This window comes from Streptomyces sp. TAA040 (assembly GCF_000424845.1).
Genome location: NZ_AUKR01000007.1, coordinates 1 through 57,671, shown reverse-complemented (window position 1 = coordinate 57,671; position 57,671 = coordinate 1). Strand labels below are relative to the sequence as shown.

Below are 57,671 nucleotides of genomic sequence, written 5' to 3'. Positions count from 1 at the left end.
GCCGTGTCGTGCCGGAGCGGCCCGAGCGGCGGGGCGATCCGGCCGACGTCGTGGGCTCACCGATCGACGGCGTCGTGGTGCGGCTGCTGGACGCGGCCCTGGTCCCCGTCCCGGACGGCTCCGTCGGCGAGGTGTTCATCGGCGGTGTCGGTGTCGCCCGCGGCTACCGGGGCCTGCCCGCCCGCACGGCCGACCGGTTCGTGCCGGACCCGCTGGGCCCGCCCGGCGCCCGGCTGTACCGCACGGGCGACCTGGCCCAATCTGGGCCGGAGGGGTTGGAGTACCTGGGACGCACCGACCGGCAGGTCAAGCTGCGCGGTCACCGCGTGGACCCGGCCGAGGTCGAGGGCGCGCTGCTGGGCCACCCCGGTGTCACCGGGGCCGTCGTCACCGCGGAGACCGACGAGCGGGGGCGGGTGTTCCTGGTCGCTCATGTGACGGGCGACCTGGCCGGCACGACGGACGGCGCGCTGCGCGCCCATCTGGCCACCACCCTGCCCCCGCACCTGATGCCGCGCCGCTTCGCGCGGCTGGCCGCGCTGCCCACCACCCGCAGCGGCAAGGCGGATCGCCGGGCCCTGGCAGGAAGCGGGGGACGGCCGTGACCACCGCCCTCGTGTCCCCCGGCCCGGCCGCCGTCGCGGAGGCCGCCGACCGCATCGCCGGACGGGTCCTGCGCACGCCGCTGCTGGCGGGCCCGCCCGTGCCGGGCAAGCGGCGAGCGGGCTGGCGGCTGCGGCTGAAGGCCGAACACCTCCAGTACGGCGGCTCGTTCAAACTCCGCGGCGCCGCGAACGCGGTACTGGCCCTCGGAGCCAGGCGGATCGTCGCCGGCTCCTCGGGCAACCACGGCATCGCCCTGGCCCGGCTCGCGGCACCGCTGGGCGTCGAGGTCACCGTCGTCCTGGCGGCCGGAGCCGACCCGGCGAAGGCGGCCCTGATCCGGGCCCTGGGCGGCCACACCGTCGAGGTGCCCGGCGGTGTGGCCGAACGCGACGCACGGGCACGGCAGTTGGCCGAGCAGACCGACGCCCGGCTGGTGCCGTCCTCGGACCACGCGCTCGTCGTCGCGGGCCAGGGAACGGTGGCCCGGGAGATCCTGGAGGACGCGCCGGACACCGCCACCCTCTGCGTCCCGGTCGGGGGCGGCGGGCTGCTGGCGGGGACCTGCCTCGCCGCCCGCGACCTCCGGGTACGGATCATCGGCGTCGAGCCGGCGACCACCCCCCGCTACGGCCGCTCCCTCGCGGCCGGCCGGCCCGTGCGGCTGGCGCCCGGCGACACCGTCGCCGACGGGCTGCGCGCCCAGGAACCGGGCACGGTGACCTACCCCCTCGTCCGCGACCGGGTCGACGACCTGATCGCGGTACCGGACAGTGCGATCCTCGCCGCCGCCCGCCTGCTGCGCGGTCGCGGTGTCGAGGCCGAACCCAGCGGCGCCGTCGCGCTGGCCGGGGCGCTGCGCCTCGGACACGAGGGCGGACGTGTCGTCGCCGTCGTCTCCGGCGGCAACACCGCGGCGGCTCTGCGCGCCGCCACCACCTATCCCCACCGGGAGGACCTGCCATGACCACGAACGCCCCCGCCGGCCCCGCCCCCACCGCCGGCACGGCGGAGCGTCCCACCGGGGCGGCGCTCACCGCCCTCGTCGTCGGCGCCTACCGCGAGGCGCTGGGCTCGGAGGAGATCGACCAGGACAGCGACTTCTACACGTGGGGCGGTGACTCGCTGACGGCGTTCCGCGTCACCGCGACACTCCAGGACGCGCTCGACGTGGACGTGCCCGTGGCACTCGTCTTCGCCTATCCGACGCCCGCCGACCTCGCCGACGTCGTGGACGCCGACCTGGTCCAGGTGTGAGGAGCACACCATGACCGAGACCTCTGTGCCCGGCGGCGGGCGCTGGCGGCTGTGGGAGCAGTTCGCGCTGCGCGGCCCCGGCTTCCCCGCCGACGGGGTGCTGCGGCTGGCCCCCGGTGGACTCGCCGCCGCAGCCGACAAGTTCGGCCCCCGCGACGAGCTGGCCGGGGAGAGCTGGAGCGACTTCGCCGCCCTGTTCGCCGACGCCGCCGTCGAGACGGCCCGCACCCTCCAGGACATCGCGCGCACGCCCGTCTTCCGGGAGGCGGTGGCCTGGCAGAACCGTCCGGTGCTGCGCTCGGGCATCGCGCCGTTCCTCGCCTGGACGCCCACCGCCGCCGGCCGCAGCTCCATGCCCCGGCAGCGGGAGGAGCTCGTCGCCCACTACTGGCAGCGCTTCTGCGTCAAGAACGACACCATCGGCTTCTTCGGCCCCGTCGGCTGGGGCCGCTGGGACCTCGGCACACGCGGCCTCGCCGTCGACCCCGGCAAGGGCCTGGTGGCCGGGACGGAGGTGTACTTCGCCAGCTGGGCCGTCGACGCCCTCGCCGCCTCGCTCGCCGCCGACCCGGAGCTGTGGCCCTGGGTGGCGCCGCGCCGGGTGCCCTTCGTGCGGCTGTCCGGTGCGGAGGTCGCCGTGCCGGGCCGCCCGGCGCAGCCCGTCACCGCCGAGGACGCCGCCGTGCTGTCGCTGTGCGACGGTCTGCGGCCGGTGCGGGAGATGGGGCGGCGGCTGCCGGGCGTCGACGTGCCCGGCGTGCTGGACGGTCTGGTGGGGCGCCGTCTGGTCGTACGGAAACTGGAGGTACCCGCCGGGGCCCGGCCGGAACGCGCCCTGCGCGCCTGGTTGGAGGGGGTCGGCGCGCCGGGCCCCCGGCGACGCGGGCTCGCCGCGCTCGACGCCCTGGAGCAGGGCCGGGACCGGATCAGCGCAGCGGACGGGCCGGACGCGCTGGTGGCGGCGCTCACGGAGCTGGAGGACCGGTTCGTGGCGCTGACCGAGACGGCGGCCCACCGGGAGAAGTCGGCCGGGACGGCGCCCTGCCGGGCCCTGGTGTACTCCGACTGCCGCCGCGCGGCGACGGCGACGGCGGGCCGGGCTGTTCGGGAGGCGCTCGCGCCGCTCGATCCGCTGCTCACCAGCGCCGCGTGGCTCACCTCCCGGCTGGCGTCCGACGTGCTGGAACGCGCCCACGAGGTCTACGCGCGGCTGGCGGAGCGCGGCCCCGTCGACCTGGCGGCCTTCTGGTTCGCCTGCATGCCGGTGCTGCACGGCGCGGCGCGGGAACGGGCGGAGGAGCTCGGACGGGAGTTCCGCAGCCGGTGGGAGGCGATCCTGGCCCCACCGCCGGGCGCCCGCCGGGTGCGGCTCTCCCTGGCGGACGTCGCCGGGCCGGCGGCCGAGGCGTTCGGTGGCGGCGGAGGGCCCGGCTGGACGGCGGCACGCTACCTCAGCCCGGACGTCATGGTCGCGGCGGAGGGTCCCGAGGCCGTGGCGCGCGAGGACTTCACCCTCGTCCTGGGCGAGTTGCACCTTGCGGCCAACACGCTGGGGGCCTCCCTCTTCGTCCACCAGCATCCGGACGCCGACGAGTTGCTCGGCCTCACCGGCCGCGACCACCCCGGCCCCCGACTGCTGCCGCTGCTGCCCAAGGAGCACCGCTCCCGGCTCTCGGCGCGGATCAGGAACGCCCTGGTCCGCCCCGAGGACTACTACGTGGCGCTGGTGGACTTCACGGCCGACCCGGCCCGCCCCCGGACCGTGCTCAGCGCGGACGTGGCGGTCACGGAGGACGAGGAGGGCGCGCTGGTGACCGTGCTGCCCGACGGCGCGCGCTTCCCGGTCGCCGACGTCTTCGCGCACGTCCTGACGACCCTGGCGATGGACCTGTTCCGCCTGCTGCCGGAGGAGGCGGAGCACTCCCCGCGCGTGACCGTCGACCGGCTCGTGGTGGCCCGTGAGACGTGGCGTCCGGCCGTGGCGGGGATCGGCTTCGCCGGGGAGAGGGACGAGGCGCGGCGTTTCGTGCGGGCCCGGCGGTGGCGTGCCGCACTCGACCTGCCGCGGCAGGTCTTCGTCGTGCTGCCCACCGAGTCGCGGCCGTTCTACGTGGACTTCGACAGCCCGGTCTACGTCACCATCCTGGCCAAGGCGCTCCGCCGGGCCGCCCGCAGGGACCCGGAAGCACGGGCCGTCGTCACCGAGATGCTGCCGACGCCCGAGCAGAGCTGGCTCACCGACGACCAGGGGCGGGCGTACACCTCCGAGCTGCGCTTCGTCGCCGTGGACGAGCACGGGACGGCCGCGGAGAGCGGGAGGGGGGTGAACGGCGCGCCCTGAGACCCGCGTGCGCCTCCCTGGCACCCCGTTGGCACGCACGTGACGGCGGCCCTCCGGCCCACCCGGCCGGAGGGCCGCCGTGCGTGCGCGCGGGGACGGGGCGCGGGGGCTCGGCCGGAGGCCGGCTGCGCGGAGGGCTGCGTGTGCGGCTGCGTCTTCTTCCCTGTTGAGGGGCCGCCGCCGCCAGCAGGGTTGTGGAAAACACGGCTTGGAGGCCCACAGTGAAGGTTCGCGCAGCGCACGACGAGGCGAGAGACGGGGACGTCCGGGTGGCGTCGTTCGCACAGCGGAGGCTGTGGTTCCTCGACCAGCTCGCCGGAGGTTCGACGGATTCCCTGCTCCCGCTGGCGCTGCGCATCCGCGGCGCCCTCGACGTGGCGGCGCTGGAACGGGCGCTCACCGGAGTCGCGGACCGGCACGCGGTGCTCCGCACCCGGTTCGTGGCAGTGGACGGGGAGCCGGCGCCGCACGTGGACCCGCCGGGCTCGGTGGTGCTGGAGCGGGCCGAGGCCGGCAGCGCGGAGGAGCTGTTCGACAAGGAGCTGGCCCGCCCGCTGGACCTGGCCGCCGCGCACCCGCTGCGGGCGACGCTCACCCGGCTCGGGCCCGAGGAGCACCTGCTGCTGATCGTCGTCCACCACATCGCCGTCGACGGCTGGTCCTGGGACGTGCTGCTGCGCGAACTGGACGCCGGCTACCGGGGGGAGACCGTAGCAGCGCCGGGACTCCAGTACTCCGAGGTGGCCGCGGCCGAGGCGGAGCGGCTGACCGGACCGCGGATGGAGCGCCTCCTGGACCACTGGCGCGGACGGCTCGCCGGGGTGACGCCGCTGGCGCTGCCCACCGACCGACCGCGCCCGCAGTTCTGGGACGGCGCGGGCGACGTCGTCCGCTTCGAGCTCCCGGCGGCGCTGATGGCGGACGTCGACCGGGTCGCCCGCGAGCACCGCGCCACCCGCTACATGCTGCTGCTCGCCGTCTACCAGGCGCTGCTGGCCCGCTACTCGGGCCGCTCGGACATCGCCGTCTGCACGACGCTGGCCGACCGCGGGCAGGCCGCGACGGCGGACGTCATCGGGCCGTTCGTCAACACCGTCGTGCTGCGCACCGACCTGACCGGCGACCCGACGTTCGCCGAGCTGCTGGCCCGGGTCCGCGCCGGCGCCCTCCAGGACCTCAGCCACGCGCAGGCGCCGTTCGACCGCGTGGTGACGGCCGTCGGCGGGGAGCGGGACCTGTCGCGGCACCCGCTCGCCCAGGCGTCCTTCACCCTCCTCAACACCGTGCCCGAACCGGCGCGCCTCGCCGGTCTGGACGTCTCCCTCGTCCGGACGCCGCTGCCCGGCACTCCGCTGGACGTCTTCCTGGACCTGTCCCTGCGTGCCAACGGCGACGTCGCCGCCCGCCTCCAGTACGCCACGGCCCTGTTCGACGCGGACACGATGCGGCGGTTCACGGAGGGCTTCCATGAGCTGCTGGCCGCCGTCGTCGCCGCACCCGGGGCTCCGCTGAGCGGACCGACCGGGCGGATCGCGCCGCTGCCCGGCGCCGAGGGCGAACGGCTCGTCGCCCTGGCCGGTTCCGGGCGGACGGCGGAGCCCGCAGCACCCTTCGCGGTGCGCGGCGAGCCCGGTGCCGTCGCGCTGGCCTGCGGCGAGGAGACGGTGACGTACGGCGAGCTGGACGCCTGGGAAGGCGGCCTGGCGCGCGCGCTCACGGACGCGGGCCTGACGCCGGGCACCCCGGTGGGGGTGTGCCTGCGGCGCGGCGTCCCGGCCGTGGCGGCGCTCACGGCGATCTGGCGGGCGGGCGGCGTGTACGTGCCGCTGGACCCGCAGCTTCCCGAGCACCGGCTGCGGTTCATGGCCCAGGAGGCCGGGGTCCGGTACGTCGTCACGGACGAGGCCACCGAAGAGCGGGCCGCCGCGCTCGGACGGCCGCTCGTCGCGGTCGAGTCGGTGCGGCCCGACGCGGGGTTCCCGCACCGCGCCCTCGACCCCGGCGCGCTCGCGTACGTCATCTTCACCTCCGGCTCCACCGGGCGGCCCAAGGCCGTCGGTGTCGAGCACCGGGCGATCGCCGCGCACGTCGACGCGGCGCGCGCCGCGTTCGGGATCACCGCGCGGGATCGCGTCCTCGCCTTCTCGTCCTTCTCCTTCGACGCTTCCCTGGACCAGCTCCTGACCTCGCTCGGCTGCGGTGCCACCGTCGTGCTGCGCCCCGACGAGCAGTGGCTGCCGTCCCAGTTGGCCGCCGCGGTCACCCGGCACGGCGTGACGGTGCTGAACCTGCCGCCCACGTACTGGGCCGAACTGGCCTTCTTCCTGGACGACACCACGGCGCCCGCGCTGGCCACGGTACGGCTGCTCGTCCTCGGCGGCGAGACGGTTCCGGCGGCGGCGCTCACCGCGTGGCGGTCCGTGCTGCCGCACGTGCGGGTGTGCAACGCCTACGGGCCCACCGAGACGACGGTCACCGCCACCACCCACGACGTGACGGCCGCCGACGACCCGGAGCGCACGCCCATCGGGACCCCGCTCGGCTCCCGCCGGGCCCACGTGGTGGACGCCCACGGCGAGCTGCTCCCGGAGGGCGTACCCGGCGAACTGCTCATCGGAGGACCGGAGCTGGCCCGCGGCTACCTCGGCAGACCGGAGCTGACGGCGGACCGCTTCGTGCCGGACCCGTACGCGGGGGGCGGCGGACGGCTCTACCGCACCGGAGACCTGGTGCGCCGGCTGCCCACCGGGGAGCTGGAGTTCCTGGGCCGCACCGACGAGCAGGTCAAGCTGCGCGGCTTCCGCATCGAACCGGGTGAGGTGGAGGCGGTACTGCGGGCCTGCCCCGGCGTGGTGGCCGCCGCCGCGGCGGTCCGCCCCGACGGGCACGGCGGCGCGGTGCTGGCCGGTTACGTCGTGGCCGGCGGGGACGGGCCCGTCCCCGCCGCGGAGTTGCGCGCCCACTGCGCCGGGCGGCTGCCGCACTACGCCGTGCCCTCGGACTTCGTCACGCTGGAGGCGCTGCCGGTGGGCGCGTCCGGCAAGCTCGACCGGGCCGCGTTGCCCGACCTGCGCCCGGACCGGGACCGTGCCCTGGGCGGGACCGAGTTCGTCGTCCCGCGCGACGCGACCGAGCGCGTGGTCGCGGAGATCTGGGAGGAGGTGCTGGGCGTCGGCCGGGTCGGCATCGACGACTCGTTCTTCGACCTCGGCGGGCACTCCCTTCTCGCCACCATGGCCGTCTCGCGCATCGCCGCACGGCTGGGGCGCGAGGTGGAGCTGCGCACCCTCTTCGAGAACCCGCGCATCAGGGAGTTCGGCCCTCTGGTGGCCGCGGCCCGCGAGGCCGGGACGGCGACCGTCGTCCCCGTCGACCGCTCGGGGCCGCTGCCGATGTCGTTCGCGCAGGAGCGGATGTGGTTCCTCGACCGGATGTCGGACGTGGGCGACGAGTACGTGCTGTGGTTCTCCTGGCGGCTGCGCGGCGGCCTGGACCGGGCCGCCTGGCAGGGCGCGCTCGACGAGGTCGTGGCCCGGCACGAGGTGCTGCGGACGGCGCTGCTGGAGGTGGACGGCCGTCCGGTGCAGCAGGTCGTGCACGGCGTCGGCGTACCGCTCGCCTGGCACGCGGTCCCGCGCGGTGCCGGGGACGAGCGGCTCGACGCCGTGCGCGCCGAGGCGGTCGCGTTCGCCACCGGCCGCTTCGACCTCGCCGCGCCGCCGCTGCTGCGCGCGGGCGTCTGGGAGTTGGACGAGGACGACCACGTCGCCGTCCTCGCCTTCCACCACGTGGCCACCGACGGCTGGTCCAAGGACGTCCTCATCGAGGAGCTGTCGGCCCTGTACGGCGCGCACCGGGAGGGCCGCCCCGCCGGGCTGCCGCCGGTCGCCGTCCAGTACGGGGACTTCGCGCTCTGGCTGCGGGACCGGACGGCGGGCGGCGCGCTGGAGCCCCACCTGCGGTACTGGGAGCGGAAACTGGCCGACGTACCGGTGCTGGAGCTGCCGACGGACCGGCCGCGCCCGGCGGGCTGGTCCGGCCGCGGCGGCGCCGTGGAGGTGAATCTGCCCGCCGAACTGGCGGACGGACTCGCCGCGCTGGCCCGCCGGCACGGCGTGACCCGCTTCGTGGTGCTGCTGGCCGCCGTGCAGATCGTGCTCGCCCGCTGGTCGGGGCAGGACGACGTGGCCGTCGGCTCTCCGGTGGCCGGGCGGGGCCAGGTGGAGCTGGAGCGCCTGGTGGGCCTGCTGGTCAACACCGTGGTGCTGCGCGGCGACCTCTCCGGTGAGCCCTCCTTCGAGGAGTTCCTGGGCCGGGTGCGGGAGACGGTGCTCGGGGCCTTCGAGCACCAGGAGGTGCCGTTCGAGCGGCTGGTGGAGGAACTGCGCCCGGAGCGCGACCCGTCCCGCAACCCGCTGTTCCAGGTGATGTTCGACGTGCAGGAGAGCCCCGCGGGAGGCCCGCGCGTGCCGGGGCTGGAGGTGGCGCACTTCCCGCTGCCGTGGGGCTCCGCAAAGTTCGACCTGACGGCCACGTTCCTGCTCTACCCCGACCGGTTCGCCCTCAACGTCGAATACAGCACCGACCTGTTCGACGCCGCCACCGTCACCCGCTTCGCCGGGCACGTGGGGCACGTGCTGGCCTCGGCGCTCGCCGCTCCGGCAACTCCCGTGGCACGACTGGCGATGCTGTCGGGCGAGGAGTACGCGGAGCTGGCCGGGGAGCCGGCCCGGCAGCCGGTGCACGTCGCGGAGGGGCCGCCGTTCGCGCCGCAGGGCGCACCGGACGCGGTGGCGCTGGTGTGCGGGGAGCAGACGCTGCGCTATGGCGAACTCGACGGCCTCACCGGTGGGCTCGCGCTCGCCCTGACCGAGGCAGGGGTCCGCCCGGAGACGCCGGTCGGCGTATGCCTGCGGCGCGGCGTGTGGTCGGTCGCCGCGATGGCCGCCGTGTGGCGGGCGGGCGGTGTCTACGTGCCCCTCGACCCGCAACTGCCGCCCGAGCGCCTGCGGTTCATGGTGGAACAGGCGGGTGTGCGGCACCTGGTGACCGACGCGTCGACGGCCGGCCCGGCCGCCGCGCTCGGCCCGCTGCGGCTGGCCGTCGAGGACGTCGTCCCGGCGTCCGGCGCTCCGCGCCACGTCCCGCACCCGAGGGAGCTGGCCTGCGTCATCTTCACCTCCGGGTCCACCGGCCGGCCCAAGGCGGTCGGCGTCGAGCACCACGCGGTCGCCGCCCACACCCGTACGGCCCGGGAGGAGTTCGGCATCACCGCGGCGGACCGGGTGATGAACCTCGCCTCCTTCTCGTTCGACGCCTCCCTGGAGCAGATCCTGCCTGCCCTGAGCGCCGGGGCCGCCGTCGTCGTCCGCCCGGACGAGGTGTGGTCGGTGGAGGAACTCGCCGAGCAGGTGCGCGCCCACGGGGTGACGGTCATGGAGGCCACGCCGTCCTACTGGGAGGAGATCGCCGCCCGGCTCGACCTCGTGGCGGACGACCTCGCGAGCCTGCGGCTGGCCGTCACCGGCGGCGAGACCCTGCCCGCGGCCATCCTCGGCCGCTGGTTCGCCCACCTGCCCGACGTGCCCATCCAGAACACCTACGGACCCACCGAGACCGTCATCTCGACCAGCGCCCACCCGGTCACCGCCCCGGTCGAGGGGCGCGTGCCCATCGGGCGTGCCTGGGGTGCGCGGCGCACCTACATCGTGGACCCGCACGAGGAGCTGGTGCCGGTCGGCGTCCCTGGCGAACTCCTCGTCAGCGGGCCGGAACTGGCACGCGGCTACCTCGGCCGCCCGGAGCTGACGGCGCAGCGCTTCGTGCCCGACCCCTTCGGCGGCCGTGGCGGGCGGCTCTACCGCACCGGGGACATCGTCCGCCGACTCCCCACCGGGGAGCTGGACTTCCTCGGCCGGCGCGACGACCAGGTCAAGATCCGCGGCTTCCGCATCGAGCTCGGTGAGGTCGAGGCCGTGCTGGAGCAGCACCCCGACGTGCACGCCGCAGCCGTCCTGGTCCGCGAGCTCGGCGGCGACCGGGCCCTGGTCGGCTACGCCGCCGGACGGGTCCGGGACACCGAGGAGCTGGCCGCCTGGTGCCGCACACGGCTGCCCGGCTACATGGTGCCCGCGGCCTTCGTGGTGCTCGACGCCCTGCCGCGCACCGTGCAGGGCAAGCTCCACGCCTCCGCGCTGCCCGCGCCCGAACTCCGGCACGCCGCGGCGTTCGTGGCGCCCCGCACCCCCACCGAGGTGGTGACCGCGCAGATCTGGGCGGAGGTGCTGGGCGTGCCCGCCGTCGGCGTGCACGACGACTTCTTCGCACTCGGCGGCCACTCCCTGCGCGCCGTCGCCGCCGCCTCCCGCCTGCGCGGTGCCTTCGACTGCCCCCTCCAGGTGCGGGACCTGTTCGAGCACCCGACCGTCGAGCGGCTGGCCGCCGAGGTCGAACGGCAACTCGTCGACCTGATCTCCGCGATGAGCGACGACGAGATCGACCTGTCCCTGACCGCAGACCACTGATCCCCGGATTGGACGGAACCTCCCATGACCGCTTCCCCGGTGTCACCGGCCTCCACCGCCTCGTCCCCCGCCGCCCCGGGCCGCGCCCTGTCCCCCGCCGCCCGGAGGCTCCTGGAGCAGCGGCTGCGCGGCGCCGCGGACCTCCCGCCGGCGGGCATCCCCCGGCTCGACCCGCGCCCCGCCCGGTTCCCGCTGTCGGCGGCCCAGCAGCGCCTCTACTTCCTGCACCGCCTCGACCCCGGGAGCGCCGAGTACCTGATGCCCGCCGCCTGGCGGTTCTCCGGCCCGCTGAAGGCGGCGGCGCTGGAGGCGGCGGTCGCCGACCTCGTCGCCCGGCACGAGCAGCTCCGCGTCGTCTTCCCCGACGAAGACGGCGTCGCCGCCCAGTGCGTCCTGCCGCCGCCCCCGTCGCCGCTCGAGGTCGTCGACCTGGCCCCCGACGCGGCGGGCCCCGCCGCACCCGTCGGCGAGGCGGAACTGACCGCCGCCGTCCACGCCGCGGCCGTCCGCCCCTTCGACCTGGCGCACGAACCGGCCTTCCGCGCCGTCCTGCTGCGTGTCGGCGCCGAGGACCACGTGCTGGTCCTGGCCATGCACCACATCGTCTCCGACGGCTGGTCCCTCGACATCCTGCTGCGGGACCTGCGCGCCTGCTACGCCGCGCGGACCGGCGGCGACCCCCTCCCCGCCCGCGCCGCGGACGCCGTCGACTACACCGACTACGCGGTCTGGCAGCGCGGCCGGGACGAGAGCGGCGACCTCGCCCACTGGCGGTCCGCGCTCGCCGGACTCACCCCGCTGGAGCTGCCCACCGACCACGTCCGGCCCGCGGAACGCTCCTCGGCGGGCGCTGTCCACACCGTGGAGCTGCCCGCCGATCTGACCTCCGCGCTGGCCGAGTTGGGCCGCCGCTCGGACACCACCCCGTACATGACGGTGATGTCCGCCTTCCAGGCCGCGCTGGCCCTCCACAGCGGCCAGGACGACATCACCCTCGGCACGGTCGTCGCCAACCGGGAGGAGCCGCAGACCGAGGACCTGGTCGGCTTCTTCGTCAACACCCTCGTCATCCGCACCGACCTGTCCGGCGACCCCACCTCCGCCGAACTCCTGGCACGCACCCGGGAGAGCGTGCTGGGCGCCCTCTCCCACCAGAGTCTGCCGTTCGAGCGGGTCGTCGACGAGCTGAGCCCCGAACGGGACCTCTCCCGCAACCCGCTCTTCCAGGTGCTGTTCTCCCACACCCCCGCCCAGCAGGGCACCTACGCGCTCGGCGGCGCGACCGGGACCGCCTACCCCATCGACCTGACCACCGCCAAGTTCGACCTGACGCTGGACCTCCAGGAGGACGCCGGAGCCACCCGGCTGCGCTTCGTCCACCGCACCGACCTGTTCACCGAGGAGTCCGTCGCCCGGCTGGCCGCGCACACCGTGGCCGTGCTCCGCGCCTTCACCCGGGTGCCGAGCATCCCGCTGAGCGAGATGGCCCTGCTCACCGACGAGGAGATCGGCGAGCTGCTCGGCCCGGACGGACCGGCCGCGACCCGGGCCGACGCCCCCGCCGACGCCCCGCGCACGGCCCCGGCCCGGCTGGCCGCGCACGTGCGCCGCACCCCGGACGCCGTCGCGGTCCGCAGCGGCGGGCAGAGCCTCACCTACGCCCGGCTCGACGCCGCCTCGCGCGCCCTGGCCCGGCGGCTCCGTGCGGCGGGAGCCGGCCCGGAATCACTCGTCGGCGTCTGCCTGGACCGCTCGGCGGGACTGGCGGTCGCGCTGCTCGGTGTGTGGCGGGCGGGGGCCGCCTACCTCCCGCTCGACCCGGCGCACCCCCGCGCCCGACGCGCCTTCACCGTCGAGGACGCGGGCGTGGACCTGGTCGTCGCCGACGCCACCGGCCGTGCGGCCGTGGCGGGACTGCCCGTCGAGGTGGTCCCGCTGGAAGCCGAGGCGGAGGCCGAGGCCGAGGCGGGGGACACGGCTCTCGACCCGGTGGAACCCGGGCCGGAGGACCTCGCCTACGTCATCTACACCTCGGGCTCCACCGGACGCCCCAAGGGCGTCGAGGTGACGCACGGCAACCTCGCCTGGCTGCTCGACGCCGCCGACCGCCACTTCGACTTCGGTCCGGACGACGTCTGGACGCTCCAGCACTCGCCCGCCTTCGACTTCTCCGTCTGGGAGCTGTGGGGGCCACTCGCGTCCGGCGGCCGGGTCGTGGTGCTGACCGAGGACGAGGTGCGCGACCCCGCCGCCGTGCACGCGGTGCTGCGGCAGGAGGGCGTCACCGTCCTCAACCAGACGCCCGCCGCGTTCAAGGGCCTGCGCGCCCATCTCGCACAGCAGGGCGCCGGCTTCGCCGAACTGCCCCTGCGCACGGTCGTCTTCGGCGGGGATGCCTTCGACGCCCGTGACTACCGGGACTGGTTCGCCGTCCCCGCCGACGAGCGCCCCGCGCTGGTCAACATGTACGGCATCACCGAGACGACCGTGCACGTCACCCACCGGCTGATCGAGGAGGCGGACACCACCTCACGGGTGTACTCGCCCATCGGGCGCCCGCTCACCGGGCAGCACGGCTACGTCCTCGACGCCGCCGGGCGGCTCGTGCCGCGCGGCACCGTGGGCGAACTCCACGTGGCCGGAGGCGGTGTCGCCCGCGGCTACCGCAACCGTCCCGAACTGACCGCCGAGCGCTTTCCGTTCGACCCGTTCGCGCCGCAGGGCGGCCGGATGTACCGCACCGGCGACCTCGTGCGGGTGCTGCCCGACGGCCAGTTGGCCTACGTCGGCCGCGCCGACCACCAGGTCAAGATCCGCGGCCACCGCATCGAGCCGGGCGAGATCGAGACGGCCCTGCGCGCCCTGCCGGGCGTCACCGACGCGGCAGTGGTGCCGCGCCCCGACGGGCAGGGCGGCACCCGGCTCGCCGCCCACGTCACCCTCACCGAAGGACGGCCGCTCGACGCCGCCGACCTGCGCGAACGGCTACGGCTCACGCTGCCCGGCTACATGGTCCCGGCCCTCTACGTCCGCCACCCGCGGCTCCCGGTCACCGTCAACGGCAAGGTCGACCGCGCGGCTTTGGCGGCGGCCGCCGCCGAGATGGACGCCGAGGGCAACGGCGAGCACACCGCGCACACCCCGCCCTCCGGGCCCGTCGAGGAGACGCTGGCGGGCATCTGGGCAGAGGTCCTCGGCGTCGAGCGGGTCGGCAGCACCGCGAACTTCTTCGACCTGGGCGGCGACTCGATCCTCGCGCTGCGCGTCATCGGGCTGGCCCACGCGGCCGGGCTGACCCTGGGCGTGCCGGACCTGTTCCGCGCCCGGACCCTGGCCGACCTGGCCCGGCGGGCCGCCCCGGCCGAAGCAGCGGCCCCGGCCCCCATCGAGCCGTTCTCCCAGCTCGACCCGGCCGACGCGGCCCGGCTGCCCGAGGGGCTGGAGGACGCCTACCCGCTCACCATGCTCCAGGCGGGCATGCTGCACGAGATGCTGGCCGACCCCCGGCGCGGCGCCTACCACAACGTGACAGCACTCAAGATCACCATCCCGGAGGGCTTCGACCGCGGAGCGTTCCAGCAGGCGGTGGACACCGTGGTGCGCGCGTACGGCATCCTGCGCTCCTCCATCGACCTCGTCTCCTTCAGCGAGCCGATGCAGCTCGTCCACCGCACCGCCGAGGTCCCCGTCGGCTGCACCGACCTGCGGGACCTGTCGCCCGAGGAGCAGCGCGCGGCCCTGCGGGCCTTCGTCGACGACGAGTTCGGCCGCCGCTTCGACCTCGCCGCGCCGCCGCTGATCCGCATCCACCTGCACCGGACGACCGACACCGAACTGCGGTTGACCCTCACCGACTGCCACGTCGTCCTCGACGGCTGGAGCCTGACCTCCCTCATCGCGGACCTGCTCGATCTGCACCGGCAGACCGTTGCCCACGGCCGCGCCCCGCACCTGCCCGCCGCACCGCCCTTCGCCGAGTACGTCGCCCTCGAACGCGCCGCCACCCGCGACGAGGCGGGCCTGGACCACTGGCGCCGGACACTGGCCGAGCTGAGCCCCGTGCGGTTCACCCGCCGTGGGTCCGGGTCCGACGCCGCCGATGCCGAGCGCCTCGTCCACGAGACCACCCGCTCGTACCGGGCCCTCGCCGAGCCCGTCGGGCGGCTCGCCCGCCGGGCCGGGGTACCGCGCAGGACGGTCCTCGTCACGGCGTTCCACCACGCCATGAGCCTGTTCGCCGCGCGCTCCCCCGGCGACGACGACGCCGCCGGGCACGCCATCGGGCTCGTCACCAACGGACGGCCCGAACTGCCCGGCGCCGACCGCATGCGCGGGCTGTTCCTCAACACCGTCCCGTTCGGGGTGCGGCGTCCGCAGGGGAGCTGGCTCGACTACCTGCGGTCGGTGTTCGAGGCCGAGCAGGAGATGCTGCCGCACCGCCGGGTGCCGCTCGTGCGGCTGCAGCACCTGCGGCCCGGGGAACCCGGCCTGGTCGAGGCCGTGTTCAACTACGTCAACTTCCACCGGCTGTCCGGGGACACCTGGGACGAGTCCCTGGAGATCTCCCGCACGATGTTCCCCCTCCTGGTGAACGCCGGCGTGGACGGCTTCGCCCTGGACGCCGACCCGGCGTTCCTCTCCCCCGCAACCGCCGAACAACTCGCCGACCTGCTCTGCTCGGTGCTCGCCGGGATGGTCGCCGAGCCCGAGGCCGCCGTCGTCGCGCCCGCCCTCTCCGGAGAGCCCCGCGAACGCGCGCTCCAGGAGTGGGCCTGCGGCCCGGAGCGCACCAACACCCCGCTCACCTTCCCCGAGATCGTCGCCGGCCGGGCCGCCCTCGCCCCGCACGCGCCGGCCGTCGCCCACGAGGGCGGCGAGATCGGCTACGCCGCACTGGAGCTCTCCGCCCGCGCACTGGCCCGGCGGCTGCGCGGACTCGGCGTCGGGCCCGAGACCGTCGTCGGCATCTGCGTCGACCGGGGGCCGGACTGGGTGCGCGCGGTGCTCGGCGTCCTCAAGGCGGGCGGCGCGTTCCTGCCGCTGGACCCCCAGCACCCCACCGACCGGCTGGCGTTCATGGTCGCCGACAGCGGCATGCGCGTCCTGCTCACCCAGTCCGCGCTCAAGGGGACCGTGCCCTTCGACGGCCCGGTGCTGCTGCTCGACGAACCGCTCGCCGCACCGGGCGCGGACAGCTGGCGCGGGCCCGACCCGCGGCCCGGCGGGGAACCGGACCCGGACGCCGGTGCGGAGCCCGCCGCCGATCCCCGCACCGAACCCGCCGCGGGCCCCGCCGCCGAGAACACCGCGTACCTCATCTACACCTCCGGATCGACCGGCACTCCCAAGGGCGTCGCCATCGCCCACCGCGGTCTGACGAACATGCTCGAAGGCCAGCGCGACCTGTTCGCCCCGGACCCCGGCGACCGTGTTCTGCAGTTCGCGTCCGCGAGCTTCGACGCCTCCGTCCTCGAACTGACCTGGGCCCTGGCCAACGGCGGGACGCTGTGCACCCCGCCCCGCGACGCCCTGCGCCCCGGCCCCGACCTCGCCGACACCCTCCACCGCTACGGCGTCACCGGGACGATGCTGCCGCCGAGCGCCCTCGCGGTCCTCGGCGAGGACCGCTTTCCCGGACTGGAGGTCCTCCAGGTGGCGGGCGAGGCATGCCCGGCCGAGCTGGCCCGCACCTGGTCGCGCGGACGCCGGTTCTTCAACGTCTACGGGCTCACGGAGACCACCGTGTGGTCGGTCGCCGCCCGGCTCACGCCCGACTGCGGACGTCCGCCCATCGGCCGTCCCATCCGCAACACGCGCATGTACGTCCTCGGCGAGGACCTGCAACCCGTCCCGGTCGGTGTGCCCGGTGAGATCCACCTCGGCGGGGCGGCCGTCGGCCCCGGCTACCTGGGACGCCCCGCACTGACCGCCGCCACCTTCGTGCCCGATCCCTACGGCGGGCCGGGCGACCGGCTGTGCCGCACCGGCGACATCGGCGCCCAGCGCCCCGACGGGACGGTGGAATGGCTCGGCCGCCGCGACGGCCAGATCAAACTGCGCGGCTTCCGCATCGAACTGGGGGAGATCGAGCACGCGCTGCGGGAACTGCCCCAGGTGCGGCAGGCGGCCGTCCTGCTGCGCCGCGACCTGCCCGGCGAACCGGCGCTCGTCGCCTACGTCGTCCCCGACGGCACGGGCGCGGCGGACGGCGGGGACGCTGCCCGCGTCGAGGGGATGCAGCGCGCACTGCGCTCCCGGATGCCCGGCTACATGGTGCCGGCCCGCTTCGTCCTCCTGGACGTGCTGCCCGTCAACAGCAGCGGGAAGATCGACCGGAAGGCGCTGCCGCTGCCCGCGGCCGGGCGCGCCGAGGCCACGACGGAGTACGTCGCCCCCCGCACGTCCGCCGAGCTGGTGCTCGCGGAGGTGTGGTGCAACGTCCTCGGCATCCCGGAGGTCGGCGTCCATGACGACTTCTTCCGGCTCGGCGGCAGTTCGCTGTCCACCGTCCGGGTGGCCGCCCAGGCGAACGCCCGCGGGCTGCACGTCTCGGTGCGGGACCTCGTCGAGCAGCCGACGGTCGCCGGGCTCGCGGCGCGTGCCAGTGCGCCGGGCGGCGAGAAGCCCGTCCGGTCCGAGGTGCGGCTGCGGGACGGCGACGGCCCCCCGCTGTGGTGCGTGCACCCGACGGGCGGCAGCGCCGCCTGGTACGTCCCCCTCGCCCGGACCCTGCCCCCGGGCCGACCCGTGCGGGCGTTCCAGGCACGCGGCCTGCTCGGCGGCGTCGACCCGACGACGATCGCCGGGATCGCCGCCAACTACGCGGCCGAGATCACCGCACACGGCGCGACGGGACGGCACCACCTGCTCGGCTGGTCCATGGGCGCCAACCTGGCTCTGGAGATGGCCACCCAGCTCCACGAGGCGGGGCACCCGGTCGAACCACTCGTCCTGATCGAGCCCTACCTGCCCAACCCGGACGCCCGCGCTCGCCTCCTCGGTGTCGGCCGGGCCATGGAGGAGGGACTGCGCCTGCGCGATCGGGTGCACGCGCTGCCGCCGTCCGCCGAACGCGACGGAGTCGTGGCCGATCTGACCGGCCTTCTGCTGGACAACGGCATGAGTCCCAGCGAGGCGGCCCTCGTCGAGAACGCCCCCATCGAGGTCTGGCACTCGCTGCTGACCGCTCTGGCCGGCTACCGGACCCGCCCCTACCCCGGCCGCATCCACCTCGTCGTCGGTTCCGCCGCCGCCGGCCTGCCCGACGGAGAACCCATGCCCGGCCTCGACGTCGACCACCGCACCTACCTCGGCCGCTGGCGCGAAGTGGCCCGCGGCGGACTCACGGTGCACGTCACCGAAGGCGACCACATGTCCATGATGTCCGAACGCCTCATGCCCTCGACCGCCGCGCTGCTGGACACGATCTGTACGGAGGCACGGCGATGACGGCCCCGACGCACACGACGGCGGCCCCCGCCGTCGGCTTCACCGAGCGGTACCTCCTCGAACCCGCCCTCACCGCGGAGCCGTACGGCTACCTGGACGCCCTGCGCGACCACCGGCCGGTGTACCGGAGCGCCGTGCACCGCGCCTGGCTGGTCACCGGGCACGCGCAGGTGATGCGCTGCCTGCGCGACCCCGCGATCTCCGCGGAGCGGGTGCGCCCCCTCATGGACGCCGTTCCGGAGGGAGCCCGCGAGGACGCCGGACGCGCCTTCGCGATCCTCTCCCGCTGGATGGTCTTCAACGACCCGCCGACCCACCGGCGGCTGCGCCAGGCCTTCCAGGAGCAGTTCGCGGCCCGCGCCATCGGCCGCTACCGCGGGTTCGTCGCACGGGCGACCCGGGCCATGCTGGCCCGCCGCGCCGCCCCCGGCCGCACCGGCGAGCTGCTCGCGGACGTCGCCCGGCCGCTGCCCGCCCTCGTCTTCGCGCGCTGGCTCGGCGTCCCACAGGCCCACAGCCCGTCGTTCTGGTACTGGAACGCCCGGGTGGGCGACCTCGTGCTCGGCGCCGCCCAGGAGGAACGGGAGTACCGCACCTCGCTCCAGTCCCTGGTCAACCTGGAGGACTACCTCGCCGACCTGGTGCGGCAGCGCCGCGCCGCACCCCGGGACGACCTCATCAGCTCCGTGCTGGCACAGGGCCGCATCGGCTCGTCGGTCAGCGAGGAGGAGTTCGTCGGCATGCTGACCCAGATGGCGTTCGCCGGCGGCGAGACCACCAGCAACCTCATCGCCAACACCGTGCGCGCCCTCCTCACCCACCCCGAGGCCCTGGAGGCCGTCCGGGCGGAACCGGAACTCGTGCCGGCCGCCGTCGAGGAGACGCTGCGCTTCGACGGACCGTCGAAGATGTCCGTCCGCACCGTCGCCCGGGACGTGGAACTGGACGGCAACGCCCTGCGGACCGGGGACCGCGTCTTCCTGGTGACGGCGGCGGCCAACCGCGACCCCGCCCGTTTCCCCGACCCCGACGCGTTCGACACCCGGCGCGGCGACACCTCCCACCTCGGCTTCGGATTCGGCCCGCACTTCTGCATCGGCGCCGCGCTCGCCCGCCTGGTCGCGGGCGTGGTGGTGGACGTCCTCGTACGCGAGTACCCCGCTCTGCGCCTCACCGACGAGCGGCACAGCTGGCAGCCCTCGCTGCTCAACCGCGCCCTGACGGCCCTGCCCGTCCGCTACTGACCACGGCCGCCGCACGGCGGCCCGACGAAGGGTTCGACATGGCGAACACACTGACGGCAGCGGGCTCCCGCCTGGGCGCACCCGCCCGGTCGCCGTCGTTCCGCCTGCTGTGGCTGGGGCAGTCCCTGTCCCTGCTCGGCGACGGATTCAGCTACATCGCCTTCTCCTGGATCACCCTGAGCCTCACCGGTTCCACCCTCGCGCTCGGCTACGTGCTCGCCTGCCAGGCGGTGCCGCGCGCTCTGCTCACCCTGGTGGGCGGCTCGCTCAGCGACAAGTGGTCCTCCCGCACACTGATGCGGTTCTCCAGCTGGGCCCGCGCGGCCCTCATGGTGGCGGTGGGTCTGGCCGGGCTCGGCGGCGCGCTCAACGTCTGGCTCCTGTGCGGCGCCGCCGCCGCGTTCGGGGCCGTGGACGCCTTCTTCCAGCCGGCCCGGGCGTCCATCCTGCCGTCCGTGGTCGAGAAGGACCTGCTGCCCTCGGCCAACGCGCTGCTCGGCGTGGGCATCAAGGTCTCCTCGGTGCTCGGCCCGGCCGTCGGCGGCATGGTGGTCGCCGTGACGAACGCGCCCGTCGCCTTCCTCGTCGACGGGGTGTGCTTCGCCCTCTGCGGCCTGTGCGTGTCCCGCGTCCGCACCCTGCCGCCCAAGGTGCCCGCGGAGCCCGCAGGACACGAGGAACCCGGGAAGCCCGAGCAGGCCGGGGAACCGGCGACGCACACCGCGCGGGAGAAGACAGACGGCACGGAACCGGTCGCGCCGGCACCGGACACCGGGAACTCGCTCATGGCGCGTATCAGGGCCGGGCTCCGCTACGCCTGGGAGGACCCCCGCATCCGCACCGTGCTCGTCGTCGACGCCGCGGTCACGTTCTGCCAGGCCGGACCGTTCACCGTCGGCTTCGCCACCCTCGCCAAGACCGGACTGGAGGGCGGCTCCACGACCCTCGGGCTGCTGAACGGCGCTCTGGCCGCGGGGGCCATGCTCGGCACCCTCGTCGGCGGCGCGCTGAGCAGCAGACCCCGGGTCGGCCTGCTCATCGCCGCCCTGGCGGGCTGGCTCGCCGTGGGCATGGGCGCGCTCGGCATGGTCGACAGCACGCTGGCAGCGCTGGTCACCGTCTTCACCATGGGCTTCGGGATCGGCTTCCAGGGCGTCTTCGGGCTGAGCTGGATCCAGCGCAACATCCACGGCTCGGTGCTCAGCCGCGTCATCTCCGTGGACATGGTGATCGGGTACGCCGTCGCGCCGCTCTCCCTCGTGCTCTGCGGCTCACTGGCCCGGACGGGCACGGACACGCTGTTCGCCTTCTCGGGCGTGCTCCTGAGCCTGACCGCGCTCGGGGTGCTCAGCTCCAGGACGGTGCGCGGCATGCGCTGACGCCGACGTCCCGCCGCCCCGCCTCCGGGGGCGGCGGGACGGGGCCGCCGGCCCCGGAGGCTCAGGAGGCCAGCACGGCCGCCAACTCGCACAGGGCCGACCGGTTCGGGCGGCCCGTCTTCGTGCCCAGGGCGGCGATGTGCTTCTCCACCGTGCGAGGCGAGATGTAGAGCCGGTCGGCGATGTCCTTGTTGCCCAGCCGCTCGACGAGGAGCTGGAGCACCTCGTACTCGCGCACCGTGACGCCCTGGGTGCGTAGTTCGTCGGGGATGCGGCTCGCCCCTCCGCGGCGCTGGTGCACCGGCGCTCCCATGCCGCGCAGCGCTGCGCGCGAGGCACCGGCCACGGCCGTCACCGCGTGCTGGTGGAAGTGCAGTTCGGCCTTGCGCAGCCAGGCCACCGGATCACCCCAACCGCTCTCGTGAGCGGCCTCGGCGGTCAGCCGCAGCCCCAGGTGCAGCGCGGTCGGGTACGGCGCCGCGACGCGCAGTGCCTCCGCGACGGCCGACTCCGCCGCGTCCCTGCTCCCGTCCCTGCCCAGCAGGACGGCGTCCGCGAACAGCAGGAACTGCCGGTTCCAGCGCATACGTCCGGGGGCTGTCGCGGCGATCTCCTCGAACCGGCCCCGGTCCGCCTCCCCCTCCAGCACCTCCAGCAGCAGCCCGACCCCGTACCGGCCGCTGAGGTAGTACGTGCTGGGGTTGGCGTCCTCCAGCGCGGAGACGGCCCGCAGTTCCGCCAGCGCCTCCGCCCGGTCCTCCTCCAGCAGTGCGCAGAACGCCCGGGCCAGCCCCCGGGTGAGCGGCTCCTCCTGCGACCCGCTGCCGTCCCACTCGGCGAACGCCGTCAACGCGCCTTCCATGGCGGCCCGGTCGCCCTGGTGCGCGGCCCGCGTCGCCTGCGCCATCAGCACGTACCGGCTCGCCGGGGTCAGCCTGAGCCGCTGGACCACTGTCAGGCACTCCTCGCCGGCCTCCCGCGCCGCGTCGAACTCGCCGCGCAGGACTGCGTCGAGGATGAGGATGCCGTCCACCGTGTAGACGATGGCGGCCGAGCCGAGCCGCTGCGCCTCGTTCCGCGCCGCCAGCAGTCCCTCCGTGCTGCCCTCTGTCAGCCAGGTGTTCCCCCCGATGCGGGTCAGCGCGTACATGCGCTGGACGGGCAGGTGATGGCGCTCCGCGGTGCTCAGCGCCGACTGGAGCAGGGCCGAGGCCTCGTCGAAGTCCCGCTCCCGGGCCAGTGTCGCCAGGAGTTCCCAGGCCTGGCAGACGACGGTGGCCATCTCGTTCCGTTCGGCGGCCTGGAGCGCCGAGTAGGCGAGTTTCTCGGCCAGTTGCGTGCGATCGGGGCCGGGGGTGTCCAGGGCGAGGTAGGCCGCCGTCACGTCGATGGGCGCGGTGGACCGCTCGTCGGGGCTGTCGCCCAGCAGAGTCCTGGCCCGCGTGATCTGCCGGTTGCCGTCCTCCCAACGACCCGAGGTGTGGGCGACCTTGGCCAGTCGCGTGTGGAGCACCGCCAGCCGCTGGGCGCTCAACCCGCTGCCACCGGGAGTGTGCAGGTGCTCCGCGAAGCCGAACGCGTGCGTGAAGTCGCCGGCCTCGGCCAGCGCCGGGAGCAGCGCCTCCAGGACCTCCGTACGGCGGGCGGTGTCCTGGGCCCCGGCGAGGAGCCGTTCGGCGCGCCCCAGCAGGGTGACCGCCGAACCGATCGCCCCGGCCGCGAGGGCGCGCAGCCCGGCGTCCGCGAACAGGCGTCCGGCCTCTCCGTCCTCGCCCGCCTGCTCGCGCAGCTCCGCCGCCAGCGGGCACCACTCGCCCGCCAGACCGGGGTTCAGCTCCTGGACGGCGTCCGCCGCCCGGCCCGCCATCGCGGCGCGGTTGCCGGGCGTGAGCTGGGTCATCAGCGCCTCGGCGGTCAGCGCGTGCCGGAACGCGTACCAGTCGGGGGCGGGTTCGTCCGACACGACGAGCTGCGCCGCCACCCCGGCGTGCAGGTGGCTCAGCAGGCCGCGGTCGTCGACACCCGTCATCCGCTGGAGCACCGTCAGCGGGAAGCGCCTCCCGATCACGGCGGCGGCCGAGAGGAGGGTCAGGCCCTGCGGTCCCAGTCGGTCGATGCGCCGCAGGATGCCGCGGGCGAGGGCCGTGGAGACGTCGCTGCGCAGGCTGCCCACCACGCGCCAGCCGTCGTCGCCGCGCACCAGCGCGCCGCTGCTGATCAGTCCCTGGAGCAGCTCCTCGACGAGGAAGGGGCTCCCGGCGCTGTCGTCCCACAGGCGTTCCAGGACCTCCGGCGGGACCTGCTCCGGCTCGGTGCCGAGCTGTGCGGCGACGAGGCCCTCCACCTCGGACCGTGTCAGCGGCGCGAGTTCCAGCACTGCGCCCGCCCCGCGCCGCCCGGCCGCCTCGGCCATGTCGAGCGCGTCGCACGGTTCGGTGCGGATGGTGGCCAGGAGTACCACGTTGGTGTGCTCCAGATTGTCCACCAGGTACTCGACGACCGCGAGCGTCTCGGGATCGGCGTCGTGCAGGTCCTCCAGCAGCAGGAGCTGCCCCTGCTCCTTCCCGGTGGCGATGAGCAGCCGCAGCACCGCCTCGCCGAGGATGACCATGGAGCTGTCTTCCTGGGTGTCGCTGCTCCAGTCCGGGATGATCCGGCCGAGCGTCGGCCGGTAGGGGCCGAGCGGCAGGTCGTCCAGCGGCTCCCCGCTCCGGAAGAGCGTCATCAGCGCTTCGGTCAGCGGCCGGAACGGCACCGTGGGCCCGGTGGTACTGCTGCGGCCCCGCAGGACCCGCATCCCCGAGCCGAACGCCGTCCCCGCGGCCTCGGCCGCCAGCCGGGACTTTCCGATGCCCGCCTCCCCGACGAGGAGGACGACCCCACCGCGGCCCTCCCGGGCGTCGGTCAGCGCCTGGCCGATCTCCGACAGCTCCGGGTCACGACCGACGATGAACCGCGTACGGGAACGCATGAGCGTCGATGGTAGTCAGCCCGACCTGCCGGCGTGAAGCGTTCGTGCGTGTCCTCCATGGGGCTCCGACATGCGGAGGAAAGAATTCCGGCGGCCCGGACCGAGATCCGGGCCGGGGCGACGGCCGGTCAGCTGGGGGCGGAGACGCTGGTGTCCATCTGGCTGAGCGTCACGACGGCGCCGCTGGTGAGGACGAGCCCCGCCAGCACCCGTGCCCGCGCGCACGCCCGGTTGCGGCCGCTCAGCGTGACCTGGCCCGCCGGGTCATCGGCTCCGCCCGGCTGCGCGGGCACGGCCTCGGTCTCGGCCGCGGCGGCCTCGGCGGTGGGGGCGGCGGGGGCGGCGGGGGCGACCGGGTGCTTCTGCATGATGACGACCTTTCTCTGGGGAGGTGGAGACGTACGAGCCGTGCTGTTTCAGGTGGTGCGCGAACTCCCGGACGGTTCCGGGAAGGTGTCGAGGAGCAGGACGGACGGGACCTCGGCCGGGAACGCCAGCCGCAGCAGCGCGTACCCGATGCCGGACAGGCCGGTGAGGAACCCGGGAGAGGGGACGTGGTCGGGGGTGCCGCACCGGTGGCCGTGCTGCTCCAGGCGGCCCAGCACCTCCCCGGTGCGGTAGGCCACTGCCGAGCGGGCACCGTCGTGGCCCCGGCCGGCCAGAGCGGACAGCGCCTCCAGCGAGCCGAGGGCGCCGTGCCGCAGGCTCAGGTCGGGCACGTGGGCGGGGACGTCCAGCCGGGCGGCGCTCGCCTCCAGCGCGGGCGCGGGCACCGCCGCTCCGACGGTGCCCGCCGTGTCCGCGGCAGCCAGGGCGACACCCGCCAGACCGGAGTACCAGCCGAGCTCCTTCGGCCGCTCCAGCGCGGCGCCGAGCGCCCGGCCCAGCAGTTCGCCGCCGACGGCGGCGTGCTCAGAGGCCGGCAGGTGTGCCGCACCGCCCGCGCCCCCCGCCCGCCGCATCGCGGCGTACCGCAGCAGGGCCCAGCCGATCCCGGCGTCCCCCTCGGCGAAGCCGTGTGCCCCGCCGCCGGGGCGGCCCTCGGTCGCCGCGCGCTCCGCGGTACGCCGTCCGGCGCGGGTCAGGAGCCGGTCCGCCAAGCGGCGCGCCGTCTGCTCTGCCCCGGGGGCCGCGTCCGCCCGGTGCACCGCGACCGCCGCGGCCACGGCACCGGCCAGGCCCTCCGCCAGTCCGTCACCGGTCGCGGCGCCGCCGTCGACGGAACCGGCGGCGTGTTCCAGGGCCGCCAGGGCGTGGGGGAGGCAGCCGGCCAGGTCCTCGCCCACGAAGGGCGCCAGCCGCGCGAGCGTGTAGACGATGCCGCTCAGCCCGTGCAGGGCCCCCGGCCCCGCTGCGGCACTCGACTCCGGGTCCTCGGCGAGCGCCGCCATCAGCAGCGGCAGCGGGCGGACGGCCTTCGCGGCCAGCTCCGTGTACCGGTCGGCGTCCGCGAGCAGCCCGAGCTGCGCCAGGAACAGCGCCACCCCGCAGTACCCCTGCGCGAGTCCGCCGCCCAGGGGCAGGACCGCCCAGTGCTCCCCCGAGACCTTCTCCAGCCCCAGCCAGTTGACCCGTCCGCCGCCGTGCACGGCGCGGGACGCGATCTCGTCCGCGACACCGCACGCCGCGCTCAGCATCCGCGACGGTTCGGGCACCGCCGCCGGAGCAGTCGCGCTCGTGAGCACCGAACGCGCCCCCGTCGTGACGAGGTTCGCCCCCGCGACGGCGAGCGTCGCCGAGATCACCCACTCCTGGTCGTAGCGGTCCACCTCGCCCATGGCGGCGATCTTGGCCTGTGCCGTGCGCAGCCCCGGCGCGGGCAGCACACCCTCCAGGACGTCGCCCCGTGAGGTGAACACCGCGGTCCGCGCCGGATGGTGGGAGAAGAGAGGCACGTCGCCGCCCCACAGGTCGGCGATCTCGTCCTCGACGAGCCGCTGCCGGGCCGCGTCCCGCACGGACTCCGTGCACAGCAGCGAGAACACCACGTCCCGCGTGAGGGCGTCCCGCAGCACCTCCGGGTGCGCCGACTCGTCCAGCAGTGTCGTGTAGAGGCGGGTCGAGCGGACGATCAGCCGGCCCGGCACGTCGCAGCGGCGCCCCAGCGGGCCTCCCTCGCCCAGGAGTTCCTCCCGGTGGCCGACGACCGCGTCGTACGCGGCGCGGAAGCCCTCCAGCAGCGCCGCCCGGTGGTCGGCGTGCCCACGCCCCACCGTCCGGCCGCGCAGCCGGGGCCGGTTCAGACCCTGCGGGCTGTCCACCCGTCCGCGCAGCACGCGCATCCCGTCCGTGCCGGCACCCTCCCAGCGCATCACCGCGCTCGGGTAACCGCCCCCGGCACCGCCACCGAGGGCGGAGATGTCCAGCGCGCCGTCCTCCCCGATGAGCAGGCTCGGCAGCAGGCAGGTGCGGTGCACCGAGGCGGCCAGCGCGTCGGCGGCAGGGTCGGCGCCCGCCGTCACGGCCGGGGCGAGCCCGGCGTGCAGCAGTGTCTCGGCATCGACCACGACCGGCTGGTCCCGGCAGGCGATCACGTTCTCGAAGTGCATGTCGACACCGTCCAGTGCGTACAGCAGCGCCAGCAGCGCGCCCTGCCGCCGGTAGAAGGTGTCCAGTTCCGTCGCCGACTCGCACGGCGCGTACTCGACGAACTCCATCCAGCCGTACCCCGAACCGTGCACCGACCGCGGCGTGCGCAGCCCCAGCCCCGGCACCCGGTCGTTCGCCCACGCCACCACCTCGTCCAGCAGCGCGTGCTGGCCCAGCGGCCGGGGCTTGTGGACGACCGCGCCGCCGCCGGCGAAGTGCAGTACGGCCACCGAGCGGTGGCCCTGGTGGGCGTCGCCCCGGCCGAATTCGACCCGCCGGACGGCGCCCGGGTCCGCGCCCCCGAACAGGCCCTCGGTGATCCGGCTCCGGTCGGCCGCGAGGCGATGCAGCAGTTCCACCACGTTCCGCGTCGCGTTCCGGCAGGTCACCGCCAGCAGGCGGGCGAGAACCGGGTAGTCGGTGAACAGCGCCGCGAGCCCCTGCCGGGTGCCGGACCCCGCGACGAACGCGGCGAACCTCTCCTGCGGGGTCCCGCCCGCCAGCACTCCGGCCGCCCGCGCCCCGTGCAGCCGCGTGACCAGCGACCGGGCCGCCAGGTGGACCAGCCGGTCACCCAGACTCCGCTCGAACCCATCCCGCACGGCGGCCAGTTCATCCCGCCGCAACTCCAGTTCCGTGGCCGCCTCCCCCCAGGCCGCCCCGATCAGCGGACGCAGCACGGGCAGGAACACCTCCGCGCCCCCGCCACCGGACCCCGCGGCCTCACCGCCGGACTCCGCGGCCTCCTCCGCCGACCGCTCCGGCGCCGCCGCGACCACGCGCTCGGCGTACCGCGCCCACTCCGGTTCGACGGTGCGCGCCGCCAGCCGCTCGGGCTTCTCCACCGCCAGCGCCCGGACCACGTCCTCGCCGATCCCGAGGCCCGCCAGCCGGACCGCGAAGCCGTCCACATCCCCCAGCGACCACGATGCGGGTCGGGGGCGGACGGCGGCGTCCTCACCGGGGCGGGGCGCCCCCGGGGCGGCGAGCCGCTCCCGCAGGTTCAGACCCGGCGCCCACCAGAACGGGGGGAGGTCGCCCACCCGGGGCTCTTCGGCAGTGGCGGTGTCAGTCACACGAGAAAGTTCGCAGAGCCCGGCGCCCCCGCGCATGGGGGCTCGGCCCCCATATTCCGCCCCCGCCCCCAGAGCCCGGCCGCACACCGTCCGACCTGCGGCGCGGACCGCGGTGCCGCGCCGCACCGGCACCGCGGTGCCCCCGCGCCGCGCACGCACCCCACGCGAACCCGCCCGCCGTCCCCCGCACCCGTCCGTGCCGGTCGCACGCACCAGGCGGGCGGGTCCGGCCGAAACTGGGGGACCCGGCCCGATGCCGCACCCACCCCCTTCGCCGCAGCCTGAGAGCCGTCCCGCTTCCGCCGCCCCAGCCCGGTCGGCGAACGACACCACGGAGGACCTCATGGGCGACCCCGTACCCGTCGACGTCGTCGCACTCGACCCGGTACTCGAAGCCGGCACCAAGGCCGCGCTGTTCTCCTGCCCCCAGGTACGGCTGACCGGTGACGGCGACGGCCCACGCGTCGTCATCATCACCGCGGACGCCGTCGGCCGTCCCGAACTGGACGTCCTGCGCACCGTCCGGGACACCCCCGCGCGTCCGGACGTGGTCCTCATCGCCGCCGACCTGGCGCCGGCCGACGCTCTGCACGTCCTCGCCGCCGGCGCCCGCGGCCTACTGCGCCGCCGGGAGGCCGACCCCACCCGCCTCGCCCGGGCCGTCCTGGCCGCCGCCCGCGGGGACTGCACCCTGCCGCCGGACCTGTTCGACCTCCTCCTCGAACACGCCGCCTCCCCCACCACGACTCCCTGGGCCGCCGCGGGCCTCGACGACCGGGAGCGCTCCGTGCTGCGGATGGTGGCCGACGGGCACGAGACCAGCGAGATCGCCGAAGAGCTGTGCTACTCGCCGAGGACCGTCACCACGATCGTCCACGACATCACCCAGCGGTTCCGGCTGCGCAACCGCGCACACGCCGTGGCCTACGCCCTCCGGGCGGGCATGCTGTGACCGCCACCACCGGACACCCGGACGAGCGGTCGGCCGACCCCGTCGAGATGCCCTATCCCGACCTCCTCCGCCTCCTCGGCCTGGCCGCACCCGCCCGTCCCGGTGCGGCCTCCCGCCCTGCCCCGCCCCGTCTGACCGCGCGCCAGACCGCCGTCCTCACTCTCATGGCGGAGGGCCACCCCAACACGGCCATCGCCCGTACCCTGTCCTGCTCGGACCACACCGTGAAGAACGTCGTCTACGAGGTGATGTCCCGCCTGCACGCACGCAACCGCTCGCACGCCGTGGCCCGCGCCCTCCACCACAACCTCATCTGACCCCCTCGGGCAGCCCGCGGGTTCCGGCCGCCGTCCGCGGACCCGGAGCCGCCGGCCCGGCGGTCCTCGGCGAGTACCGGCTGAGCCAGAGGGCCCGGGTCTCCGGACGCAGCGACCCGTCGACCGCCCGCGGGCATCGACGGGCAGTCCGCACGCCGCGGAACCCGCTGGTCGGTCTCCAGGCGAACCAGGCGGACCAGGCGACCGCTCAGGCCCGTACCCGTGTCGGCAGGCGTTCGGCGGTCTCCATCAGCCGGACACTGAACGGGTGCTGCGGAGCAGTGAGGAGCTGCTCCGCCGGTCCCTCCTCGACGAGGTCGCCGGCCTCCAGCACGGCGATGCGGGTTGCCGTCGCCGCTGTGGCCAGATCGTGTGTGACCAGCACCAGGGAGAGATCACCCCGGTCAAGGACGAGTCCGGCGAGCGTGTCGAGGATCGACCGCCGGGTGACCGTGTCGAGGCCGGAGGTGATCTCGTCGCAGACCAGCACGCGCGGCCGGGCCAGCAGGGCGCGTGCCAGCGCGGCGCGTTGGACTTCACCGCCCGACAACCGACCGGGTCGGCGGTGTACGAGGTCTTCCGTCAGACCGAGGCCGGCGAGTGTGGCCAGCGCTTCCTCCAGGGCCTCCGCCTCGGTCACGCCCCGCAGGCGCACGGCCGTTCGCCCCACTTGGTGCAGGACCGGGCGGTGTTCGTCGAAGGCAGCCCTGGCGTCCTGGAAGACGTACTGGACCGCGGCGAGCTGCTGACGTGTGCGGTCTCTCAGACTGCGCGGCAGAGGCGCACCGTCGAGAAGGAGCTCTCCGTCGTGGTTCCGGTGGAGGCCGGACAGACAGCGCGCCAGCGTCGTCTTCCCACTGCCCGAACGGCCGACGACGGCGAGGCATTCGCCGGCGCGGAGGGTGAGCCCGGGCGTACGGAGCACTGCGGTGCGGCCGTGGCGGGCGGTGAGCGGCCCTACCCGGAGGACCTCCTCGCCCCGGGGGTCCGGCTCGATGGGAGTGCTTGCGGACTCGGAGGTGAGCAGTTCGACCGTCCAGGGGTGTCGTGGTGAGTGCCACAGGCGATCGGCCGGCGCCGACTCCACCACGCGCCCGTCACGCATGACCACTACCTCGTCGGCGAGTGCGCGTACGAGATCCAGATCGTGGCTGAGCACGACGACCGCGATCCCCTCCCGGGACACCGCGGCCAGCTGGTCGACGATGCTCCGCTTCGTCAGCGCGTCCTGGCCCGTGGTCGGCTCGTCGGCCACCACCACCTCGGCGCCGAAGAGCAGCGCCTGCGCGAGGACCACGCGCTGCTGCTGACCCCCCGACAGCTGGTGGGGGAATCGCCGCAGCATCGCCCCCGCGTCGGTGAGCTGGGCCAGCGACAGGGCCCGCAGGACTCGTTCCTCGACGGCGGCCCGGCGCTGCCGCCGCGGCAGCTCGCGCACCTGCGCCCGGGCGATGTCACGCAGCAGCGCGCCGACGCGGCGCGCCGGATTGAGCACGGCGCCCGGGTGCTGCGGGATGTACCCGACCAGACCGCCTGACACGCGCACGTCACCGGTGACACGCGCGCCGTCCGGGTACTCTCCCAGCAGGGCGAGGCCCGTGGTCGTCTTGCCGCTCCCGGAGGCGCCCACGAGGGCGGTGACACTGCCGGGGAGCACCCGGAGCCTCACTCCGTCGACAAGCGCACGGCCGTCGATCTCCACTCTCAGATTCTCGATCTCCGCGATCGGCTTCACTTCGCCCGCGATCGGCTTCACTTCGCCCACGTCCCTTTCCCTTTCCTCAACCCGGCGTCGACGAGCAGGTTGGTACCCATGGTGAGGGCGACGACGAGCAGGGCGGGCACCACGACGGCCCAGGGCTGGACGAACAGACCGGTGCGGTTGCGATCCACCATCACCGCCCAGTCGGCCGCGTCCGGTTCGACGCCGACTCCGAGGAACGCCGCGGTGGCGACGAGGTACAGCACACCGGTCAACCGCACCCCCGCGTCGGCGGCGAGCGTGCGGAGGAGGGACCGGCCGACGTAGCCGACAGCCGTGCGCCACCATGTCTCGCCCTGCATCCGCAGTGCCTCTACCGCTGGGCGCGACGCGACCTCGGTGGCTGCGGCACGGACGATCCGGGCGGCGTCGGGGATGTTGACCAGGGTCACCAGCAGGGTGAGGCCGACGGCACCCGGTGTGAAGACGGCGGCGGCGAGCAGGATCATCAGCAGCGACGGCACGGCGAGCAGGACATCAAGCGGCCGCATCAGCAGTTCTTCCAGCCAGCCGCGGCGGGTGAGAGCGCTGAGGAGGCCGACGGGGAGCGCCACGAGGTAGGCAAGGGCGGTCGCGGCGAGCGCCACGAGCACCACGGAGCGCCCTCCGAGCAGTACCTGGCGCCAGACGTCCCGGCCGACGAAGTCCGTACCGAGCCAGTGCCCGCCGCCGAGGGTGAACGAGGCGGCGCGAGGGCCGGGTTCGCCCACCCACAGCGGTCCGAGGAGGGCCAGGGCGAGGGGGACGCCGATGACGACGGCGCCGAGGGTGAAGCGGGACCTCATGCGGCCACCTCCGACCGGGGGGCGAGACGGCGGGCGGCCAGGTCGGCGCCGAGGTTGAGGACGACCGTCGTGACGCCGAAGATGACGGCGAGGCCCTGGACCACGGGGACGTCGCGTTCTGCGACCGCGGCCATGAGGACGGTGCCGAGGCCGGGGATCACGTACAGCGCTTCCACGACGATGACGCCGCACAGCAACCAGTCGATCGTACGGGCGAGTTGCTGCGTGGCGGGTGCCATGGCGTTGGGGAGGGCGTGTCCGTACCGGATGCGGGCACCGGGTATGCCGTAACGGCGGGCGTGTGCCGTGTACGGCGCGGCCAGCGCGTCGATCATGCCGGCGCGTACCAGGCGGGCGAGAGAGCACACCGGACGGGAGAGGAGGACGAGCAAGGGCAGGACAAGGGCGGCCGGGTGAGCGAGGAGGTCGGTGCCGTATCCGACAGCTGTCGGTGGCAGCCAGCCCAGGCGCAGGGCGAAGACGGTGACCAGCAGCGTGCCGAAGGCGAACTCCGGTACGGCGTAGACGCCGAGCGTCACCGAGCTGACCAGACGGTCCACGGGCCCGCCCTCGTGGCGGGCGGCGAGCACGCCGAGGCCGACGCCGATCGGGACGAGCAGCACGACCGTCAGAGCGGCGAGCAGCAAGGTCGGCCCGAAGCCGTCCACGATGTACGTGGCGACGGGCCGTCCGGACGCCAGGGACGTACCGAAGTCGCCGTGCAGGAGCCCGGCTGCCCAGTCGGCCAGGCGTTCGAGCGCGGGGCGGTCCAGGTCCATGGCCTCGCGGATGGCGGCGATCCGTTCCGGGTCGGGCTGGTCACCGGCGAGGGCGACGGCGGCGTCCCCCGGCAGCGCCTCGGTGAGGGCGAAGACGAGCAGCACCACGGCTGCCGTCTGCGCCGCACCGAGCAGCAGCCGCCGGGCGATCCATGACCGTGGTCCGCTCACGCGAGCCACACCTTGTCGAAGCGCGCCCAGTCCAGGGAGTTGGCCGGAGCCTTGGTCTCGACGCCCTTCACGTTGTGAGCGGTGCCGAGAATCCAGTCGGCGAATCCCCAGATCAGGAAGCCCCCTTCGGCGTGCAGGCGACGCTGCATACGCTCGTAGACCCCGGCACGCTCGGTCTTGTCCTTGGTGGACTGCGCCTGCTGGTAGAGGGCGTCGAAGTCCTTGTGGTGCCATTTGGTGGCATTGGTGGTGGAGTCGCTGAGCAGACGTTGGGAGATGTGGGATTCGATGGGCATGGCACCGGAGCGGTAGGAGGCGAGCGTCCCGGAGTCGAGGATGTCCTTCCAGTAGCTGTCCTTGCTGCCGGTCCTGACGGTGATGGTGACGCCCGCCTTGGCTGCCTGGTCGCGGAAGATGGTGGCGGCCTCGGTGAATCCGGCGGCGACAGGCGAGGTGTCGAGCGTGACCGAGAGACCCTCGGCACCGGCCTGCTTGAGCAGGGCCCTTGCCCGGTCGAGGTCCTGTTCGCGCTGGGGCAGTCCAGCGGCGTAGTACTCATAGCCCCGGCCGAACAGGTCGTTGCCGATGGTGCCGGCGCCCGACAGGGCCCCGTCGACCAGTTCTCGGCGGTCGGCGATCAGGAAGAACGCCTCCCGCACCCGCTTGTCGTCGAACGGCGGTCGGTCGGTCTTCATGACGAAGCCCTGCATGGAGCTGTCCGGGAGCCGGATGATCTCGATCTGGCCCTTGCCCTCGTGGGCACGGGCGGTGGTGGGGTCGAGTTCGTGTGCGTACTCGACCTGGCCACCCAGCAGGGCGTTGACGCGGGCTGACTCCTCGTTGGCTACGACGAACTCCAGCTCGTCCAGGTAGGGAGCGCCGTCCCAGTAGTCGTCGTTGCGCGCGAAGAGGGCGGACTTGCCGGGGGCGAAGGAGACGAAGCGGAACGGGCCGCTGCCGACCGGCTTCCCGTCGAAGTCCTGCTCGCCTTCGGGGACGACGTACGCACCGAAGGTGGCGAGCACGTTGGGGAACTCGGCGGCCGGGCGCTTGAGGACGAACTCGACGGTACGGTCGTCCAGCGGACGGCTGGCATCAAGGTCGATGGGTTCAAGGGACGCCTTGGCGCGGAAGGCCTTCGTCGGGTCGGCAATACGCCGGTAGCTGTACAGAACGTCCTTCGCGGTGACCGGACTGCCGTCGTGGAAGACGGCCTCGCGCAGGGTGACCTTCCAGCGGTCCAAGCCGGCGTTGGACTCCCACTCCGCGGCGAGCCTCGGCCGCGCGGACAGGTCCGGACCGTAGTCGGCGAGCTTGTCGAACAGGGCCTTGGCCCGGGCCACGTCGGCGAACAGGCTGCTCAGGTGCGGGTCGAGTGTCTCGCTCGCTCCCCCTCCGGCGAACGCGGCGCGCAGGCGTCCACCGCGCGAGGGCTTGCCTTCGCCCTTGGCCGTGTCGGTGGCCGGCCCGGTGCCGGCGCAGCCGGCCAGGGCGAGCGCACCGAGGCCCGCGGCGCCTCCGGCGACGGCGAGGAAGCTCCGACGGTGCAGACCGGGGAAGCGCGGGTCATTCACAGGGATGTTCGTCATGGTGGCGTTCCTTGCTGCGATACGAACGGGCGGAGGTGGAGGCTCAGGAGAGGAGGGCGGAGGTGAGGCGGGCGACCAGGTGAAGCCGGTCACCGTCGGCCGTGGCGCCGGGCATGTCGCCCTCGTGCCACGGCGGTTCGGTGCGCGGGCCCGGACCGTCCCACAGGGCGAGCACCTCGAAGCCGTGAGCCGCGAGGAAGCGGCGCAGTTCCTGGGGGAAGAGCAGCCGCCACGCCGAGCGCTGCTCCACCGGCGAGGAGCCTTCGTCGGCGGTCCACACCCGCGTACGGCGCAGCAGTTGGGCGGCCCTGTCCACATGGAGCGTGGTGGTGGAGTGGTAGGTGGTGCCCTGCCAGGTGAAACCGCCCGACAGCGGGTTGTCGAGGAGCTCCGTACGGCCCAGGAAGAAGGCACCGTTGCGCATCTCCGCGACGAGCAGGCCGCCGGGTGGCAACGACCGGCGGCAGGACAGCAGGAAGCCGTCCAGCTGGTCGTTCGTGTGGCAGTACAACAGCGCACTGTCCAGGCACACCACCGCGTCGAAGGCACGCTCCCCCAGATCGAACCCGTGCAGATCGCCCCGGAGGTAGGCCGGACCGGGGTGCTCGGCACGGGCGTACGCCAGCATCGCCTCCGACAGGTCGGCGCCGGTGACGCTACGGCCCGCGTGATGCAGGTACGCGGCGTCGCGGCCGGTGCCGCAGCCGATGTCCAGGACGCGTGGACCGGGTGTGCCGTACCGGCGCAGGCACCCCTCGGTCCAACGTCCGGCGAGCCGTTCGGGGTCCGGGAAGCGGGCCTCGTAGAGCGCTGGGTTGTCCGTGAGCAGGTTGGCGGTGGTGGTCATGTGAGGCGTACTCCTCAGGCTGTCGCCGGAACGGACGCGGGACGGGCGGGAAGAACCCGGCGGCGGTGCAGCCAGGCGACCCCCGCGGCGGAGGCGAGGCCGAACGCCAGGCAGCACGCCCACGGGAGCCACAGCGCGTCCATGCGCTCGCCGGCGTCCATCGACCAGCCGACGATCGTGTTGCCGACGGCAGCGGCGATGCCGGAGACCACGTAGAACAGCCCGAAGTAGGTGCCCGTGAGTTCGGATCGGCCGAAGCCGGGGATCAGTTCCATCACGAAGGGCTGAGCCATCATCACCCCCAAGTAGAGCAGCAGGGCGCCGGCCAGGACGGGCCAGAGGCGAAACAGCGTCTCCGCAAGGCCGGCGGGCGCCGCACCGTAGCCCGACACCGCCATCGGCGGTACGAAGGAGAGTCCCATCAGCGCGAGTCCGGCACTGATCCAGCGCGCCCTGCTGCCCCGCCTCTTCAGCGCACGTGTGACGCGCAGCTGAAGCCAGAGGTTGGCGAGAGTACCGACGAGAAAGACGAGCCCGACCGCGCCCTCCCAGCCGGTCGCCCGCCGGGCCCCGTCGGGAATCAGCATGTACAGCTGGTTCTGCATGGTGAACATGCCGACCATGGCCAGGGCGAAGGCCACGAAGCCCCGGTTGCCGACCACCTCTCGCCAGTCGGAGGCGACGCTGTTCCCCGTGGGCACGACCTTGCGGGCCGGGAGCACGAGCGCCTGGGCGACAGTGAGTACCGCGAAGATCCCCGCGGCCGTGAGCGCCGAGGTCCTGAAATCGACCAGCAGCAGGGCGCTGCCGAGCAACGGCCCGATCAGGGCACCAGTCGTGGCGAAGACGCTGAACAGAGCGAACGCCTCCGCCTTGCGCTCCCCCGCCTCCAGCGCGAGATAGGCTCGCACGGCAGGATTGAACAGCGCTCCGGCCAGGCCGCTGAGCACGGAGGCGGCGAGGAGCACGGACAGCCCGTCGCCGAGCGCGAAGAGCCCGAAGCCGATGGTGCGCAGGGCGCATCCGGCGATGATGACGCCGCGGGCTCCCAGCCGGTCCGCTGCCGTTCCGCCGATGAGGAAGAGTCCTTGCTGGCTGAGGTTGCGCACACCGAGCACGATGCCGACGACCGCCGCCGACATTCCCAGGTCCTCGCTGAGATGCAGGGCGAGGTAGGGGATGAGCAGGTAGAAGCCCGTGTTGACGCCGAGCTGGTTGATCAGGAGCAGCCGGATCGCGAGCGGAAAGCCCCGCAGCTCGTGCCATGTCCTCATGCCCGGACCTCCTCGGCCACGCGCCGGTGGACCCCCAGGCCGGGGTCGCAGCTCGTGCGTACCGTGCCGTCGGTGCCGCCGATACCCGCCCAAGGGTCCTCGGCGAGCAGCAGATGACCGTCGAGATCGACCCAGCGGGCGCGGTCGGCGAGGTGGACGGCAGGGGCGATGCCGAGAGTGCTGGCGGTCAGACAACCGAGCATCAGCCCCGTGCCGGTGCCCACGAGCAGTTCAGCGATCCGGAGGGCGACGCCGACGCCACCGCACTTGGCGAGTTTGACGTTGATGCCCTGCACACGCCCGGCGAGGCGACGCGCGTCCTCGAAACCGGTCGCGTCCTCGTCAGCGATGATCGGCAACGGCGAACGCTCCGCGAGCTTCGCCAGCATTTCCGGACGGCCGGGGGCCAGGGGTTGCTCGACGGCCTCGACACCCAGCTCCGCGAAGAGCGGCAGCAGTCGCTCGGACTCCTGGACGGTCCACGCTCCGTTGGGGTCCAGCAGCAGCCGGGCACGCGGCGCTGCGGCACGGACGGCCCGTACACGTGTCAGGTCCTCCAGTGGGTCCGGTGCGCCGGCCTTGAGCTTGATGACCGAGAATCCCTCCCGGTCCAGGGCCGCTGCCCGCGCTTCGGCCCGTCGCGGCGTGGTGATGCCGATGGTGCGGGCGGTCGCGGCGGAAGGCGGACTTCCGTGGGAGTTCAGGAAGCGGTGCACAGGGGCGCCCGCCCGCTTGCCGACAAGGTCCAGCAGAGCGGACTCCACGGCAGCGGTCACAGCCGGCGGCGCGGGGGTCGTCCGGGTGCCGGCCCACAGTGCTTCGAGGGCGGCTTCGGGGTCGGTGAAGCGCACCAACCACTGGGACTCCGAGTACAGCAGCCGATCGAGAGCCTCGGCGTCGAGGCCGTAGTACACGCTGGTGACGGCCTCCCCGTAGCCGCGGCGGCCTTCGTGCTCGATGGTCAGCCACACGGCCTCCCGGGCTGCCATCGTGGACCGGGAAATACGCAGTGGTTCGGAAAGGGCGAGATGTACCGTCTGCCGGCTGCACTTCACGGCTTCTCTTCCGGGGTCGTGGTGAGTGGGTCGGTGACGGTGCGGCATCGAACCCAGCCGTGAGCCTCCACCGCCGTGGGGTGGGGTATTTCCATCGGCCGGGTGGCCGCGGTGGCCGGGTCGACGCCATGGGCGTCGACGAAGCCGTCGTCGAATACGCTGTCGAGGTAGCGGTGCGGCCCGTCCGGGAAGACCGTGGCGACGACCCCGCCCGGGTGAACGCGGGCGGCCCAGGCGGCGACGAGCGCGACAGCGCCGGTGCTCCAGCCCCCGCTGACGAAGTTGGAGCGGGCGAGCCGCCGACACGCGTCGGCGGCCTCGGCCGGGCCGACCCAGTGGACTTCGTCGAACGCCTCGTAGGCCACGTTGCGCGGGTGGATGCTACTGCCCAGCCCACGCATCAGCCGGGATCTGGCGGGCTGCCCGAAGATCGAGGAGCCGGTGGCGTCCACCCCGACGAGTCGCAGGCCGGGCCAGTGTCGCCGAAGCGGCCCGGTGATGCCTGCGCTGTGGCCTCCGGTACCGACGCTGCACACCAGCACGTCGAGGTGGTCGAGCCGAGTGGCGATCTCAGCCGCCAAGGACGAATAACCCGCCATGTTGTCCGGGTTGTTGTACTGGTCAGGCCAGTACGAGTCCGGGAGTTGTGCGCGCAGTTCGCGGAGCCGGGCGAGCCGGGCGGCCTGCCAGCCGCCCTCGGCCTCCGGGCGATCCACCAGCTCCAGCCGGGCCCCGTGGGCGCGTAGCAACTGCCGCATCGACGGTTCGAGTTCACTGTCCCCGACCAGCACGATCGGATGACCGAGCGCCTGACCTGCGAACGCCAGTCCGATGCCGAGCGTTCCGGAGGTGGATTCCACCACGGGGGCTCCGGGCCGCAGTTCTCCGCGTTCCTTGGCACCCAGCAGCATGGAGACGGCGGAGCGTGCTTTCATGCCACCGACACCGAGCCCTTCGAGCTTGGCCCAGAAGCCGGGCTGCGGGCACGGCAGGTCAGTGGTCACACGAGCCAGAGGCGTCCGGCCGAGCAGGCCGAGAAGCTCGCGATTGCCCGCGCCGAATCCGGAGTTGAGTACGGCCGTGGTCACAGGGCGGCTCCGTAGCGGTGTACGGCCCCCGGACCGCCGTCCAGCCAGAAGAAGGGATACGGCTCGGCGCACACCGCGCTGATGCCGGAGCCGATCAGGCGGGGCAGAACCGCGCTGCCGCTCTGTGCGAACATCACCAAGGGCCTGCCGCGGCGCTGCGCGTGCTGCCGCAGCGGCTCGAAGCTGCCGTTGCCGAGGGTCATGCCTGAGGCGAGAACCACGTCACAGCGCTCGATCGCCCCCAGGGCGTCGGTGCACACGGGTTCGCCCCATTCGGTCGTGCCCCCCTTGAGGTCGCACGGGATGTACGCGAGGCCACGGGCCCGCAGCGCCTCCAGCAGCGAGTTGACCACGCCCACCACCAGCACCGTCGCTCCGGGCACGGCGTCGATCAGTCCGACCACGGCATCGGCCCTCGCTCGGGACTTCTCCAGGGACGTGCCGGCAGGCAGCGGACAGGCTCGCGCCCCGTGGGCGGAACCGTGCGGCAGGGCGTGCATCAGGTACGCGTCGAGCGCAGCGACCCGTACCGGCGTCAACTCGTGGGCGAGGAGTTCGGCGATGTCCGCGCCGACACAATCCTCGACGGCGCCGTCGGGCAGTTCTCCGGGCTCGACCGCGCAGGAACCCACGGCTTCGGCGAGGCGCAGGCTGAGCACTTCGTTGCGGTAGCCGGAGCCGCGTCCTTCGTGCCGTACTGCCTGACGCGTGGTGAAGGCCACGGCGATCCGCTGGGTGCGGGGGTCGGGACCGAGCCCGCTGGCCAGAACGCGCTCGACGAGGTCGTCGTACGAGGAAGCCGCACCGTCCACAGTCCCGGGGGAGCTCATCGGGCCACCACCCGGGGGTGCAGCTGTGCGAGGAGGGAGGCGACTCGATCGCGGGCGCCCGAGCCCTGCGCGTCACCGGCCATGACGTGGCCGAGGTACTCGTTGTTGCTGCCCGCGGCCTTGACCGCCCTCCCCGGCTCTGCGAGTTGCAGTTCCAGCAGTCCGTCCGACGCACGCACCGCGTCGGCACCCTCGACAGTCCCCAGAACCCCTTCCCCGTCCGGTACCAGGAAGCCGATCGCGGCGCTGACCAAACCGGTGTCGCGGCGACGCAGGTCCGGCTCACGGCCGAGAGCGACGTCCACGCAGGCCGCGGCCAGGTCGATACCGGTGACGTGGCGTACGAGTTCGGTGATGCGGTTGCCTGCCGGCCGGGGGTTGACCTCGACCACGCGTGGTCCGGCGGTCGCCAGCTTGATCTCGGTGTGGGCGACGACCCCGTCGAGGCCGAGTGCCTTGAGCGCCCGGCGCGCGGTCTCCTCGGCAGCCGCGGTGTCCGTGGCGTTCAGGACGGCCGGGAACATGTGGCCGGTTTCGACGAACGCGGGGACTCCCCCGACGCTCTTGTCGGTGACGCCGACGACATGCACGTCCCCGCCGTACGACACTGTCTCGACGCTGACCTCGGGACCGTCAAGCAGCTCTTCGAGCAGAACCACGGGCTCGCGGCGCTGCCCGCGGGCGTTGACGGGGAAGGCGGCGAGTGCCCGGTAGGCATGTGCCAGTGCGGCCTCGTCGTCGACACGGCGGACGAACATGCCGGCGCAGAGGTCCACGGGCTTGAGCACGAGAGGGTAGCCGAGGTCGCGAGCCGCGGCAGTCGCCTCGGCCCACTCCGCACACACCGCGAAGCGTGGCCCCGGGAGGCCGGCCTCTGCCAGCACCCGGCGGGTCTCGTCCTTGCGGCACGCGTTCTCGACCGACACGAGCGTGGGGCCGGGCAGTCCCAGACGACTGGCGATCGTGGCGGCCGTCCGCAGGTAGTAGTCGCAGGAGGTGATCACTCCGTCGAAGTGCAGCGCCTCGTGGGCCCGCCCGACGAAGGGCAGCAGCGCGTCGGTGTCGTTGGTCTCCGTGGTGAGGACATGGTGGGCCGCGAGAAGCGGGTGGGCGGTGCCCTCCGGCGCGGAACGAAGGTAGTGATGCAGGTCACGCGTCAAAAAGGTGAACTCGTGGCCCGCCTCCCTGACCGCTCTCGGCAGCAGCCTGCTCATGGATCCGACCCAGCTCTCGACCATCAGCAGATGAGCCACGAGTTCCCCTTCACACGGTGCGGCTGACGTTCTTTCCGCCAAGGCGACGGCGCCGTCGCTTGACCGAGGAGACAGTATCGACAATCGTTTTCGTTGTCATCTGATGGTACGCAACATCTCCGCATGCGAGACACGGCCGCCGCCCTGCGCCCCCGGAACACTTTGTGCACCTCGTCGCCACGGCAACCGGACGGTCCGGCGCCCCTTCCCGGCTCGGCGCCCACCCCGACGCGACACCCCGGCGCGCCCGGACCGATCGGGTCGGCGACCCGGTCGAAGCCCCGATCGAGGAGCACCCGCACGGTGTACCGATCCACCGCTGCGGCAAGACGTGCGCGCACGGACAGCGCCACCGCCCCCGTGAACAGCCCCGTACCGGCGGGCGATGCACCAGCCCGGCCGGGCCCCCGACGCCGCTTCCGTACACGTCACGCCTTCAGGAGACTTCGGTGAACCACCACCCCCACCCGCCCTGCACCGTGCACACCGCCACGCCTGCCGACGCGGAAGGCGCCCGGCAGGTCATGCCCGACACCTTCTACCGGGACTTCGGCTACGGGAACGTACCCAAGTGGCACCAGGACGTCATCGACATCGCGAACACCTGTCTGGACGACCCCCGCCACGTGCTGCTGGTCGCCGTGCACGACGGCGGGGTCGTAGCCACGACGGGTGTCCGGTCGGCAGGACCGGCCCACCCACCGCACCCGCGGTGGCCCTCCGAGCGCCACCCCTCGGGCACCACCGCGCAGATCGTGCAGGTCTACGTACGCCCGGAGCACCGGCGGCACGGACTGGCACGCACCCTCGTGGACCGGGCCTGCGCCTTCGCCGCCGCGACTCCCGGCTACGACAGCGTCCACCTGCACACCAACGTGGACGTCGGGGGCGCCGCAGCCTTCTGGCGAAGCATGGCCAAAGAGGTCTTCGACGCCCGCGGGACAGGAGAGCACGGACCCGGCATGGGCACCGTGCACTCCGAGATCCCGCTGCTGGGGCACGGACGGCCGCCCTCACTGTGACGGCTGTGTCGCTGCCGGTCCGGCGCCGGGAATCCCGGGCCGGGCCGGTCCGGAAATCCCGGCCCGGCCGAGCGCGCGGTATCGGGTGCCCCTGCTACCGGTCGGCGAGGCCCATGGCGCGGTCGGCGACTCGTCCGTCACCCGGGCCGCGCGGGCAGCCCTTACGCGCCGGCCTCGGCGCCGCTCCGGGTCTCCGCGAACCACTCCTCTTCGAGGATGCTGAACACCAGGGAGTCCCGCCAGCCGTCCCGAATCCACGCCGTGTGCCGGTGGTGCCCCTCGTACGTCATGCCGAGCTTCGTCAGCACCCGGGAAGACCCCCGGTTGCGGGGGTCGCACGTGGCGTGGATCCGGTGGAGTCCCATCCGGTCGAAGCCCAGCGAGAGCAGCGAGCGCCCGATCTCCGTGCCGATGCCCTGGCCCCACACCCCTGGATGCACGACGTAGGAGATCTCACCCTGGCGCTGCGTGGGACTGCGGAGGTGCAGCTCGCCCATACCGACGACGGCGTCGCCGACGCGCGCCACGTGTGCCAGCCGCCGCAGCGGTTCGTGTGCCCAGGCTTCGGACGCCGTCCTCACGAAGTCGCGCGTCCGCTCCTCGGTGTTCGGCCCCCAGGGCTGGAAGCGGCAGGCGTCGGGCAGGCAGGCCCACGAGTGGACCGCCCGCCAGTCGGTGAACACGATCCTGTGCAGAGTCACTGGGCGTCGGCTCATGGGCCGATCATCTCAGCGAGAGCCGAGCGAGTGCACGGTCTCACGGGCATCCGCTCGTCGCAGGACATCCCCGGTCATCAGGAAGATCCCCCGTTCACCGCGGGGCGGGAGCAGTTCGCAGTCGCCGGGGACGGACAGGCTGTTGCCTGGTGGCGTCTGCGCCAGTGGGACCAGTGCAGCAGTCTGCCCGCGGTCACGGCCGGGCCGTGAGGACGGCGGCGAGCAGGACGCGGATCTCGGGGACGGTCAACGTGATCGGGTCGCTGCCGCGGGTGGGGTGGAGTGGATCGACGGGCCGTTGCGGTGCCGGGTCGGCGGCAAGGGCGGTCACAAACGCCAGCGCGAGCATGGCGAGCGTGATGTGCCGGCGCCATGAGGTCCAGTTGCGGACCTGGTAGTGGTCGAGTCCGACCTGGCCCCTGGCGGCCTGGGTAGGGTGGGCCGCACGGGGTCTTCAAAGTTGAGCGGGGCGGAGGTGCCCACGGGCGCGGCGGGTGGTGACACAACGTGGGCGTAGCCGCTGGTTCATGGCGTTGCGGAACCCGAAGGCGGCGCGGGCGACGAGCTTGATCACGCGGTTGATGCCCTCGCTTTGGGCGTTGCTGTGTCCGGTGTCGATGAACGCGGCGATCTCGTTCCACCAGCGGTCCACGGTGGTGGCGAGGGTACGCACTTGCGGGATGTCTGCGTCCGCGCACCAGGCAGGGATCCGGCAAAGTCGTCGTGTAGCCCTGCGGCGTGGGGTTTTGTGGCGGGGTAGCGGTGCGCGGGCGTGTTCCGGTCCGGTTGGATGGAGGTTCCTACGCCGTACCGTCCGACCAGGGGATCACGCCCGCGCCATGCCATCGTCTCTCATCCCCGCGCCTGTTCGCACGCCCGTACTGGATCACGAACTCCTCGTCCACCTGCTCGGTCGGATACCTGATCCGCGCCCACGGCGCGGTGTGCGGCATCCGGTGGGTGCCCTGATCGCGATGGCCGTGTGTGCCGTGGTGGCCGGAGCGCGGGGGTTCACCGCGATCGGGGAGTGGGCCCGTGATGCCGGCGGCGGTGCGCTTGCCCGGCTGGGACTTGAACGCGGCGGTGTGGACGAGTCGACGTTGCGGCGCCTGTTCGCCCGCCTCGACGCGGACCGGCTCGATGCGGTGCTGGGTTCCTGGGCGGCGACCAGGACCGCGGTGGTGGCGGGACGGCGGGTGATCGCCATCGACGGCAAGACCCTCCGGGGTGCACGCGGTGGCAACTCCTCGGCCCCGCACCTGGTCACCGCCCTCGCGCACGGATCAGGGGCGGTGCTCGGCCAGATCGCCGTGAGCGAGAAGAGCAACGAGATCCCGGCTGCCCGGGAGCTGCTCCAAAACCTCGACCTGGACGGCGTGGTCGTCACGATGGACGCGCCGCACACCCAGCACGACACCGCGGCCGTCGTGACCAGGGCCGGCGGTGACTACGTCATGACCGTGAAGGCCAGCCAGAAGTCGTTGTATGCGCACCTCAAAGCGCTTCCCTGGGTTTCGGTACCCGCCACCACCAGGACAGATCGCGGTCACGGACGCCGGGCCACCCGGACGGTCAAGGTCGTCGACGTACCGGCCTGGGTCGAGTTCTGCGGAGCCGCGCAGGTCGCACAACTGCGGCGCACCGTCACCCGCAAAGGCCGACGGACCGTCGAGATCGTCTACCTGATCACCAGCGCGGACGCCCGCACCGCGCCACCAGAAGTACTGGCCACCTGAGTGCAGTCGCACTGGGAGATCGAAAACCGCCTCCACTGGGTCCGTGACGTCACCTTCGACGAGGACCGCTCCCACGTCCGCACCGGCAACACACCCCGCGCCATGACCGGCCCGCGCAACACCGCCATCACCCTGCTCCGCCTGGACGAACACCACAACATCGCCGCCGCCCCACGACACCACGCCCACGACACCGACCACCCCACCAACCTGCCCCTGGCCGCATGATCAACGACTTTGCCGGGGCCCTGCCCCGTGACCCCCCTCAACGGCCCCGTGGAGGCCGGGATGCGCGCTCTGATCCTCCTGGCAGAGACCTTCCCCCACCGCCTGGACGTCGCCCAGCTCGTCTACCTGGACCACGCCATGCTCCACAGCGGCGACCTCGACCACGGCCCCGCCAGTCTCCACCCCGACCTCCCCGGCGAGCTCGGCCTGCGCCGACGCCTCATCGAACAGGGCCTCATGGTCCTGCTACGCGCCGGCCTCGCCGACATGACGACCACCGACCACGGCTTCATGTACGGGGCCACAGACGAGGCAGCGAGCTTCCTCAACGCCCTGGAGGCTCCCTATGTCGGGCAGCTCATCGAACGGGCTGACTGGCTCACCAGCACCTACATGCATGAAGGAACGGACGTCCGCGAGGGCATGAAGCAGATCACCCAGCGCTGGTCTGACCGTATCCACGTGAGCCCCGGCGACCTGGGAGAGGACGTCCTGTGATCAGACTGACGCTCGTCCACCTGACCTTCCTCGGCATGGACAAGCCTCCGGCCGCAGTGGAATTCAGTCCCGGCCTGACGGTCATCTACGGAGCCTCGGACAGGGGCAAGTCCTACGTCGAAGAGGCCGTGGACTACATGCTGGGCGCCAGCGAACTCAAGTCGATCCCGGAGGACGACGGCTACACCCGCATTCTCCTCGGCCTACGGGTGAGCGACGGTCGCAGCCTCACTCCGTCCCGCGCGATCGGCGGCGACACCATCGAGGTGTTCAACCACGATCTCCGAGAGATGCCATCGGAGCCAGCGGACGAGACTCTCAAGTTCAAGCACAACGCCAAGTCGAAGAAAAACATCTCCCGCTACCTGCTGACCGTCCTGGGAATCGACGGCCAGCGGATCCTCCAGAGCGGCCGCGGCAACGTGCTGCCGCTGAACTTTCGGGACCTCGCGCGCCTGGCCGTCGTCAACGACACACGCATGGCAGATCAGCACTCTCCGGTACTGGGCACCCGGAATCCCCTGAACGAAAGGCACTGGCCCTGGAACGACGTGATCACCGACACCCCGAACCGGCTCCAAGCCCTCCCGAACCCCGGCTGACCAGCGCTTCCCTGTCCCTGCGAGCAGCACAAGCCCACCGGAGCCGTGGAACCCGGTCGCACACCCGCCGCGACAGACGGGCACTCGCCCCGCAGCCCGCCTCGGGGCCGCTGGAACCGGCCCGGGAGGCGGGATTGGGGACGCACGCGCGTGGAACCCCTCACCCCGGGAAACGCCACGCCTGGAGCTGCCTCCGCCGTACGGACACCTCCGTTGCCGCGTTTTCGGTGTGTTGGTGCGTCCGAGGGGTGGTGCCGGGCGGAAGGTGGTGTGCTGGAGGTGGTGTGCGTGGTCGGTGCGCATGGTGGGATCAGGTGTCTGTTCGCAAGCGGTCCGGCGGAGGACCGTGCCGGCAGGGCCGGTGGCAACGCCGGCCCTGCCGGAGCACTGTGCACGGCGGGGTCCGGGCCGGTGGGCGCGGGCTGCGTGGACGGCGACGTGGCTGCGGCGGTCGAGGAGGTGCTGACCGACTGGCTCGCCGAGCGGGTACGCGAAGCGCGCCTGGTGGACGGGGAGTTCGGCGGCGAGGTCGCGGCCCGGCTGGCACGGTTCGTCAGCGGGGGCGGGAAGCGGCTGCGCGCCCGGTTCGCGTGGTGGGGCTGGCGTGCCGCCGGCGGCGCGGGGTGCGGGGAACAGGCCAGGGCGGCTCTGCGGTTGGCAGCCGCCCTCGAGGTGCTCCAGGGCATGGCCCTGATCCACGACGACGTCATGGACGGCTCGACGCTGCGCAGGGGAGCCCCGGCCGTGCACGTCGGCTTCGCCGCCCGGCACCACGCGGCCCGTATGTGCGGCAGCGCCGCCCGGTTCGGCGAGAGCGCCGCGGTACTGACCGGCGACCTTGCCCTGGCGTGGGCCGATGACCTTGTCGCCGACACCGAGCTGTCCGCCCCCGTCGCCCGGGAGGTCCGGGCGCTGTGGCGGGCGATGCGCCTGGAGATGGTCGCCGGCCAGTACCTGGACGTGCGCACACAGGCGGCGCGCGAGGTGCGGGCCGAACGGGCGCTGCGCGTCGCGTACCTCAAGAGCGCGGCGTACACGGTCGAACGGCCGCTGGGGCTGGGCGCGGCCCTGGCCGGCGCCCCACCCGCCATGCGCGACGACCTGGATTCGGCCGCGCGCTGCGCGGGCCTTGCCTTCCAGCTGCGGGACGACGTGCTGGGTGTGTTCGGCGATCTGGACCGGACGGGAAAACCGTCGGGTGACGACGTACGGGATGGGAAAGTGACGTATCTGGTGGCGGTGGCCGAGGAGTTGGCCCGGCAGACGCGCGACACGGCGGCCCTCGACGTGCTCTGCGGGTCCTCGGGGGACCGGGATCTGACGCCCGAGGGCCTGGAACGCTACCGGGAGGTGGTGACCGTGCTCGGCGCGCTGGACGCGGTGGAGTACAAGATCGGCACGCTGGTCGAGGAGAGCCTGCTCGCGCTGGAAAAGGCGGCGCCCGCCGCTCCTGCACACCGTGAGCTGTCCCGGCTGGTCCTGGCGGCGGCCGGCTCGGGCGGCCCGCTGGCGCCCGCGATGGGCGGTGGCCAGGCGTGAGGCGGGTGAGCGGACGCACCGACCACGTCGTAGTGATCGGTGCCGGACTGTCCGGCCTCGCGGCGGCGATGCACCTGCTCGGCTCCGGCCGGCAGGTCACCGTGATCGAGGCGCAGGACCGGCCGGGCGGGCGGATGGGCCGCCTCGACATGGCCGGCTACCAGGTCGACACCGGTCCGACCGTGCTGACCATGCCGCACCTCGCGGAGCAGGCCTTCGCGGCGGTCGGTGTGAGCCTCGCCGACCGGGTGGAGCTGCTGCCCCTCACCCCGGCCTACCGCGCGCGCTTCGCCGACGGCTCGCAGGTGGACGTGCACACCGACGGCGACGCGATGGAGGCGGAGGTCAGGCGCTTCGCCGGAGCGGAGGAGGCCGCCGGATACCGGCGGCTGCGCAGCTGGCTGGAGAAGCTCTACCGCGTCCAGATGGACCACTTCATCGACGCCAACTTCGACTCGCCGCTGGGTGTGCTGCACCCGGACCTGGCCCGCCTGGCCGCACTGGGCGGCTTCGGGCGCCTCGACGCCGCGATCGGCCGCTTCCTCAAGGACGAACGCCTGCGCCGGGTGTTCTCCTTCCAGGCCCTCTACGCCGGGGTGCCGCCCGAGCGGGCCCTCGCCGCCTACGCGGTCATCGCCTACATGGACACCGTCGCCGGGGTGTACTTCCCGCGTGGCGGCATGCACGCCCTCCCGCAGGCCATGGCGGACGCCGCCGCGCAGGCGGGTGCCGAGTTCCACTACGGCAGCACCGTCGAACGGCTCGAACAGCACGGCGGCCGGGTACGGGCCGTGGTGACCGCCGACGGGCGGCGCACGCCCTGTGACGCCGTGGTGCTCAGCTGCGACCTGCCCGTGGCCTACCGCCTGCTGGGCCGTACGCCACGCCGTCCCGTGGCGCTGCGGCACTCGCCGTCCGCGGTGATCCTGCACCTCGGCACCGACCGCACCTGGCCCCAACTCGCTCACCACACCATCTTTTTCGGCAAGGCGTGGCAGCAGACCTTCGCCGAGATCACCCGCCAGGGGAGGGTCATGAGCGATCCGTCGCTGCTCATCACCCGCCCCACCACCCACGACCCCTCGCTGGCGCCGCCCGACCGGCACCTGCACTACGTCCTCGCGCCCTGCCCCAACACCGACATCGGGCCCGGTGCGCACGCCTGGGGGAACCTCGGGCCCCGCTACCGCGACCAGCTCCTCGGCGTGCTCGAGGAGCGCGGACTTGACGGGCTCGGCTCGTCCGTCGAAGCGGAGACCCTGATCACCCCCGCCACCTGGGACGGGGACGGTCTGGCCGCCGGAACGCCGTTCTCCGCGGCCCACACCTTCTCCCAGACGGGACCGTTCCGCCCCCGCAACCTGGTGCGCGGCACTGAGAACGCCGTGCTGGCGGGCTGCGGCACCACACCCGGTGTCGGCGTACCCACCGTGCTGGTCTCGGGCAGGCTGGCCGCCGAACGCATCACCGGCGACCCTCGGACCGCCACCCGCCGGGTCCTTCGGGAGGCCGGCCGATGAGCGTGCGAGAACTCGACGCCGCCAGGATCGTCGAACCCGGCCTGCGTGCGGACTATCTGTTCTGCCGGGACCTCAACTCCCGCCACGGCAAGACGTACTTCCTCGCCACCCGCCTGCTGCCGCCCCGCCGCCGCCCCGCCGTGCACGCCCTGTACGGGTTCGCCCGCTGGGCGGACGACATCGTGGACACTCCGGCCGAGCAGCTCGCCTCCACCGCCCAGCCCGCCGAGCCCGACCGGTCCGGCCATTGCGCGCGTCCCGGCCGGGCCGACGGCTCCCCTCGTCCCCGCGCGGAGCAGCGCTCCGGCAGCACGCAGGGCGTCGCAGGTGGGCAGGGGCCCGCCGTCCGCCGGCCCGGCGGGGGTGCCGGTGGCGGCGCGGTACTCGGGCCGGTCGAGCGCCAGCGGGCCGAGGCGCTGCTCGCCCTGGAGCGGCAGCTGCTGCCCGGCCTGCGCACCGGCAGCAGCGACGAGCCGGTGATCCGCGCCCTCGCCGACACGGCCCGCACCTACGCCATCGACGAGTCCCACTTCACCGACTTCATGGCGTCCATGCGCATGGACCTGGAGGTCACCGACTACCCTGACTACGCCGCGCTCGAGCGGTACATGCACGGCTCGGCCGCCGTCATCGGCCTCCAGATGCTGCCCGTGCTGGGCACGGTCGTGCCGCGGGCCGAGGCCGAGCCGCATGCTGCGGCGCTGGGAGTGGCGTTCCAGCTGACCAACTTCCTCCGCGACGTCGGCGAAGACCTCGACAGGGGCCGCGTCTACCTGCCGGCCGACCTGCTGGCCGCCCACGGCGTGGACCGCGAACTGCTCTACTGGAGTCGTGCCACCGGCCGCCGGGACGCCCGTATCCACCGGGCGCTCCGGGAGACGGTCGCACTCACCCGTGGTGTCTACCGGAAGGCCGCACCCGGCATCGCCATGCTCGACCCGATCGCCCGTCCTTGCATCGAGACCGCGTTCCTGCTGTACGCGCAGATCCTCGACAGCGCGGCGGACGCCGACTACCCGGTGGTCCACCGCCGGGTGGCGGTGCCCGGCGCCCGCCGTGCGGCGATGGCGGTGCGCGGCGCCGCCCGGGTCACCGCCGCCCGGGCCCGCGGTCGTTATGCGGAGCACCGTGCCACCCCGCGAAGGAGGTCCGTATGACCACGCCGGCCCGCCGCCCGCAACGGCGGCTGCCGCTGCGCGCCCGCCGCCGCTCCCAGCGATGGGAGCGCCAGCAACCCACCTGGCGCCAGGCGCAGCCCGCGGTGATCGCGTCAGCGCTGAAGGCCGCCACCGCCCGGCCCTCCGGCAACTGGTACGTGCTCGCCTCCGCCGGTGAGATCCGCTCCGACCGCGCCTTCGGCCGTACCGTCGCGGGCCAGGAAGTGGTGGCGTGGCGCGATCCGGCCGGTGCGCTGCACGCCGGCCCTGGAGCCTGCCCGCACCTGGGAGCCCCGCTGCGGGACAGCCCGGTGCGCTGCGGCCAGGTGGTGTGCCACTGGCACGGACTGGCCCTCAACGGGGAGCCGTTCGCTGCTTGGCAGCCCTACCCGGTGCACGACGACGGGGTGCTGGCCTGGGTGCGGCTCGACGAGGCCGGCGGTGAGGAGCCGCTGCCGCGTCCGGTGCTGCCCGCCCGTCCGGCCTCCCGGGGCGTGGTGGTGTCCGCCGTGGTCGACGTGGAGGGTGTGTGCGAGCCGCAGGACGTTATGGCCAATCGCCTCGATCCGTGGCACGGCGCCTGGTTCCACCCCTACGCCTTCGTCGACCTGACCGTGGAGGACCCCGGCCCCAGCGGGGACGAGCACGGGTTCGCCGTGGACGTCTCGTTCAAGGTATCCCGGCGGCTCGTCGTGCCGGTGCGCGCGGTGTTCACCGCGCCCGAGCCCCGCACTGTCGTCATGCACATCACCGAGGGTGAGGGCCGGGGTTCCGCAGTGGAGACGCACGCCACACCGCTCGGGCCCGACGACCGGGGACGACCGCGCACGGCCGTCGTGGAGGCCGTCATCGCCACGTCCGAGCGCCGCGGCTTCCGGGCCGCCAGCCACTCCGCCGGTCTGCTCCGCCCGTTGATGCGCGCGGCCGCCGCGCGCCTCTGGCGCGACGACCTCGCCTACGCCGAGCGCCGCTGGCACCTGCGCAGCACCGGACGCTTCCCCGGATGACCGTCCACCCCGCGCACGCCGTTCACCCCGCGCCGGCCGCGCCTCCCTGTCCCTCCGCGCACCGGGAAGAGAGCGTGCACTCCTCACCCGTCGTTCACCGGGCGGACGCCGAGCAAGCTTGGGGCAGCCACCGCTCGGCACGCCGCTCCCCGCTGGGGAGGGCCGGTCCACCGGCTGCCGTCCGCCCGTCTGCCTGCTGCCCGTCTGCCCGCCCGGTGGCGGGCAGGGCAGGGTCGCGCGGGGGGCGCCGGTGACCGGGGTGGACATCGCCGTGGTCGGCGCGGGCGCTGCCGGTATCGCCCTGACCGACGCCCTGGTCAGCCGCGCCCCGGACGGCGCCGTGCCGTCCGTCATCCTGTTCGAGGCGCCCCCGGGCCCGCTGCGGCCCGGTGAGCGCACCTGGTGCTTCTGGGAGGACCCCCACGGCTGGGACGAGGCCGTCTGTGCCAGCTGGCCGCGCATCCAGGTCGCCCACCCCGACGGCAGCCGCACCGACGCGGACGTCTCACCGATGCGCTACCGGATGATCCGCTCGCGGGACTTCGAGGCAGCCGCGCACCGGCGGTGGGCCGGGCAACCGCGCGTACGCACCCTCTCCGGCACCGTCACCCGCGTGCAGGACGGGCCCGAGGGCGCCACCGTGCACTACCGCACGGCCGACGGCATCCCCCGACGGCTCGACGCCCGCTGGGTGTTCGACTCCCGCCCGCTACCCGCCCTGCCGCCCTCCCGCACCACGCTGCTCCAGCACTTCCGCGGCTGGTTCGTGCGCTTCCCCGAACCGGCCTTCGACCCCGGCGCGGCCGTCCTGATGGACCTGCGCATCCCGCAGCCGCGTCACGGCCTGTCCTTCGGCTACGTGCTGCCGCTCTCGACCCGGGAAGCCCTGGTCGAGTACACGGAGTTCTCCCGCCGCGTCCTGGACCGGGCCGGTTACGACAGCGCGCTGCGGCACTACACCGAGAACGTCCTGCGACTGAGCGCACCGGAGATCACCGCGACCGAGCAGGGCGTCATCCCGATGACCGACGCCGTCTTCCCCCGCCACGCCGGCCGCCGCGTGTTCCGCATCGGCGCCGCGGCCGGGGCCACCCGGCCGGCCACCGGCTACACCTTCGCCGCCGCGCTCCGGCAGGCCGCCGCCACCGCGGACGCCTACCACTCGGGGCGGACCCCGAAGCCGCCGGCCGCGCACCGCCCGTGGCCGCTGGCCATGGACGCGGTGCTGCTGCGCGCCCTGGACACCGGCCGGGTCGACGGTGCCGACTTCTTCAGCCGGCTCTTCTGCCGCAATCCCGCCCCCCGCCTGCTGCGCTTCCTCGGCGGTACCTCCGGCCTGACCGAGGACCTGCGGATCGGCACCACCACACCGGTGTGGCCGATGCTGCGCAGCACCGCCGAACTGCCGCTGCTCCGCCGCCGTCCCCCGTCAGGACCTTGACCTTGATGTTCCCTGACGACCACGCACCGCAGAACCACCTGATCTACCCCGACCACACCCCGGCCCCGACCCCTGGAGAACCTGTGCTGCTGCGCGACCGCGATCTGAGCTCGGCCTTCGACGACGGTGCGGCCTTCTACGACCGCTTCGTCTCGCTCAACCCCGGCTATCACAGCCAGTTGAGACGGTCGGCAGGGCGACTCCGACTGCCCGGCGACGGCCGCGGTCTGCACCTCCTCGACCTCGGGTGCGGCACCGGCGCGTCCACTGCCGCGCTGCTGCGCCACGCCCCGCACGCCCGCGTCACCGCAGTGGACGCCTCCGCGGGCATGCTGCGGCAGGCCCGTGCCAAGAAGTGGCCCGGCCGCGTCGAGTTCGTGCACGCCACCGCCGAGGACCTGCCGCCCGAGGTCACCGGCACCGCCTACGACGCGGTGTTCGCCGCCTACCTGTTCCGCAACGTGCCGGACCCCGACGCGGTACTCGCCACCGCCCGGGGCCTGCTCGCCCCCGGCGGCCGACTCGCCGTGCACGAGTACACGCTCACCGGCGCCCGAGCCCACCGCGCGCTGTGGGACGGCGTGTGCTGGGGCGGCGTCATCCCCCTCGGCGCGCTGCGCGGTGACGGCCCGCTCTACCGTCACCTGTGGCGCAGCGTCGTCGACTTCGACACCGCGACCGCGTTCCGTGAGCGGGTGAGGTCCGCGGGCTTCGAGCACGTCCGGGTGCTGCCGGCCACTGGCTGGCAGTGGGGCGTGGTGCACACCGTGCTCGGCGCCGCCCCGGCGGCCACCCAAGCAGAGGCCACCCAAGCAGAGGCCGCCACTGCGGAATCCGAGGCCACTATGCCCGGCACGCCCACCACGCCCGTGTCCGCCACCGAGGAGCGCTCATGACCGCCCCGCACCGCCCGGCCGCCGCCCGCAGAGGCCGGGACCGCCGTGCGGTCACCGTGGCCCCCGCGCCCGGCACCGCGCGGGCGGGCACGCCCGCACCGCGGGCCGCCGTGGTGGGCGGGGGCATCGCCGGCATCGCGGCGGCGACGGCACTGGCCGAACGCGGCGTGCACGTGACCCTCTACGAACGGGAAGCGCAGCTCGGCGGGCGCCTGGCCGGCTGGCAGGTGGACCTCGCCGACGGCTCGACGCCCACCATGAGCCGCGGCTTCCACGCCTTCTTCCGGCAGTACTACAACCTCCGGGGGCTGCTGCGCCGGGTGGACGGGCCGCTGCACACGCTGCGCGGCCTGTCGGACTACCCGCTGGTCCACCGCGACGGCCTGCGGGACAGCTTCCGCCACGTGCCGCGCACCCCACCGTGGAACGCCGTGGCGTTCACTGCGCTCAGCCCGTCGTTCCGCTCGCGGGACCTGCTGCGCATGTCGCCCCGGGCCGCCCTGCCCCTGCTCGACGTGCGGGTGCCCGACGTCTACGGGCAGCTCGACGGCGTCAGCGCCTGGGACTACCTCAACTCCCTCGCCTTCCCGCCCAGCGCCCGCCACCTGGCCTTCGAGGTGTTCTCCCGCAGCTTCTTCGCCGATCCCAGGGAACTGTCCGCCGCCGAGCTGGTGCTGATGTTCCACATCTACTTCCTCGGGTCCAGCGAGGGGCTGCTCTTCGACGTCCCCGACGAGCCTTACCCGCACGCGCTCTGGGACCCGCTGGCCCGCTACCTGAAGGGGCACGCCGCGCACATCCGCACGGCCACCCCGGTGCGGTCCGTCCGCCCCCGCCCCGACGGCGGCTTCACCGTGCACCCGGACACGGGGACAGACGAGCGGCCGGGGCCGGGAGAGGACGCGGACGCCGTCGTCCTGGCGCTGGACACCGCCGGGCTGCGCGCGCTCGTGGGACGGTCGCCGGGTCTCGGCGACCGCCCCTGGCGCGACCGCGTCTCCCGGCTGCGCACCGCTCCGCCGTTCCTGGTCTCGCGGCTCTGGCTTGACCGGCCGGTGCGCGGCGACCGGCCCGGCTTCCTGGGCACCGGTGGCTTCGACTCCCTGGACAACATCAGCGTCCTGGAGCGCTGGGAGGGCGAAGCGGCCCGCTGGGCGGGCGCGCACGGCGGGTCCGTCGTCGAACTGCACGCCTACGCACTCAACAACACCGACCGTCCCGCGGCCCAGGAACAGTTGCTCGCCCAGCTGCACGCGGTGTACCCGGAGACCCGCGACGCCAAGGTCGTCGACGCCCGGCACGAGTGGCGCGAGGACTGCCCGCTGTTCCCCGTCGGCGGGTCCTGCGACCGTCCCACCGTGCGCACCTCGCACCCCCACCTGGCGGTGGCCGGCGACCTGGTCCGCCCGGACCTGCCGGTGGCCTTGATGGAACGGGCGGCGACCACCGGGTTCCAGGCCGCGAACGCTCTGCTGGAGACGTGGGGGGTGCGGGGGCAGGCCCTGTGGACGGTGCCGCAGGCCGGCCGTTCGGCTCCCCTGCGGCTGCTGTCCCGACTCGGCGACCGTCCCGCACCCGCGCCGGGCTGACGCCTGCCATCCCAACCCGCCACCCACCCCGCACCGCCCCGGGCCGGGCCGGGCCGCACCCGCACCGCCCCGGGCCGGGCCCGTCCTACACGGCAAGGGCCGCCGACCCGCCCAGCCGCCCCCGGCGACACGCCAGACAGCCGTGACAGCCCCACGCGCTGTCACGGTAGCGGCAGCCCGTGCGCCCCAGCCCTGTCCCGGCGAGTTACTCGTAAGCCACCCGCATCCCGCACTCACGGTCGGACAGGCCCTGCCCGACCCGCAGCCTGCGGTAGCGCCCGGCCTCGGATACCACCTGCCGTACGACCTCGGTGAGCGCCCGGGCGGAGGGCATACCGGACCCACGAACCTGGATGGAGAACAGCTGCTGCACCTCGGACCGCGGCAGCCAGCACGTGCTGTCCCCGTCCCGTATCGGCACCGCGACCGTGTCCGTACACGGACCGGTTTTCCTACCCCGTGCCGGCACGACGAAGAGTGAGCCGGCCGCCTGGGCGAGGACGTCATGAACAACACGCGGTCACCGTCCACGCCGGACCATCCGCTACACACACCACGAAGCACCGGACCGACACACTCACGGATCAGCTTGCGGAACTGGTCCACGTCCACAGCAGCCAGGCCAACACCCACCACACAGACCACGCCGTCGTGTTCTGAACAGATGGCGAGTGGTCGACGGTTACGAGCGGGCCTTCGCCGTGAACGCCATGTCCACCCACCAGCTCCTGCGGCAACTCCTCCCCCATCTCCCGCCACCGGCCCGCATCGTCGTCACGGTCAGCGACGCCCACTTCGGCGACCTCCGACACACCGGAGGAACCATGCCCTCGCCCCGGTGAGCCGTCCCGGGCATCTCCCGACCAGGATCGTTCAATCACTTCGGGAACGTCCGAGCCGGCCGCCGTGCCTACGTCACCAGCGAACTCGGCGGCATATACCTGGCCCACGAGTGGTCCCGCCGCCTGCCCGAAGGCGTCGACCGCATCGCCTACAACCCCGGCCTCGCCATCGGAGCCGGACTCGCCCGAGAAGCCGGCGGGGCGTTCCCCTTCCTGTTCCTGATGCGGGGGTCGTCCCGATACTGACGGCCACACCCCTGATGGACGCCCCCGCCTCCACGGGCAAGGAAGCTCGCCGACGGCAGCACAGAGCCGAACCTCGGACACCCGGAACGGGCAGACGATGGCCGCCGGGGCGCGGACGACGACAGACGGGGACACAGCCCGGAGGCACAGGAACCAACGGGACACGGTCAGAAGAAGTCGTAGAGAGAGCCGGTGGCCCGGCTTCGGCATTCTTCCCGCGGCCCCCGCGTTTACTGCAGGCATTCCACCCGCCGTTGTCCCGGCAGACCCACCAGACGGCACGAACCGTCCGGAGAGCCGTCTGAGCAGCCCGTGCCCGCTGAGCTTCTCCTGCGTTGTGCAGGCATGAAGGCGACGTGGCCGGGCGGGTTGATCATCATGGCGATGCTGTTTGGGTGTGTCTCGGCGCCGCAGCAGACGCACCACTCGGCACACCCCTCACCTGCCACCTCCCGCGCGGCGGCCTGGCCCCCGGCACGGGGACAAGCCGAGGAAGCGCTCAGCTCCCCCTCGGCCCACGATCCGCGCGCCACACCGCGCACTCCCGCACCTGCCACCTCGGGTCCGGTAGCTGCGGGTGGCGGCACACACCCCGCGCGTCGGCCGGCTCCGCAGAGGTCGACCGCGAGGACTCCCCGGCCGGTGAGTCCGTCGGCCCCGCTCCGGCGCGTGCCGCTTCCCGGTGTGCCGCGTCCCCGGGACCTGCACCCGCAGGTGCCCCGGCCTGCGGCACCGGGCGCTCCCGGGCTGGCGTGCAACCTCGGCCGCGGCCACCTCGACGCGACATCGATGCGCCTCTGCCGCTCCACGATGGGTTGAACTCAGGTCATCCGGTCACCAGTGCGGATAGCCGGGCGCGCCGCACGAGGTTGCGGGAGGAGTCGGCTTTCGCGCGACGCGCGGGGCGTCGCCCTTCCCAAGAGGGGAGAGGGCACCTCCGTGTTGTCCGACGGGCTGACGTGGGTCATCGCCGTGAACCAGGCAACAGCCCGGGAATGCGCGGTACTCCGGTCGTCGCGGACGAGCTCAGCCTCGGTCTCCACGTCTCCCGGGGGCGCAGTCGTCGTCCTGCCCGGCGGAGCCGCAGCGATGGGACGTGCAACGGCCTGGCCCGCAGTATCACAAGCCTCCGACCCCGGTGGGTCGGTGAGGTCCGGGGAGTTGCCCAGAGGGAGGAGCGGTTGCGCCTGTAGGGGGTTCCGACTGCGTTGCGGAGATGGCCGCCTGTGGCGTCGACGGTCGCCGACAGCAACTGGTCGCCCTTGCGTGCTGCCAGGCGGCAGTGGACCCGCCGGCGGCCCTGGTGGCGTTCGGACCTCTTCCAGGCCGCTTCCTCGTTGATGGACGTCTCGGTGCTGTTCAGCCCGGGTTGCCGTCACCTGTTCGATGTCGTCCGAGTCCGGTCGAGGTCGGGAAGGTGGCTTTCGGAGGAGACGGGGCCGGCCGGGAGCAGTGGCGGTGCGGCTGTCACTGTCCGGCTGCGAGGACCGCGGCAACGGCGGCCTCGGCGTGCAGGCGGGTGGTGGCGAAGACTGGAACCGGACTGTGCTCCGGGCCGATGAGGAGCTCGATCTCGGTGCAGCCGAGGATGATGCCCTCCGCGCCGGAGGCCACGAGTCGGCGGATCACCTCGCCGTAGGCCGCTCGGGACTCCTCCCGGACGATGCCGAGGCACAGCTCTGTGTAGATCACCTCGTGGACGACGGCCCGGTCGTCCGCGTCAGGGACCAGGACCTCCAGACCGTGCCCGGCCACGCGGTCGCGGTAGAAGTCCTGCTCCATGGTGAACGCCGTGCCCAGCAGCCCCACTGAGCAGTGTGCATCGTGAAGTTGCGGGTCACCGGGGTGGTGTGCGCGGGCTTTGCGGTGCTCACGCTGGTCGTGGGCGGGTGTCCACGGTGAAGATCGTCTGACGTGTCGGACGGGGTCGTTCTTGGGTTCTGCTGCGCTCGCCGTCCTGCTGCTCCTACGATCCGTGACCGGATCGGTACGCCGGGAGAGTGCGGGGTGGTTGCGGGCATGCAGGAGCTGGAGCGGATCACAGCTCGCCGGAGTGAACTGGACACGCTCACCGAGGAGCTGGCCAAGCGGCTGGAGGAGGTCCAGTCCGAGCGGGAGGAACTGGTGATCGCCGAGCGGGTCCTGTACCGGCTGGCCGAGCAGGACCGGTCCGTGAAGGAGGCCGCCGAGGCCGTCACTCCTGCTCCTGCTCAGGTGGCGGGGCGGGCGGTGCTGCTGATCCCGCACCGCAGCGACACCAACGACGAGGCCGCGCTGCCCGGGGACTACCGCAAGATCCTGGCGATCGTTCGTGCCGCTGACGGACCGGTGCAGGTCAGGGCGGTGGGTGTGGAGCTGGGCTTGGAGGTGGCGGCACGCGGGAAGCTGGAACCGCTGCGGGCGAAGCCGACCAAACTCGCCGACCGTGGCTGGCTGCACAAACGACCCGACGGCAAGTTCACCGCACGCTTGTAGCCGAGCGCGAGTTGGGCACTGC

General features: G+C 73.7%; 39 protein-coding genes and 3 pseudogenes (1 of these 42 running past the window's edge). 24 read left to right on the top strand and 18 right to left on the bottom strand.

The window, feature by feature from the left end:
• The 8 genes from H300_RS0107365 to H300_RS0107330 form a co-directional block, all read left to right on the top strand.
• Window positions 1–605 carry the 3' portion of an amino acid adenylation domain-containing protein gene (locus tag H300_RS0107365; protein ID WP_028426923.1) on the top strand. It extends 931 nt beyond the left edge of the window, so only the last 605 of its 1,536 coding nucleotides appear in the window; the start codon falls outside the window, past its left edge; it ends in the stop codon at window positions 603–605.
• Window positions 602–1,570: a pyridoxal-phosphate dependent enzyme gene (locus H300_RS0107360; RefSeq protein ID WP_028426922.1), complete on the top strand. Its 969-nt coding sequence runs from the start codon at window positions 602–604 to the stop codon at window positions 1,568–1,570. The genes H300_RS0107365 and H300_RS0107360 overlap by 4 nt, the downstream gene beginning before the upstream one ends.
• Complete coding sequence (locus H300_RS29875; RefSeq protein WP_078515784.1) at window positions 1,567–1,860, top strand: acyl carrier protein; 294 nt, start codon at window positions 1,567–1,569, stop codon at window positions 1,858–1,860. Before H300_RS0107360 ends, H300_RS29875 begins: the two co-directional genes overlap by 4 nt.
• A 10-nt stretch (window positions 1,861–1,870) precedes the next feature.
• The gene (locus H300_RS0107350) at window positions 1,871–4,201 is read left to right on the top strand and encodes a lantibiotic dehydratase (RefSeq protein WP_028426921.1); all 2,331 of its coding nucleotides are present in this window, start codon (window positions 1,871–1,873) and stop codon (window positions 4,199–4,201) included.
• 221 nt (window positions 4,202–4,422) lie between these two features.
• Window positions 4,423–10,725 (top strand): non-ribosomal peptide synthetase, encoded by a 6,303-nt coding sequence (locus H300_RS0107345; protein ID WP_051269687.1) that lies wholly within the window; start codon window positions 4,423–4,425, stop codon window positions 10,723–10,725.
• Window positions 10,726–10,749: 24 nt separating this feature from the next.
• Complete coding sequence (locus tag H300_RS0107340) at window positions 10,750–18,174, top strand: non-ribosomal peptide synthetase (protein WP_078515783.1); 7,425 nt, start codon at window positions 10,750–10,752, stop codon at window positions 18,172–18,174.
• Complete coding sequence (locus H300_RS0107335) at window positions 18,171–19,418, top strand: cytochrome P450 (RefSeq protein ID WP_028426918.1); 1,248 nt, start codon at window positions 18,171–18,173, stop codon at window positions 19,416–19,418. The genes H300_RS0107340 and H300_RS0107335 overlap by 4 nt, the downstream gene beginning before the upstream one ends.
• Before the next feature lie 38 nt (window positions 19,419–19,456).
• Window positions 19,457–20,797: an MFS transporter gene (locus H300_RS0107330; protein ID WP_028426917.1), complete on the top strand. Its 1,341-nt coding sequence runs from the start codon at window positions 19,457–19,459 to the stop codon at window positions 20,795–20,797.
• 61 nt (window positions 20,798–20,858) lie between these two features.
• On the opposite strand, the gene H300_RS0107325 is transcribed toward H300_RS0107330, so the two are convergent.
• The 3 genes from H300_RS0107325 to H300_RS25490 all read right to left on the bottom strand — a co-directional run bounded on the left by H300_RS0107325 (window position 20,859) and on the right by H300_RS25490 (window position 27,433).
• Window positions 20,859–23,768, bottom strand: coding sequence for a LuxR family transcriptional regulator (locus H300_RS0107325; protein WP_028426916.1), 2,910 nt, complete (start codon window positions 23,766–23,768; stop codon window positions 20,859–20,861).
• 128 nt (window positions 23,769–23,896) lie between these two features.
• Entirely contained in the window at window positions 23,897–24,136 is a 240-nt protein-coding gene (locus H300_RS25495; RefSeq protein WP_037979409.1) for a hypothetical protein, read from the bottom strand.
• A 48-nt stretch (window positions 24,137–24,184) separates the two neighbouring features.
• Window positions 24,185–27,433 (bottom strand): type 2 lanthipeptide synthetase LanM family protein, encoded by a 3,249-nt coding sequence (locus H300_RS25490; protein WP_158678334.1) that lies wholly within the window; start codon window positions 27,431–27,433, stop codon window positions 24,185–24,187.
• Window positions 27,434–27,776: 343 nt separating this feature from the next.
• On the opposite strand from H300_RS25490, the gene H300_RS0107310 reads away from it, so the two are divergent.
• Both H300_RS0107310 and H300_RS25485 read left to right on the top strand, forming a co-directional pair.
• On the top strand, window positions 27,777–28,385 hold the full coding sequence (locus tag H300_RS0107310; protein ID WP_028426915.1) for a LuxR C-terminal-related transcriptional regulator: 609 nt from the start codon (window positions 27,777–27,779) through the stop codon (window positions 28,383–28,385).
• Window positions 28,382–28,702 (top strand): helix-turn-helix domain-containing protein, encoded by a 321-nt coding sequence (locus H300_RS25485; RefSeq protein ID WP_051269681.1) that lies wholly within the window; start codon window positions 28,382–28,384, stop codon window positions 28,700–28,702. The genes H300_RS0107310 and H300_RS25485 overlap by 4 nt, the downstream gene beginning before the upstream one ends.
• Before the next feature lie 208 nt (window positions 28,703–28,910).
• Here the strand turns inward: H300_RS25485 and H300_RS0107300 are convergent, their stop codons facing one another.
• The 10 genes from H300_RS0107300 to H300_RS0107255 are packed head-to-tail and all read right to left on the bottom strand — an operon-like array spanning window position 28,911 to window position 40,135.
• Window positions 28,911–30,467 (bottom strand): ABC transporter ATP-binding protein, encoded by a 1,557-nt coding sequence (locus H300_RS0107300; protein ID WP_051269674.1) that lies wholly within the window; start codon window positions 30,465–30,467, stop codon window positions 28,911–28,913.
• A complete protein-coding gene (locus tag H300_RS0107295; protein WP_028426913.1) occupies window positions 30,455–31,249 on the bottom strand; it encodes an ABC transporter permease subunit in 795 nt (264 codons plus the stop codon). Before H300_RS0107295 ends, H300_RS0107300 begins: the two co-directional genes overlap by 13 nt.
• Window positions 31,246–32,199 carry an ABC transporter permease gene (locus H300_RS0107290; protein ID WP_028426912.1) on the bottom strand — a complete coding sequence of 318 codons (954 nt, stop codon included), beginning with the start codon at window positions 32,197–32,199 and terminating at the stop codon, window positions 31,246–31,248. Before H300_RS0107290 ends, H300_RS0107295 begins: the two co-directional genes overlap by 4 nt.
• Complete coding sequence (locus H300_RS0107285; RefSeq protein ID WP_199779146.1) at window positions 32,196–33,788, bottom strand: ABC transporter substrate-binding protein; 1,593 nt, start codon at window positions 33,786–33,788, stop codon at window positions 32,196–32,198. The genes H300_RS0107290 and H300_RS0107285 overlap by 4 nt, the downstream gene beginning before the upstream one ends.
• 43 nt (window positions 33,789–33,831) lie before the next feature.
• The gene (locus tag H300_RS0107280) at window positions 33,832–34,635 is read right to left on the bottom strand and encodes a class I SAM-dependent methyltransferase (RefSeq protein WP_028426910.1); all 804 of its coding nucleotides are present in this window, start codon (window positions 34,633–34,635) and stop codon (window positions 33,832–33,834) included.
• A gap of 14 nt (window positions 34,636–34,649) precedes the next feature.
• Window positions 34,650–35,909: an MFS transporter gene (locus H300_RS0107275; protein ID WP_028426909.1), complete on the bottom strand. Its 1,260-nt coding sequence runs from the start codon at window positions 35,907–35,909 to the stop codon at window positions 34,650–34,652.
• A complete protein-coding gene (locus H300_RS0107270) occupies window positions 35,906–36,964 on the bottom strand; it encodes an enolase C-terminal domain-like protein (RefSeq protein WP_028426908.1) in 1,059 nt (352 codons plus the stop codon). Before H300_RS0107270 ends, H300_RS0107275 begins: the two co-directional genes overlap by 4 nt.
• Window positions 36,961–38,052, bottom strand: coding sequence for a cysteine synthase family protein (locus tag H300_RS0107265; protein ID WP_028426907.1), 1,092 nt, complete (start codon window positions 38,050–38,052; stop codon window positions 36,961–36,963). Before H300_RS0107265 ends, H300_RS0107270 begins: the two co-directional genes overlap by 4 nt.
• Entirely contained in the window at window positions 38,049–38,882 is an 834-nt protein-coding gene (locus H300_RS0107260; RefSeq protein ID WP_028426906.1) for a Rossmann-like domain-containing protein, read from the bottom strand. Before H300_RS0107260 ends, H300_RS0107265 begins: the two co-directional genes overlap by 4 nt.
• Entirely contained in the window at window positions 38,879–40,135 is a 1,257-nt protein-coding gene (locus H300_RS0107255; RefSeq protein WP_028426905.1) for an ATP-grasp domain-containing protein, read from the bottom strand. The genes H300_RS0107260 and H300_RS0107255 overlap by 4 nt, the downstream gene beginning before the upstream one ends.
• Window positions 40,136–40,584: 449 nt before the next feature.
• On the opposite strand from H300_RS0107255, the gene H300_RS25480 reads away from it, so the two are divergent.
• Window positions 40,585–41,157 carry a GNAT family N-acetyltransferase gene (locus tag H300_RS25480; protein WP_037979406.1) on the top strand — a complete coding sequence of 191 codons (573 nt, stop codon included), beginning with the start codon at window positions 40,585–40,587 and terminating at the stop codon, window positions 41,155–41,157.
• Between the two features lie 161 nt (window positions 41,158–41,318).
• Here H300_RS25480 and H300_RS0107245 read toward each other — a convergent pair whose 3' ends face one another.
• From H300_RS0107245 to H300_RS25475, 3 genes and pseudogenes are all read right to left on the bottom strand, one after another.
• The gene (locus H300_RS0107245) at window positions 41,319–41,873 is read right to left on the bottom strand and encodes a GNAT family N-acetyltransferase (RefSeq protein ID WP_028426904.1); all 555 of its coding nucleotides are present in this window, start codon (window positions 41,871–41,873) and stop codon (window positions 41,319–41,321) included.
• Between the two features lie 77 nt (window positions 41,874–41,950).
• Window positions 41,951–42,303: pseudogene (locus H300_RS32225) on the bottom strand (IS701 family transposase); the annotation flags it as partial.
• Between the two features lie 24 nt (window positions 42,304–42,327).
• Window positions 42,328–42,603, bottom strand: a pseudogene (locus tag H300_RS25475) (transposase); the annotation flags it as partial.
• 109 nt (window positions 42,604–42,712) lie between these two features.
• Between H300_RS25475 and H300_RS25470 the strand changes: the two are divergent.
• The 11 genes from H300_RS25470 (at window position 42,713) to H300_RS0107175 (ending at window position 54,086) form a co-directional block, all read left to right on the top strand.
• Window positions 42,713–43,609 (top strand): ISAs1 family transposase, encoded by an 897-nt coding sequence (locus H300_RS25470; protein WP_486583607.1) that lies wholly within the window; start codon window positions 42,713–42,715, stop codon window positions 43,607–43,609.
• Window positions 43,610–43,837 carry a hypothetical protein gene (locus H300_RS32220; protein ID WP_486583606.1) on the top strand — a complete coding sequence of 76 codons (228 nt, stop codon included), beginning with the start codon at window positions 43,610–43,612 and terminating at the stop codon, window positions 43,835–43,837.
• Between the two features lie 27 nt (window positions 43,838–43,864).
• The gene (locus H300_RS25465; RefSeq protein WP_028426902.1) at window positions 43,865–44,335 is read left to right on the top strand and encodes an ABC-three component system middle component 2; all 471 of its coding nucleotides are present in this window, start codon (window positions 43,865–43,867) and stop codon (window positions 44,333–44,335) included.
• Window positions 44,332–44,937, top strand: a complete 606-nt coding sequence (locus H300_RS0107210; protein WP_028426901.1) for a hypothetical protein — start codon at window positions 44,332–44,334, stop codon at window positions 44,935–44,937. The genes H300_RS25465 and H300_RS0107210 overlap by 4 nt, the downstream gene beginning before the upstream one ends.
• 438 nt (window positions 44,938–45,375) lie before the next feature.
• Window positions 45,376–46,476, top strand: a complete 1,101-nt coding sequence (locus tag H300_RS25460; protein WP_486583605.1) for a polyprenyl synthetase family protein — start codon at window positions 45,376–45,378, stop codon at window positions 46,474–46,476.
• Window positions 46,473–47,996, top strand: a complete 1,524-nt coding sequence (locus H300_RS0107200; RefSeq protein ID WP_028426900.1) for a phytoene desaturase — start codon at window positions 46,473–46,475, stop codon at window positions 47,994–47,996. The genes H300_RS25460 and H300_RS0107200 overlap by 4 nt, the downstream gene beginning before the upstream one ends.
• Window positions 47,993–49,153, top strand: coding sequence for a phytoene/squalene synthase family protein (locus H300_RS25455; protein WP_051269669.1), 1,161 nt, complete (start codon window positions 47,993–47,995; stop codon window positions 49,151–49,153). The genes H300_RS0107200 and H300_RS25455 overlap by 4 nt, the downstream gene beginning before the upstream one ends.
• Window positions 49,150–50,160, top strand: a complete 1,011-nt coding sequence (locus H300_RS0107190; RefSeq protein WP_028426899.1) for a Rieske (2Fe-2S) protein — start codon at window positions 49,150–49,152, stop codon at window positions 50,158–50,160. The genes H300_RS25455 and H300_RS0107190 overlap by 4 nt, the downstream gene beginning before the upstream one ends.
• A gap of 250 nt (window positions 50,161–50,410) precedes the next feature.
• The gene (locus H300_RS0107185; protein WP_028426898.1) at window positions 50,411–51,601 is read left to right on the top strand and encodes a lycopene cyclase family protein; all 1,191 of its coding nucleotides are present in this window, start codon (window positions 50,411–50,413) and stop codon (window positions 51,599–51,601) included.
• Window positions 51,602–51,606: 5 nt separating this feature from the next.
• Complete coding sequence (locus H300_RS25450) at window positions 51,607–52,497, top strand: class I SAM-dependent methyltransferase (protein ID WP_078515781.1); 891 nt, start codon at window positions 51,607–51,609, stop codon at window positions 52,495–52,497.
• Window positions 52,494–54,086, top strand: a complete 1,593-nt coding sequence (locus H300_RS0107175) for an FAD-dependent oxidoreductase (RefSeq protein WP_028426897.1) — start codon at window positions 52,494–52,496, stop codon at window positions 54,084–54,086. Before H300_RS25450 ends, H300_RS0107175 begins: the two co-directional genes overlap by 4 nt.
• Before the next feature lie 205 nt (window positions 54,087–54,291).
• Here the strand turns inward: H300_RS0107175 and H300_RS0107170 are convergent, their stop codons facing one another.
• Window positions 54,292–54,507, bottom strand: a complete 216-nt coding sequence (locus H300_RS0107170) for a hypothetical protein (protein WP_028426896.1) — start codon at window positions 54,505–54,507, stop codon at window positions 54,292–54,294.
• Window positions 54,508–54,757: 250 nt separating this feature from the next.
• Here H300_RS0107170 and H300_RS31420 point away from each other — a divergent pair, with 250 nt between their 5' ends.
• Entirely contained in the window at window positions 54,758–54,928 is a 171-nt protein-coding gene (locus H300_RS31420; protein ID WP_158678333.1) for a Rossmann-fold NAD(P)-binding domain-containing protein, read from the top strand.
• A 1,713-nt stretch (window positions 54,929–56,641) separates the two neighbouring features.
• Here H300_RS31420 and H300_RS25440 read toward each other — a convergent pair.
• Window positions 56,642–56,983: pseudogene (locus tag H300_RS25440) on the bottom strand (aspartate/glutamate racemase family protein); the annotation flags it as partial.
• 210 nt (window positions 56,984–57,193) lie between these two features.
• On the opposite strand from H300_RS25440, the gene H300_RS31775 reads away from it, so the two are divergent.
• The gene (locus H300_RS31775) at window positions 57,194–57,649 is read left to right on the top strand and encodes a hypothetical protein (protein WP_028426895.1); all 456 of its coding nucleotides are present in this window, start codon (window positions 57,194–57,196) and stop codon (window positions 57,647–57,649) included.
• Window positions 57,650–57,671 lie beyond the last annotated feature (22 nt).

Coding starts and splice junctions, on each gene's coding strand:
- H300_RS29875 (WP_078515784.1), top strand. CDS start 1,567: ATGACCACGAACGCCCCCGCCGGCCCCGCCCCCACCGCCGGCACGGCG.
- H300_RS0107350 (WP_028426921.1), top strand. CDS start 1,871: ATGACCGAGACCTCTGTGCCCGGCGGCGGGCGCTGGCGGCTGTGGGAG.
- H300_RS0107340 (WP_078515783.1), top strand. CDS start 10,750: ATGACCGCTTCCCCGGTGTCACCGGCCTCCACCGCCTCGTCCCCCGCC.
- H300_RS0107335 (WP_028426918.1), top strand. CDS start 18,171: ATGACGGCCCCGACGCACACGACGGCGGCCCCCGCCGTCGGCTTCACC.
- H300_RS0107330 (WP_028426917.1), top strand. CDS start 19,457: ATGGCGAACACACTGACGGCAGCGGGCTCCCGCCTGGGCGCACCCGCC.
- H300_RS0107325 (WP_028426916.1), bottom strand. CDS start 23,768: ATGCGTTCCCGTACGCGGTTCATCGTCGGTCGTGACCCGGAGCTGTCG.
- H300_RS25495 (WP_037979409.1), bottom strand. CDS start 24,136: ATGCAGAAGCACCCGGTCGCCCCCGCCGCCCCCGCCGCCCCCACCGCC.
- H300_RS0107310 (WP_028426915.1), top strand. CDS start 27,777: ATGGGCGACCCCGTACCCGTCGACGTCGTCGCACTCGACCCGGTACTC.
- H300_RS0107295 (WP_028426913.1), bottom strand. CDS start 31,249: ATGAGGTCCCGCTTCACCCTCGGCGCCGTCGTCATCGGCGTCCCCCTC.
- H300_RS0107285 (WP_199779146.1), bottom strand. CDS start 33,788: ATGACGAACATCCCTGTGAATGACCCGCGCTTCCCCGGTCTGCACCGT.
- H300_RS0107280 (WP_028426910.1), bottom strand. CDS start 34,635: ATGACCACCACCGCCAACCTGCTCACGGACAACCCAGCGCTCTACGAG.
- H300_RS0107275 (WP_028426909.1), bottom strand. CDS start 35,909: ATGAGGACATGGCACGAGCTGCGGGGCTTTCCGCTCGCGATCCGGCTG.
- H300_RS0107260 (WP_028426906.1), bottom strand. CDS start 38,882: ATGAGCTCCCCCGGGACTGTGGACGGTGCGGCTTCCTCGTACGACGAC.
- H300_RS0107245 (WP_028426904.1), bottom strand. CDS start 41,873: ATGAGCCGACGCCCAGTGACTCTGCACAGGATCGTGTTCACCGACTGG.
- H300_RS25470 (WP_486583607.1), top strand. CDS start 42,713: ATGCCATCGTCTCTCATCCCCGCGCCTGTTCGCACGCCCGTACTGGAT.
- H300_RS25455 (WP_051269669.1), top strand. CDS start 47,993: ATGAGCGTGCGAGAACTCGACGCCGCCAGGATCGTCGAACCCGGCCTG.
- H300_RS0107190 (WP_028426899.1), top strand. CDS start 49,150: ATGACCACGCCGGCCCGCCGCCCGCAACGGCGGCTGCCGCTGCGCGCC.
- H300_RS25450 (WP_078515781.1), top strand. CDS start 51,607: ATGTTCCCTGACGACCACGCACCGCAGAACCACCTGATCTACCCCGAC.
- H300_RS0107175 (WP_028426897.1), top strand. CDS start 52,494: ATGACCGCCCCGCACCGCCCGGCCGCCGCCCGCAGAGGCCGGGACCGC.
- H300_RS31775 (WP_028426895.1), top strand. CDS start 57,194: ATGCAGGAGCTGGAGCGGATCACAGCTCGCCGGAGTGAACTGGACACG.